The 56,438-nt window shown below is 69.3% G+C and carries 53 protein-coding genes and 1 pseudogene (1 of these 54 running past the window's edge); 32 read left to right on the top strand and 22 right to left on the bottom strand.

The window, feature by feature from the left end:
- From ACH4FH_RS35620 to ACH4FH_RS35610, 3 genes are all read right to left on the bottom strand, one after another.
- On the bottom strand, positions 1–291 hold the beginning of the coding sequence (locus tag ACH4FH_RS35620; RefSeq protein WP_398560109.1) for a DeoR/GlpR family DNA-binding transcription regulator. 507 nt of this gene lie to the left of the window's left edge; the window shows 291 of its 798 coding nt (coding positions 1–291); its start codon is at positions 289–291; its stop codon lies off the left edge, out of view.
- 149 nt (positions 292–440) lie between these two features.
- Entirely contained in the window at positions 441–1,487 is a 1,047-nt protein-coding gene (gene pdxA, locus ACH4FH_RS35615; protein WP_398560108.1) for a 4-hydroxythreonine-4-phosphate dehydrogenase PdxA, read from the bottom strand.
- Positions 1,488–1,531: 44 nt separating this feature from the next.
- A complete protein-coding gene (locus tag ACH4FH_RS35610) occupies positions 1,532–2,857 on the bottom strand; it encodes a four-carbon acid sugar kinase family protein (protein ID WP_398560107.1) in 1,326 nt (441 codons plus the stop codon).
- Between the two features lie 193 nt (positions 2,858–3,050).
- Between ACH4FH_RS35610 and ACH4FH_RS35605 the strand changes: the two genes are divergently transcribed.
- From ACH4FH_RS35605 to ACH4FH_RS35555, 11 genes are all read left to right on the top strand, one after another.
- A complete protein-coding gene (locus ACH4FH_RS35605) occupies positions 3,051–4,712 on the top strand; it encodes an ABC transporter substrate-binding protein (RefSeq protein WP_398560106.1) in 1,662 nt (553 codons plus the stop codon).
- Between the two features lie 3 nt (positions 4,713–4,715).
- Positions 4,716–5,645 (top strand): ABC transporter permease, encoded by a 930-nt coding sequence (locus ACH4FH_RS35600; RefSeq protein WP_398560105.1) that lies wholly within the window; start codon positions 4,716–4,718, stop codon positions 5,643–5,645.
- A 3-nt stretch (positions 5,646–5,648) separates the two neighbouring features.
- Positions 5,649–6,554 carry an ABC transporter permease gene (locus ACH4FH_RS35595; protein ID WP_398560104.1) on the top strand — a complete coding sequence of 302 codons (906 nt, stop codon included), beginning with the start codon at positions 5,649–5,651 and terminating at the stop codon, positions 6,552–6,554.
- Between the two features lie 3 nt (positions 6,555–6,557).
- Positions 6,558–7,517, top strand: coding sequence for an ABC transporter ATP-binding protein (locus ACH4FH_RS35590; protein ID WP_398560103.1), 960 nt, complete (start codon positions 6,558–6,560; stop codon positions 7,515–7,517).
- Positions 7,514–8,353 carry an ATP-binding cassette domain-containing protein gene (locus tag ACH4FH_RS35585; RefSeq protein WP_398560102.1) on the top strand — a complete coding sequence of 280 codons (840 nt, stop codon included), beginning with the start codon at positions 7,514–7,516 and terminating at the stop codon, positions 8,351–8,353. Before ACH4FH_RS35590 ends, ACH4FH_RS35585 begins: the two co-directional genes overlap by 4 nt.
- Before the next feature lie 71 nt (positions 8,354–8,424).
- Positions 8,425–9,342 carry an aldo/keto reductase gene (locus ACH4FH_RS35580; protein WP_398560119.1) on the top strand — a complete coding sequence of 306 codons (918 nt, stop codon included), beginning with the start codon at positions 8,425–8,427 and terminating at the stop codon, positions 9,340–9,342.
- A gap of 55 nt (positions 9,343–9,397) precedes the next feature.
- Entirely contained in the window at positions 9,398–10,204 is an 807-nt protein-coding gene (locus ACH4FH_RS35575) for an HpcH/HpaI aldolase/citrate lyase family protein (RefSeq protein ID WP_398560101.1), read from the top strand.
- On the top strand, positions 10,201–11,481 hold the full coding sequence (locus ACH4FH_RS35570) for an exo-alpha-sialidase (protein WP_398560100.1): 1,281 nt from the start codon (positions 10,201–10,203) through the stop codon (positions 11,479–11,481). Before ACH4FH_RS35575 ends, ACH4FH_RS35570 begins: the two co-directional genes overlap by 4 nt.
- Entirely contained in the window at positions 11,478–12,452 is a 975-nt protein-coding gene (locus ACH4FH_RS35565; protein WP_398560099.1) for a phosphoglycerate dehydrogenase, read from the top strand. The genes ACH4FH_RS35570 and ACH4FH_RS35565 overlap by 4 nt, the downstream gene beginning before the upstream one ends.
- 83 nt (positions 12,453–12,535) lie before the next feature.
- Positions 12,536–13,990 (top strand): Nramp family divalent metal transporter, encoded by a 1,455-nt coding sequence (locus ACH4FH_RS35560; RefSeq protein WP_398560098.1) that lies wholly within the window; start codon positions 12,536–12,538, stop codon positions 13,988–13,990.
- A 146-nt stretch (positions 13,991–14,136) separates the two neighbouring features.
- Positions 14,137–14,583, top strand: a complete 447-nt coding sequence (locus ACH4FH_RS35555) for an RICIN domain-containing protein (RefSeq protein ID WP_398560097.1) — start codon at positions 14,137–14,139, stop codon at positions 14,581–14,583.
- A gap of 187 nt (positions 14,584–14,770) precedes the next feature.
- Here ACH4FH_RS35555 and ACH4FH_RS35550 read toward each other — a convergent pair whose 3' ends face one another.
- Complete coding sequence (locus ACH4FH_RS35550; RefSeq protein WP_398560096.1) at positions 14,771–15,565, bottom strand: alpha/beta fold hydrolase; 795 nt, start codon at positions 15,563–15,565, stop codon at positions 14,771–14,773.
- A 155-nt stretch (positions 15,566–15,720) separates the two neighbouring features.
- On the opposite strand from ACH4FH_RS35550, the pseudogene ACH4FH_RS35545 reads away from it, so the two are divergent.
- Positions 15,721–16,633: pseudogene (locus tag ACH4FH_RS35545) on the top strand (LysR substrate-binding domain-containing protein).
- A 42-nt stretch (positions 16,634–16,675) separates the two neighbouring features.
- Here the strand turns inward: ACH4FH_RS35545 and ACH4FH_RS35540 are convergent.
- The 3 genes from ACH4FH_RS35540 to ACH4FH_RS35530 all read right to left on the bottom strand — a co-directional run bounded on the left by ACH4FH_RS35540 (position 16,676) and on the right by ACH4FH_RS35530 (position 19,324).
- Complete coding sequence (locus ACH4FH_RS35540; protein WP_398560095.1) at positions 16,676–18,040, bottom strand: FAD-dependent oxidoreductase; 1,365 nt, start codon at positions 18,038–18,040, stop codon at positions 16,676–16,678.
- 393 nt (positions 18,041–18,433) lie between these two features.
- A complete protein-coding gene (locus tag ACH4FH_RS35535) occupies positions 18,434–18,634 on the bottom strand; it encodes a hypothetical protein (RefSeq protein ID WP_398560094.1) in 201 nt (66 codons plus the stop codon).
- 27 nt (positions 18,635–18,661) lie between these two features.
- Positions 18,662–19,324 (bottom strand): hypothetical protein, encoded by a 663-nt coding sequence (locus ACH4FH_RS35530; protein ID WP_398560093.1) that lies wholly within the window; start codon positions 19,322–19,324, stop codon positions 18,662–18,664.
- Positions 19,325–20,204: 880 nt separating this feature from the next.
- Here ACH4FH_RS35530 and ACH4FH_RS35525 point away from each other — a divergent pair.
- Positions 20,205–20,444 (top strand): hypothetical protein, encoded by a 240-nt coding sequence (locus tag ACH4FH_RS35525; protein WP_393890920.1) that lies wholly within the window; start codon positions 20,205–20,207, stop codon positions 20,442–20,444.
- Between the two features lie 404 nt (positions 20,445–20,848).
- Here the strand turns inward: ACH4FH_RS35525 and ACH4FH_RS35520 are convergent, their stop codons facing one another.
- The 3 genes from ACH4FH_RS35520 to ACH4FH_RS35510 form a co-directional block, all read right to left on the bottom strand.
- The gene (locus ACH4FH_RS35520) at positions 20,849–21,385 is read right to left on the bottom strand and encodes a GNAT family N-acetyltransferase (protein ID WP_398560092.1); all 537 of its coding nucleotides are present in this window, start codon (positions 21,383–21,385) and stop codon (positions 20,849–20,851) included.
- A 132-nt stretch (positions 21,386–21,517) separates the two neighbouring features.
- Positions 21,518–22,441, bottom strand: a complete 924-nt coding sequence (locus tag ACH4FH_RS35515; RefSeq protein ID WP_398560091.1) for an RNA polymerase sigma-70 factor — start codon at positions 22,439–22,441, stop codon at positions 21,518–21,520.
- A 143-nt stretch (positions 22,442–22,584) separates the two neighbouring features.
- On the bottom strand, positions 22,585–23,058 hold the full coding sequence (locus ACH4FH_RS35510; protein WP_398560090.1) for a carboxymuconolactone decarboxylase family protein: 474 nt from the start codon (positions 23,056–23,058) through the stop codon (positions 22,585–22,587).
- 318 nt (positions 23,059–23,376) lie between these two features.
- Here ACH4FH_RS35510 and ACH4FH_RS35505 point away from each other — a divergent pair, with 318 nt between their 5' ends.
- The gene (locus ACH4FH_RS35505) at positions 23,377–24,015 is read left to right on the top strand and encodes a Type 1 glutamine amidotransferase-like domain-containing protein (RefSeq protein ID WP_398560089.1); all 639 of its coding nucleotides are present in this window, start codon (positions 23,377–23,379) and stop codon (positions 24,013–24,015) included.
- Between the two features lie 121 nt (positions 24,016–24,136).
- On the opposite strand, the gene ACH4FH_RS35500 is transcribed toward ACH4FH_RS35505, so the two are convergent.
- Complete coding sequence (locus tag ACH4FH_RS35500; RefSeq protein WP_398560088.1) at positions 24,137–24,595, bottom strand: hypothetical protein; 459 nt, start codon at positions 24,593–24,595, stop codon at positions 24,137–24,139.
- Between the two features lie 162 nt (positions 24,596–24,757).
- Between ACH4FH_RS35500 and ACH4FH_RS35495 the strand changes: the two genes are divergently transcribed.
- Entirely contained in the window at positions 24,758–24,883 is a 126-nt protein-coding gene (locus tag ACH4FH_RS35495) for a hypothetical protein (RefSeq protein ID WP_398560087.1), read from the top strand.
- 185 nt (positions 24,884–25,068) lie between these two features.
- On the top strand, positions 25,069–25,539 hold the full coding sequence (locus tag ACH4FH_RS35490; RefSeq protein ID WP_398560086.1) for an HIT family protein: 471 nt from the start codon (positions 25,069–25,071) through the stop codon (positions 25,537–25,539).
- Positions 25,540–25,672: 133 nt separating this feature from the next.
- On the opposite strand, the gene ACH4FH_RS35485 is transcribed toward ACH4FH_RS35490, so the two are convergent.
- On the bottom strand, positions 25,673–26,002 hold the full coding sequence (locus ACH4FH_RS35485) for a branched-chain amino acid transporter permease (protein ID WP_398560085.1): 330 nt from the start codon (positions 26,000–26,002) through the stop codon (positions 25,673–25,675).
- Entirely contained in the window at positions 25,995–26,744 is a 750-nt protein-coding gene (locus ACH4FH_RS35480; protein WP_398560084.1) for an AzlC family ABC transporter permease, read from the bottom strand. The genes ACH4FH_RS35485 and ACH4FH_RS35480 overlap by 8 nt, the downstream gene beginning before the upstream one ends.
- Before the next feature lie 62 nt (positions 26,745–26,806).
- Between ACH4FH_RS35480 and ACH4FH_RS35475 the strand changes: the two genes are divergently transcribed.
- Entirely contained in the window at positions 26,807–27,265 is a 459-nt protein-coding gene (locus tag ACH4FH_RS35475) for an Lrp/AsnC family transcriptional regulator (RefSeq protein ID WP_398560083.1), read from the top strand.
- 269 nt (positions 27,266–27,534) lie between these two features.
- Here the strand turns inward: ACH4FH_RS35475 and ACH4FH_RS35470 are convergent, their stop codons facing one another.
- Positions 27,535–28,188 (bottom strand): GntR family transcriptional regulator, encoded by a 654-nt coding sequence (locus tag ACH4FH_RS35470; RefSeq protein ID WP_398560082.1) that lies wholly within the window; start codon positions 28,186–28,188, stop codon positions 27,535–27,537.
- A 100-nt stretch (positions 28,189–28,288) separates the two neighbouring features.
- Between ACH4FH_RS35470 and glyA the strand changes: the two genes are divergently transcribed.
- From glyA to ACH4FH_RS35405, 13 genes are all read left to right on the top strand, one after another.
- Positions 28,289–29,623, top strand: a complete 1,335-nt coding sequence (gene glyA, locus ACH4FH_RS35465) for a serine hydroxymethyltransferase (RefSeq protein WP_398560081.1) — start codon at positions 28,289–28,291, stop codon at positions 29,621–29,623.
- Entirely contained in the window at positions 29,623–30,870 is a 1,248-nt protein-coding gene (locus ACH4FH_RS35460; RefSeq protein ID WP_398560080.1) for a sarcosine oxidase subunit beta family protein, read from the top strand. The genes glyA and ACH4FH_RS35460 overlap by 1 nt, the downstream gene beginning before the upstream one ends.
- Before the next feature lie 26 nt (positions 30,871–30,896).
- Positions 30,897–31,220, top strand: coding sequence for a sarcosine oxidase subunit delta (locus ACH4FH_RS35455; RefSeq protein ID WP_398560079.1), 324 nt, complete (start codon positions 30,897–30,899; stop codon positions 31,218–31,220).
- The gene (locus tag ACH4FH_RS35450) at positions 31,220–34,081 is read left to right on the top strand and encodes a 2Fe-2S iron-sulfur cluster-binding protein (RefSeq protein WP_398560078.1); all 2,862 of its coding nucleotides are present in this window, start codon (positions 31,220–31,222) and stop codon (positions 34,079–34,081) included. The genes ACH4FH_RS35455 and ACH4FH_RS35450 overlap by 1 nt, the downstream gene beginning before the upstream one ends.
- Positions 34,071–34,673: a sarcosine oxidase subunit gamma gene (locus ACH4FH_RS35445; RefSeq protein WP_398560077.1), complete on the top strand. Its 603-nt coding sequence runs from the start codon at positions 34,071–34,073 to the stop codon at positions 34,671–34,673. Before ACH4FH_RS35450 ends, ACH4FH_RS35445 begins: the two co-directional genes overlap by 11 nt.
- Positions 34,670–36,049: an L-serine ammonia-lyase gene (locus ACH4FH_RS35440; protein WP_398560076.1), complete on the top strand. Its 1,380-nt coding sequence runs from the start codon at positions 34,670–34,672 to the stop codon at positions 36,047–36,049. The genes ACH4FH_RS35445 and ACH4FH_RS35440 overlap by 4 nt, the downstream gene beginning before the upstream one ends.
- A 10-nt stretch (positions 36,050–36,059) precedes the next feature.
- Positions 36,060–36,914: a formyltetrahydrofolate deformylase gene (gene purU / locus ACH4FH_RS35435; RefSeq protein WP_398560075.1), complete on the top strand. Its 855-nt coding sequence runs from the start codon at positions 36,060–36,062 to the stop codon at positions 36,912–36,914.
- Between the two features lie 175 nt (positions 36,915–37,089).
- A complete protein-coding gene (locus tag ACH4FH_RS35430; RefSeq protein ID WP_398560074.1) occupies positions 37,090–37,914 on the top strand; it encodes a hypothetical protein in 825 nt (274 codons plus the stop codon).
- 399 nt (positions 37,915–38,313) lie between these two features.
- Positions 38,314–39,807 carry an ATP-binding protein gene (locus ACH4FH_RS35425; protein ID WP_398560118.1) on the top strand — a complete coding sequence of 498 codons (1,494 nt, stop codon included), beginning with the start codon at positions 38,314–38,316 and terminating at the stop codon, positions 39,805–39,807.
- Between the two features lie 17 nt (positions 39,808–39,824).
- On the top strand, positions 39,825–40,211 hold the full coding sequence (locus tag ACH4FH_RS35420; RefSeq protein ID WP_398560117.1) for a roadblock/LC7 domain-containing protein: 387 nt from the start codon (positions 39,825–39,827) through the stop codon (positions 40,209–40,211).
- Complete coding sequence (locus tag ACH4FH_RS35415) at positions 40,208–40,561, top strand: DUF742 domain-containing protein (protein WP_398560073.1); 354 nt, start codon at positions 40,208–40,210, stop codon at positions 40,559–40,561. The genes ACH4FH_RS35420 and ACH4FH_RS35415 overlap by 4 nt, the downstream gene beginning before the upstream one ends.
- A complete protein-coding gene (locus ACH4FH_RS35410) occupies positions 40,542–41,156 on the top strand; it encodes a GTP-binding protein (protein ID WP_398560072.1) in 615 nt (204 codons plus the stop codon). The genes ACH4FH_RS35415 and ACH4FH_RS35410 overlap by 20 nt, the downstream gene beginning before the upstream one ends.
- Entirely contained in the window at positions 41,153–42,559 is a 1,407-nt protein-coding gene (locus ACH4FH_RS35405) for a cytochrome P450 (protein ID WP_398560071.1), read from the top strand. Before ACH4FH_RS35410 ends, ACH4FH_RS35405 begins: the two co-directional genes overlap by 4 nt.
- An 87-nt stretch (positions 42,560–42,646) precedes the next feature.
- Here the strand turns inward: ACH4FH_RS35405 and ACH4FH_RS35400 are convergent, their stop codons facing one another.
- From ACH4FH_RS35400 to ACH4FH_RS35375, 6 genes are all read right to left on the bottom strand, one after another.
- Positions 42,647–43,744, bottom strand: coding sequence for a hypothetical protein (locus ACH4FH_RS35400; protein WP_398560070.1), 1,098 nt, complete (start codon positions 43,742–43,744; stop codon positions 42,647–42,649).
- Between the two features lie 2 nt (positions 43,745–43,746).
- Positions 43,747–44,655 carry an SAM-dependent methyltransferase gene (locus ACH4FH_RS35395; protein ID WP_398560069.1) on the bottom strand — a complete coding sequence of 303 codons (909 nt, stop codon included), beginning with the start codon at positions 44,653–44,655 and terminating at the stop codon, positions 43,747–43,749.
- A gap of 521 nt (positions 44,656–45,176) precedes the next feature.
- Positions 45,177–46,403 carry a Gfo/Idh/MocA family protein gene (locus ACH4FH_RS35390; RefSeq protein ID WP_398560068.1) on the bottom strand — a complete coding sequence of 409 codons (1,227 nt, stop codon included), beginning with the start codon at positions 46,401–46,403 and terminating at the stop codon, positions 45,177–45,179.
- Between the two features lie 6 nt (positions 46,404–46,409).
- On the bottom strand, positions 46,410–47,189 hold the full coding sequence (locus ACH4FH_RS35385) for a carbohydrate ABC transporter permease (RefSeq protein ID WP_398560067.1): 780 nt from the start codon (positions 47,187–47,189) through the stop codon (positions 46,410–46,412).
- 82 nt (positions 47,190–47,271) lie between these two features.
- Entirely contained in the window at positions 47,272–48,261 is a 990-nt protein-coding gene (locus ACH4FH_RS35380) for a carbohydrate ABC transporter permease (protein WP_398560066.1), read from the bottom strand.
- Positions 48,261–49,550, bottom strand: coding sequence for an ABC transporter substrate-binding protein (locus ACH4FH_RS35375; RefSeq protein WP_398560065.1), 1,290 nt, complete (start codon positions 49,548–49,550; stop codon positions 48,261–48,263). Before ACH4FH_RS35375 ends, ACH4FH_RS35380 begins: the two co-directional genes overlap by 1 nt.
- A 607-nt stretch (positions 49,551–50,157) precedes the next feature.
- Between ACH4FH_RS35375 and ACH4FH_RS35370 the strand changes: the two genes are divergently transcribed.
- On the top strand, positions 50,158–52,671 hold the full coding sequence (locus ACH4FH_RS35370) for an SCO7613 C-terminal domain-containing membrane protein (protein ID WP_398560064.1): 2,514 nt from the start codon (positions 50,158–50,160) through the stop codon (positions 52,669–52,671).
- Positions 52,672–52,741: 70 nt separating this feature from the next.
- Here the strand turns inward: ACH4FH_RS35370 and ACH4FH_RS35365 are convergent, their stop codons facing one another.
- Together ACH4FH_RS35365 and ACH4FH_RS35360 are read right to left on the bottom strand one after the other, a co-directional pair.
- Positions 52,742–53,512 (bottom strand): hypothetical protein, encoded by a 771-nt coding sequence (locus ACH4FH_RS35365; RefSeq protein ID WP_398560063.1) that lies wholly within the window; start codon positions 53,510–53,512, stop codon positions 52,742–52,744.
- 329 nt (positions 53,513–53,841) lie between these two features.
- Positions 53,842–54,258 carry a hypothetical protein gene (locus tag ACH4FH_RS35360; RefSeq protein WP_398560062.1) on the bottom strand — a complete coding sequence of 139 codons (417 nt, stop codon included), beginning with the start codon at positions 54,256–54,258 and terminating at the stop codon, positions 53,842–53,844.
- 341 nt (positions 54,259–54,599) lie between these two features.
- On the opposite strand from ACH4FH_RS35360, the gene ACH4FH_RS35355 reads away from it, so the two are divergent.
- Positions 54,600–56,273: a tetratricopeptide repeat protein gene (locus tag ACH4FH_RS35355; RefSeq protein ID WP_398560061.1), complete on the top strand. Its 1,674-nt coding sequence runs from the start codon at positions 54,600–54,602 to the stop codon at positions 56,271–56,273.
- Positions 56,274–56,438 lie beyond the last annotated feature (165 nt).

Genomic DNA, 56,438 nt, shown 5'->3' with positions numbered 1-56,438 from the left:
TGTCTCGCCCGGACGGACCTGGGCGGCCGCCCACCGTGCGATGGCCTGCTTCGCCTCGAATGCCTCGCCGGTGCGCTGCCGCAGCGATGCCTCCGGGTGCGCGGTCAGGGCGATGGCACCGCCGTAGGTCCGGGCAAGCCTGCCGTCGCTGTGGAGTCTGGCCAGGTCGCGGCGGATGGTGGAGGGTGTCACGCCGAACAGCTGGGACAGCTCCTCGACGCTGGCCAGCCCGGTGGTGGTGGCGAGTCGCACGATCCGGTCGCGCCGCTCCGTGGATCCGATCGCAGACATCAGCTTCCTGTCCTCTGCTGCCCCTGGCACCGTGGCCGCACCCGGGCTCGGACCTTCGTCCAGCGGTGCTCGTGATTCACCTGCGGTGCCAATTCCTTGAGTACGGGAGTACGGGAGTACGGGAGTACGGGGATATGTGGCCGGGGCGGTCAGTGCACCGGCGCGGAGGACATCTCGGCGGCCTGCCGCAGGGCCTCGACCATGCTACCGGCCTCCGCCTTTCCCGTACCGGCGATGTCGAAGGCGGTGCCATGGTCGACGGAGGTACGGATCACGGGCAGGCCCACCGTGAGGTTGACGCCGGCCTCGATGCCGAGGACCTTGACCGGGCCGTGTCCCTGGTCGTGGTACATGGCGACGATGAGGTCGTAGTCGCCGCGCGCGGCGAGAAAGAAAGCCGTGTCGGCGGGGAGCGGTCCGCGCGCGTCGATCCCGTCGGCGCGCACGGTCTCCAGAGCGGGGACGATCTTCGAGTCTTCCTCGCCGTAGCCGAAGAGGCCGTTCTCGCCGGCGTGCGGGTTGATTCCGCAGACGCCGATGGCCGGCTTCTCGACGCCCGCGCGCACCATCGCCTCGTGGCCGCGGCGTACGGTGCGCTCGACCAGGCCGGGCTCGATGCGGTTGACGGCGTCGATCAGGCCGATGTGGGTGGTGACGTGGATGACCTTGACCTTGGGCGTGGACAGCATCATCGACACCTCCTCGACGCCGGTGAGATGGGCGAGGAGTTCGGTGTGGCCGGGGTAGAGGTGGCCGGCCAGGTGCAGGGCCTCCTTGTTGAGGGGGGCCGTGCAGATGCCGTGGACGTCGCCGCTCAGGGCCAGGTCGGCGGCGACCCGTACGTACTGGTAGGCAGCGTCGCCCGCCACCGCCGCCAGTTCGCCCCAGGGCAGGTCGGCGGGGAGCAGGGCGAGGTCGATGACGTTGATGCGGCCCGGCGTGAATTCGGCCTGGGCCGGTCCCTCGATGGTCACGATGTCGCAGGGCGTGCCGAGGATGCGGGCCGCCGCACGCAGACGCTCCGCATCGCCGACGACGATCGGGCGGCAGTCCCGCACGGTGTTCGGGTGCAGCAGCGCGGGGACGATGACCTCCGGACCGACGCCGGCACCGTCGCCCATGGTCACCGCGATGATCGGGAGCGGGTGGGCGGTGGCGGGGAAGGAGACGGGGGCGGGGGTACTGGTCGCGTTCACGGTTTCTGTCTCTCCTTGCGTACGTGATCGGGGTGGCGCTGCGCTCAATTAGCCCTGGTTGCAGGGATGTTCGGGTCGTCACGGGTGGCTGCGCCCGGCCTCAGCGCATGTGCGATCCGCAGCAGTGAGTCGGGGCCGCCGAAGCTGCCGGGGCGGGTGACGACCGAGCGGCCGTCGGGCGTCAGGCAGTGCACGGCCCCGTGATGGATCTGCCCGATGGGCGTCAGCCGGGCGACGCCGAGTGCGTCCAGGACCCGGCGCGCGGTCTCGCCCCCGGTGAGGACGAGGTCGGCTCCGTGCCCGAGGGCGGCAGCGGCACGGGCCAGCGCGTCCACGAGGCGGCGGGCGGAACCAGGGTGCACGCCGGCGGAGTTGTCGAGGCTGAGGACGGTGATGTCGGACGCGCCGGCCGTGCCGTACACATCGGTCGCGCCGAACGCATCGGCCGCATCGAACGCATCGGCTTCCGCCGGCAGAGTGATGTGACGCGCACCCTCCTCCACGAGATGCGCGATCTGCGCAGCAGCCGTCGGTTCCGCCGTCCCCACGACGACCAGCAGCGGCCTGGGCGCCCCGGGCGACTGCCACTCACCGGGCTGCCGGGCCTCCGACTCCGTCAGCTGACGGCCGAGCGCGGCGGCCAGGCCGCCGGTGCCCAACAGCCGTACTTCCGAATCGAGTTGGAGGGTCGCCTGCGCTATCGCGTCCAGGTCGTCGTCCGCCTCCGTGTCGCACACCGGGTGGTATCCGAGAGCGAGGCAGGAGTGCAGCTCTGCCACCAGCTCCGGCAGCGGGGCGCGCACGACGGCGAGGGGCACGACCCGGGTCCGCAGACCGTCGAGCGCGGCCGCGACCGAGTGGGGTGCGCTGCGCGGCTCGGCGCGCCAGGCGTCCGTGGTGTGCAGCGGAGCGCCGTTGAGGTGGACGACGCCGCCTTGCACAGTGCGCCCGAGTGCGGGCAGGGCGGGTGCGATGACGACGCCTGCGGCCTGTGCCGCGTAGGCCTCGGCCTCGGTCGCGAGGTTGCCGCGCAACAGGGAGTCGACCTTCTTTAGCAGGACGACTCCCTCGGCGCGCATGCCGTGCGGGCGCATGCCCCAGCGGAGCGCTTCGGCCACCGCCCGCGCCGCCGGTCCGGGCCCCAACTGCCTTGAGTCAAGGTCGAGTACGACGGCCGCGCTCTCGTCGGATGACGCCCACGGGGTGACGTCCGCGGACGCGGCGGAGGAGTTCCGGCCGGCGTCGACCGTCCTCAGCACGATCCTGCTGCGCAGCCCGAGGACGGCTGCGGTCTCCGCGGCTCCTGACAGATCGTCCGCGAGGGCGAGCACGCGGCGCGGCGTCCACCCGCCGTTGGTCTTCAGGGACACGGGCACCTCCTCGGGCTGCCCGGTCGAGCGGCCTCGGCGCCGATGATGACACAGGTTGCGCGAACTGCGCGAGACCTCTTGCGCAGTTCGCGCAATCGTGCCACCTTTTCCGGCGCGACACCTGTGACGCCGCCCGGGGCTCGGGCGGCGTCAGCCGGAGCCGGTCGCCATCCGGAATGCGAGAAGGTCGACGATGACCCCTACACACCAGAGCAGGCAGAGCACGACGGGACCCACCACCGGGCGCACGCCGAGTACGTCGCGCACGCCGAGCGCCCTGTGCGGCGCTCCCCCGCGAGAACCCCTCACCCGCCGCACCCTGCTGCGCGGCGGCGCAGCAGGCGGCACCGCGCTCGCCATCGGCCCGCTGTTCGCCGCCTGCGCGGGTCCCACCGGAACGCCCGGCCCCGGCACGCTGACCCTGGGCCTCAACCGCTCCTTGGTGAGCCTGGACAACAAGCTGAACCAGTTCGAAGCGGCCGTCACCGTGCAGCGCGCGGTGCGCCAGGCGCTCACCCGTATCGGCCCCGGCATGAAGCCGCAGCTCGTCCTCGCCGACCGGTTCGAGATGACCGCGCCGACCGTGTGGTCCGTCCGGCTGCGCGAGGGCATCCGCTACTCCGACGGCAGCCCGGTCACCGTTGCGGACGTCGCCACGGCGCTGCGCATGTACGGCAAGGTCAACGGCTCCTTCCTGCTCAGCCTCTTCCCCGAACTGCCCACCGTCGAGGCGACCGGCGAGCGCACCTTCCGGCTGCGCACCGAACGCCCGCTGCCCGCCATGGACCGGCTGATGGCCAACATCCACATCACCCCGGCCAAGGCCAACCGCCCCGAGGAACTGCGGAGCGGCATCGGCACCGGCCCCTACCGCGTCGCCCGCGCGAACAGCGGGGCCGGGGATTACACGCTGGCCCGCAACACCGCGTACTGGGGCGCACGTCCCTCCGTGGACACGGTGCGGGTCCGCTTCGTTCCGGAGGAGTCCAGCCGCGTGGTCGCCCTGCGCAGCGGCGAACTCGACGTCGTCGACACCCTCACCCCCGACTCGGCCGAGCAGCTCACCGGACTGCCCGGGGTCCGGGTCGACGAGCGGCCCGGGGTGCGCATGTGCCAGCTGTTCTTCAACTTCCGCAAGCCCAAGGGTCATCCGCTGGCCGATGCCCGGGTGCGGCACGCCCTCACGTACGCCATCGACGGTTCGGCGCTGATACGCGATGTACTGACCGGCTCCGCCGAGGAGGCCGGCGGGGTGGTGCCACTCGCCCTCGAAGGGGCGGTGCGCACGGGCTCGTACACCTACGATCCCGGCAAGGCGCGCACGCTGCTCAGGTCGTACGGTGCCGACGACCTGAGCATCAACATCATCTGGGAGTCGGGCGAGTTCGCCGCCGACACCTCCGTCATGGAAGCCGTGCTCGACATGCTGGGCGACGTCGGCGTGCGGGCCCGTCTCCAGCAGTTCGAGCCGGGGGGCGACATCCTCAAGTGGCGCCAGGGCCGGGCCGGCGACTGGGACGTCATCGGAAACGGCTTCAGCAGCCCCACCGGACAGGCTCTCACCATGCTGCAGGGCATGTACGGCGGCACGGCGGCGAAGGAACGTACCCGCGACGCCTTCATGGGCTACGTCGTGCCCCGCGTCCAGCGCCAACTCTCGGCCGCGGCCACCGAGGTGGACGAGGCCGAACGCAACCGACGGCTCACTGCCGTCCAGCACGCCGTCTGGGACACCTGGCCCAGCCTGTGGGCATTCGCGCCCAAGACGCTGCTCGCACGCCGCGGTCGGGTCCGCGGCCTCGCGGTGCAGCCGATCAACTCCTACGACCTGTCCGCCGTGCGACTGGAGGGCTGAGGCATGCCGACCTACCTCGCCCGCCGGGTCGGCCAGGGCCTGCTGACCGTATTCCTCACCCTCACCGTCGTCTTCCTCCTGGTACGCCTCGCCCCCGGTGACCCGGCCACCTCCTACGCGGGGCCGAACGCCACCACGGCCGATCTCGCCCGCATCCGGACACAGTTCGGCCTCGACGATCCGCTCCTCACCCAGTACGGGGTCTTCCTCAAGGACCTCGTCACCGGGAATCTCGGCACCAGCTACTCCTTCCACTCCCCCGCCTTGGACGTGGTCCTCGACCGGATGCCGTACACCATCACCCTTGCCGTCTCCGCGATCGCCGTCACCGTCGTCACAGCCGTACCACTCGGGGTGTGGATGGCACGCCGCGCCGACACCAAACGAGAGCTCGGCGCCAATGTGCTCACCGTCGCCGGGCAGTCCATGCCGGACTTCTGGACCGGCGTGATGCTCCTGACCGTCTTCGCGGTGCTCCTGCCGGTGCTGCCCGCCTCCGGGTTCACCTCCTGGAGCGGACTCGTCCTTCCGACGGTCACCGTCGCCGTCCTCCAACTGGCCTTGATATCCCGCCTCGTACGCCGCGAGATGAGCAGCGCCCTCGGCTCCGCGTACGTCACCGTCGCCCGCTCCCGCGGCGTCTCCGAGCGCGCCCTGACCTGGCGCTACGCCCTGGCCAACTCGGGCGTCCCGCTGATCACCGCCATCGGCACGCGGTTCGCGGCCCTGCTCAACGGTGTCGTGGTCGTCGAGGTCGTCTTCGGCTGGCCCGGCGTCGGCTCCCTCGTCGTACGTGCTCTGGAGACCCGCGACTACCCGCTGATCCAGGCCACCGTCCTGGTCACCGCGACCCTCGCGATCCTCGTCCAGCTCCTCGTCGACCTCGCCTACCCGCTGCTCGACCCGCGGGTACGACTCGGAAAGGCGGCCTGAGCCATGGCCACCGCCCTCACCGGCACGGGTCCCGGGGCCCGGCCCAGTGCCGTCACCGCCCGCGAACTCGCCCGCGCCACCGCGACCCGGCAGCAGCGCGGCGCCCGCCTCAAGGTGTGGGCCGGGTCCGTCTGCACCGCCCTGGTCGTGCTGCCCGTCGTCCTCGCCGGGCTGCTGCCGCTGCCCGACGCCAACGCCCAGAACCTGGCCGGGCGCCGGCTGCCGCCGCTCGCCGACGGGCATCTGTTCGGCACCGACCAGCTGGGCCGCGACCTGCTCTCCCGCATCCTGCACGGCGGGCAGGTGTCGCTGACCGTGGGGGTGCTCGCCGTCGTCGTCTCCGGGCTCATCGGCGTGGTGGCGGGTTCTGCGGCCGGCTACTTCGGGGGCTGGACCGACGCGGTCGTCTCCCGGCTCCTGGAGGCCCAACTCGCTCTGCCCCTGCTGATGATGCTGCTCCTGGTGGTCGCCCTGTTCGGCGCTTCCGTCACCGTCATCACCTGCGTGATCGCCATCGCCCAGTGGCCGGAGGTGGCACGGCTCACCCGCTCACTCGTCCTGGTCGAGCGCGAGAAACCGTACGTGGCGGCCGCACGGGTCCTGGGACTGCGCGGCTGGTCGATTCTGGGTCGGCACGTCATCCCGAACATCGTCCGCCCGGCGAGCCTGGTGATCCTGCTGCTGCTCGCCCAAGCCGTGCTCCTGGAGAGTGCGCTGAGCTTCCTCGGCGCGGGCCCTCAGCGGCCGTTCGCGACCTGGGGCCGGATCATCTCCGACGGCCAGGACTACCTCACCACCTCCTGGTGGCTTGTCACCCTGCCCGGTCTGGTCATCGCTCTCCTGGTGGTGGGCGTCAACCTGCTCGGCGACGGACTGCGGGACCATACGCGGCCCCAGAAGGGAGCGTGAGCCATGACGGTGCCTCGCGATCGGCACGCGTCGCGTCCGGAGACGCCCCTCCTCGACGTCACGGACCTCCAGGTCGAACTCGTCACCGCGCACGGCGTCGTACGTGCCGTGGACGGGGTGAGCTTCACCGTCCGGCGCGGCGAGACGGTCACCCTGATCGGCGAGTCGGGCTGCGGCAAGTCGACGACCGCCATGGGCGTCCTGCGGCTGCTGCCCGAGGGGCTTGCCGTGCTCTCCGGCAGCGCACGGATCGCGGGCCGCGACCTCGTCGCCGAACCGGGCGCCGCACGCGAGGTCCGCGGCCGGACCGTATCCCTGATCCCGCAGGACCCGATGACCGCGCTCAGCCCGGTCCACACCGTCGGCCGGCAGCTGGGCGACGCGGTACGGCTGCGCCATCCCGGCCTCACCCGGGCGAAGGCCCGCGAGAGGGGCATCGAGCTGCTCGCACAGGTACGCATCCCCGATCCGGGGTCCCGCTGGAAGTCCTATCCGCACCAGTTCTCCGGCGGCATGCTCCAGCGCATCCTCATCGCCATCGCCCTGGCCGCCGAGCCGGATCTCCTCGTCGCCGACGAGCCGACGTCCGCCCTGGACGCGACCGTGCAGGCAAGCGTTCTCGACCTGCTGATGGAGCTCCAGGAACGCACCGGCGTCGGGATGCTGATGATCACTCATGATCTGGGGGTGGCCCGTCTGGTGTCCGACCGCATCCACGTCATGAAGGACGGACGGTTCGTGGAGTCGGGCACCGCTCAGGAAATCGTGGAACGGCCCGTCGAGCCGTACACCCGGGACCTGCTCGCGGCCGTTCCGCGCCTCGGAGCCTGGGACGAGGACGGCACACACGAGGACAGCACACACGAGGACGACACGCACGAGGGCGCGGACGGCACAGCCCCCGACGACGGCAGCGCATCCGCCGAGCCGGGCACGACCGCCACGCAAGGAGCAGCCACGTGACCGATCAGCCCCTCCTGACCGTCGAGGACCTCGTCGTCGAATACGCCACCCCGCGCGGCCCGTTCCGTGCGGTCGACAAGGTCAGTTTCCGCGTGCCGCAGGGCGGTTCGGTGGCCATCGTCGGCGAGTCCGGCAGTGGTAAGTCGACGATCGCCCGCGCCCTGGTCCGGCTGCTCAAGCCCGCATCGGGACGCATCATCTTCGACGGTACGGACATCGCGGCGCTGCCGGAGCGGCGCCTGCGACCGCTGCGCCGCCGCATCCAGATGGTCTTCCAGGACCCCTACGGCTCCCTCGACCCCCACCTCACGGCCCAGGAGATCGTCGCCGAGCCGCTGCTTCTGGAGGATGGAAGCAGCCGGGCCCAACGCGCCCGCTGTGCGGCCGAGTTGATCGACCGGGTCGGACTGTCCGCCTCCGCGCTCCAGCGACGGCCGGCCGAGTTCTCCGGCGGCCAGCGTCAGCGCATCGGCATCGCGCGAGCCCTCGCGTCGCGCCCCGACCTGCTGGTGTGCGACGAGGCCACCTCCGCGCTCGATGTGTCCGTACAGGCCCAAGTTCTGGCTTTGCTACGGGAGTTGCAGGCCGAGACCGGCATCGCCTATCTCGTCATCGCCCACAACCTCGGTGTCGTGCGGGAGATCAGCACCGAGGTCGTGGTGATGCGGGGCGGCCGGATCGTGGAGCGCGGTCCCACCGGCGGGGTCCTCGCCTCACCCGCCGAGCCCTACACCCGGGCGCTGCGCCGCGCCGCGCTCGACCCCACCGCCATCCGGGGCGTCAAACCCCGGCACCTGCTCAGCATCGGCACCACCCCGGAAGGAACCCCCTCGTGACCACCTCCGCCCCCATCGGCCTCGACCTGCCCGGCATCCCCGTCCCCCTCTCCCGCCTGGTCCTGGGCACCATGACCTTCGGCGACACCGTCGACGGCGCGGGTGCCGCGCACATGCTGGACGCGGCACTCGACGCGGGCGTCACCGGAGTCGACACGGCCAACGGCTACGCGGGCGGCGAGAGCGAGCGCATCCTCGGTCCGCTGCTCGCCGGGCGCCGGGACCGTATCGTGCTCGCCACCAAGGCCGGCATCGCTCACCCCGACCAGGGCGAAAATGCCCCGCTGTCCCCCGCCGGCCTGCGCGCCGCGCTCGAAGGCAGCCTCAGCCGGCTCGGCACAGATCATGTGGACCTCTTCTACCTCCACCAGCCCGACCGGAGGACGCCAGTGGCGGAAACTCTCGCGACCGTCGCCGAGTTCCTCGCCGAGGGCAAGATCCGCTCCCTTGGCGTCTCCAACCACGCGGCCTGGCAGATCGCCGAACTGGTGCGGGTGGCCGACGAGGTGGGCGCCCCGCGCCCGGTCGTCGCCCAGCAGCTGCACAACCTGCTCGCCCGGCGCATCGAGGAGGAGTACGTCGAGTACGCGGCGGTCAGCGGGCTGCGCACCATGGTCTACAACCCGCTGGGCGGCGGCCTCCTCACCGGCCGCCACCAGTTCGGCCAGGCCCCCGCCGAGGGGCGGTTCGGCGACTCCAAGCTGGCCGCGATGTACAAGGAGCGCTACTGGGACGCCCGCCTCTTCGAGGCCGTCGACGCCCTCACGAAGATCGCCGAGAGGGCAGGCATCCCGCTCACCGAACTCGCCCTGCGCTGGCTCCTCGACCAGGACAGCACCGATGCGCTGCTGCTCGGCAGCTCCCGCACCGAGCACCTGCACGCCAATATCACCGCCGCACAGGCGGGGCCGCTGCCCGCCGATGTGACCGCCGCCTGCGACGAGGTCGGCGCCGCGCTGCGCGGCCCGATGCCGGCGTACAACCGCTGAGCACCCGCTGCCCGGCCTGCTCCCGGGCCCGCCTGACAACGTACGGAGTTCCCGCATGACCGCCGCACAGTCCCCCGCCCCCGGCACCCCCGCCGCGTTCGCCGCCGCCCTGCGCGCCCGCGAGCAGCTCATCGGCTACTGGTCCGTCCTCGACTCCCCCGTGTCCACCGAGCGCATCGCCCGCCTCGGCTACGACTACGTGGCCCTGGACGCGCAGCACGGCCTTCTTGAGTACGCGGGTCTGCTCGCCTCGCTCACCGCGATCGACACCAAGGGCTCCTCCGCCGTCGGTCTGGTCCGCGTCGAGGCCAACGAGCCCACCTGGATCGGCAAGGCCCTCGACGCGGGCGCGGCCGGCGTCATCGTCCCACTCGTCGACAACGCCGAGGACGCCGCCGACGCGGTGGCCGCCGTGCGCTATCCGCCGCTCGGCATCCGCTCCTACGGCCCGATGCGCTCCGGCCTGCGGATCGGGCCCAACCCTGCCGACGCCCATGAGCAGACGGTCGTCCTCGCGATGATCGAGACGGCGGACGGACTGGCCAACGTCGCCGAGATCTGCGCGACCCCCGGCCTCGACGGCGTCTACATCGGCCCGTCCGACCTGCGGATCGCCATCGGCGGCGCCACCTCGACCGACCCCTCGGTCACCGACGAGTTCGAGGCCGCGCTGACCACGGTCCGCGAGGCCGCGGCCGCCGCCGGGATCGCCGCCGGGATTCACAACGCCGACGGCGCGAGCGCCGCCAAGCGTCTCGCCGAGGGCTTCACCTTCGCCACGGTCGCCTGCGACCTGGTGCATCTGGAGCAGATCGCGGGCAGCCACCTGGCCGCCGCGCGCCCGGGCACGGTGTCCCGGTGAGCGCCCCGCAGACGACGCCTGCCGCACCCGGCACCAGCAACGGTCTCCCACCGCAGGACGCCGATGGCGTCCTGCGCCCCCACTCAACTCAACCAGGGCGCGCGGAAGCCCACTTGGCGGCCCCCGCCCCCGCCGTGCAGAACCACGCCGCGAACCTCACGGTGCTGCCCGGCGGCGACCTGGGCTGTGTCTGGTTCGGCGGATCCCAGGAAGGCGTCGCGGACATCTCGGTGTGGTTCTCCCGGCTCGCCGCGGGTGGCGACACCTGGTCCGCTCCTGTGCGCCTCTCCGACGACGCCACCCGCTCCGAGCAGAACCCCCTCCTGTTCCCCGCGCCGGGCGGCGAACTGTGGCTGCTACACACCGCACAGCGGGCCGGGCACCAGGACACCGCAGAGGTCCGGCTGCGCGTCAGCGGCGACAACGGCGTGAGCTGGGGTCCCTCGCGCGTCCTGTTCCCGGCCACCGCCCGGGGCGGCGTATTCGTACGGCAGCCCGTGGTCGCGGCGAAGGCGGGGCGGCTGCTGCTACCGGTCTTCCGGTGCGTCGCCGCGCCCGGCGAAAAGTGGTCGGGCGGGCAGGACACCAGCTCCGTGATGCTCAGCGACGACGAGGGCCGCACCTGGACCGAACACGAGGTGCCCGGCTCCACCGGCCTCGTCCACATGAACGTCCACCCGCTCCCGGACAGCTCGCTGCTCGCCCTGTTCCGCAGCCGCCGGGCCGACGCCGTGTACCGGTCGGTGTCGCACGACGCGGGAGAGACCTGGACCACACCGCGGCCGCTGGCCGTGCCGAACAACAACTCCTCTATTCAGTACCTGCCGTTGGCCGACGGACGGCTCGCCCTGGTCCACAACCACAGCAGCGCCGCCGACGCCACCGCACGCCGCGTCTCCCTGTACGACGAGATCGATGAAATCGATGAGATCGCCGTCGAGTCGGACGACGCGAGCGCGAAGGACGCCGGCCCCGGCACCGGCAGCGGCACTCCCGAGCTATCCGACGCCGCGTTCTGGGGCGCCCCCCGCGCCCCCCTGACCCTCTCGCTGTCCACGGACAGTGGCCTGACCTGGCCGCTGCGCCATGACCTGGAGACCGGCGACGGCTACTGCCTGACCAACAACTCCCGCGACGGCCTCAACCGCGAACTGTCCTACCCCTCCGTCGCACAGACCCCGGACGGCTGCCTCCACATCGCCTACACCCACCACCGCCGCACCATCAAGCACCTGCGCCTGAGCCCGGCCTGGGCAGACCGGGAGATCTCCGCATGAGCACCCGCAGCGCTCCTCCCGGGACCACCACTCTCATCACCACGCCCACCTTCGCGCGTTTCTCCCCCGAGCCCTGGCGCCTGCTCGACGAGGCCGGTGCGGGGCCCTTACGCCCCTGCCCGGACGCCGCGCTGCCCGGCGCGGAACTGCGGGAGCGGATAGCCGGGGTGGACGCCCTGATCGTCGGCATGGACCCGGTCACCGCGGACGTCATCGCGGCGGCCGACCGTCTCAAGGTGATCGCCAAGCACGGGGTCGGCGTCGACACCATCGACCTGGCCGCGGCCCGCGCCCACGGCATCCAGGTCGTCTGCGCGCCGGGCAGCAACTCCCGTGCCGTCGCGGAATTCACCTTCGGTCTGATCCTGGACTGCGCCCGCCGCATCACGGCCTCGCACGAGCAGGTGGTACGGGGCGGCTGGCCCAAACTGTTCGGCCCCGAACTGGCGGGCCGCACCCTGGCGGTGATCGGCTTCGGCCGCATCGGACGGCTCCTGACCGGGTACGCCCTCGCCTTCGGGATGCGGGTCATCGCCCACGATCCGTACGTGGACGCCCAGGACGTGGCCGCGCAAGGCGCGCGGGCCGCGAGCCTCGACGACTGTCTGGCCGAGGCGGACGTCGTCAGCCTGCACCTGCCCGCGGACCCTTCCGCCGGCCCGCTCCTGGACGGTCGGCGCCTCGCCGCCCTGAAGCAGGGCGCGATCCTGGTGAACGCCGCGCGCGGCGGACTCGTCGACGAGACGGCACTCGCCAAGCTCCTTGTGGACGGCCACATCGGCGCGGCCGCCCTGGACGCCTTCGCCGGGGAGCCGCTGGGCGACAGCCCGCTGCGCACCGCCCCGAACGTCCTGCTCACCTCGCACATGGCCGCCTGCAGCCAGGAGGCCAACCGCGACATGGGCGTCATGGTCACCGAGGACGTCATCCGTGTCCTGGCCGGCGAGACCCCGCTCCGCCCGGCCGTCTGACCCCGCACCGAACGACCCCTCGCAGGCACAACCGTCCCCGCACCCGTCCCGGCAACGAAGCCGGACGACCCCAAGGACCCGACATGCCAAGACCGGCGACGAAGACCACGTCCGGCGACAGCCCGGTCGCTCCAGCCGCGACCACGGCCGCAGTCACCGACCCGTACGCTCTGCGGCCCGAGGACGTCCGCGAAGCACCCGGCGCCTTCACCGGCCGACTGCGCCATCTCGGCCCGGGCTTCGTCCTGTCGGCGGCCGTGGTCGGCTCCGGCGAACTGATCGTGACCACCTCGCTCGGCGCCAGGGCCGGGTTCGCGCTGCTCTGGCTGGTGGTCGTCAGCGCGGGCGTCAAGGTGTGGGTCCAGATGGAGCTGGCCCGCTGGACCATCCTCAACGGCCGTACCGCACTCGAGGGCTACCGCGACATCGGCCCCCGTATCGGGCGCGTGAGCTGGATCAACTGGCTCTGGATCGGCATGGACTTCGCCAAGATGTTCCAACGCGGAGGCATCATCGGCGGCACCGCCGCGGCCTGTTCGATCCTGTGGCCGATCACCGGTGAGGCGCTCAGCTTCCGCTCCCTCACGGCCTGGACGATAGTCGTCACGTCGGTCGCCGTCGCCCTGCTGCGCTCGGGCAAGTACGGGATGGTCGAGCGACTCTGTGTGGCCTCCGTGGTGGTCTTCACCCTCGCCACCGTGGGGTTGGCGGCCGGCCTGCCGTTCACCGAATTCGGCTACGGTGCGGGCGAGTTGGTCGGCGGTCTCAGCTTCCGGATACCCGCGGGCACCATAGGCATCGCTCTCGCCATGTTCGGCATCACCGGCGTCGGCGCCGACGAGATGACGACGTACACGTACTGGTGCATCGAGAAGGGCTACGCCCGCTGGACCGGCCCCGACGACGGCACCGAGCAGCGTGCACGGCGCGCCGAGGGCTGGCTGAAGGTGATGCGCCTGGACGTCGCGGCGGGCTGGCTGGTCTGCACCCTGTGCACACTCTCCTTCTACGTCATCGGGGCGGCCGTCCTGCACCCGCAGCACCTGGTGCCCGAGGGCAACTCGATGATCACGACGCTGTCGCGCGTCTACACCGACACCATGGGTCCCTGGGCCGAGTACCTGTTCCTGGCCGGCGCCATCGCCGTGCTCTTCTCGACCCTGATCGGCTCGACCGCCAGCGTGCCGCGGCTGTGGACCAACACCCTGGGCCTGCTGGGCGTCATCGACTGGCATGACGTACGCGTGCGCGAGCGCACCATCAAGATCCTCACCTTCTGCCTGCCCGCCCTCTGGGCCGCGTCCTACCTCTTCGTGCAGTCACCGGTGCTGATGGTGCAGATCGGCGGCATCGGCGGCGGCGCCTTCCTGCTCGCCGTGGTCGTCGCGGTCTGGCGGCTGCGCTCCACCGGCGTCGAGCGCCGCTTCCGCGGCAGCCCGTGGCTGACCTTCGCACTCGCCGTCAGCAGCGCGGCGATCGTGTTCCTGGGCGTGTACGGGGTCCTGGACGTGCTCGGGGTGAGCCTGGCCGGTGAGTGACACCGCCGGCTGGGGAACGGCACCACTTCCGGTTCGGGAGGTGGCCGGGGTATTGGGTGTCATCAGTAGATGTGTGCCCATTTCGGGGTCATTGAGAGCAGATCTCGGTACTATCTCGGCGGAACGCGTCGAGTAGAGGGGGACTCATGCTTCTGAAGAGGCTGGCCGCCGTGGGGGCGGGTGTCGCACTCGCGGTGAGCCTGAGCAGTGCACCGGCGAGCGCGACACCGCGCACCACAGGTTTCAAGAATCAAGCCACGGATAAGCCGTGCTTGGACTTCCGTGCGGACTACGGTCCGTACGTCTTCAACTGCAATTCCACCGACTACCAAAAGTGGCACTGGAACGACGACTACGAGTACACGGCGTTGCGGCAGGTGGCGACCAAGCTGTGCCTCACACTGCGCAATGACCAACTGACCATGAAGCCCTGTGCCGCTGCCGACGCTGCGGCGCTGTGGACCGTCGACGAGACACAACCCGCGCTGATCAGGAACAGCGTCAGCCACAAGTGCCTCGCGCGGATGGCGAACGACCGCGTCTCCACCGCGCCGTGCACCGGGGGGAACTCCCAACGCTGGACGCTCCGGTAGACCTCCTGGAAGAGGGGAAGCGGGAGTCGGCATTGCGTGTCGACTCCCGATCCAGGACGCATCTGATACACGACGTTCACACGGCCGCGTTGCGCGGGCTGAGCCGCTCCGGACCCCACGGGCATGGGCGGCGCCATCGGCACGTCCGGGGCCCGGGATCGGTTCAAGCATGCGATCTCCGGGCGGATTACGTGGTGGCGCAGGTGACCTGAGCCATCCGGGCAAGCGAGGCGCGCAGTGCGGTGTTGAACCGGTCGGGGCGCTCCTGGTGTGGCATCTGGGCGGCGCCGGCGATCACGCTTACCTCGGCTGCGGGTGTGAGGGCGGCGCAGGCCCGGGCCACCTCCAGGGGGATCGCGGTGTCCAGCTCACCGTGGAGGTAGTGGATCGTCACCTGCAGCCCGGGCAGCATCGGGCGCGGGTCGTAGCAGTCGGCGGTGGCCTGGTGCTCGTCGATGTAGACGCCGGAGTCCAGGATCTGGCGGACCGTCCAGTCGATGAGCGCGGGCGCGGTGCCCGGCGCGTACCACCCCGGCACCCATCCGGCGACCGTACCGGCCCGGTCGCGGCGCAGACCGGCCACGAGCTCCGCCTGAGCCTGAGCCCTCGTCGACGGCCAGTACCCCGGCGCGCCCACCGGGACCACGCCTGCGATCAACTCAGGTCGCCGTACGCCCAGTTCGGTGGCGAAGGTCCCGCCGATCGACGAGCCGATGACCACCGGCCGGTCCAGCCGCAACGCGCCGATCAGCGCCACCAGGTCGCTGACCACCCCGGCGGTGGTGTTGCCCCGGGCGGGGTGGGCCGACCGCCCGCAGCCCCGCCAGTCGACAGTGAGGACCCGGTGGTCCCGGGTGAAGTCGGGCAGCTGGGCGCCCCAGGTCCGGCCGCTGGTGCCCCAGCCGTGCAGGAACAGCAGCGCCGGGCCGGTCCCCTCGTCCTCGTAGTGGAGCGTGGTGTCGTTGACGTCCAGGCTGGGCATGGTTCTCCATCGCCTCATGGGCCCTTGCGGGCCTCGCGGTTCGTGGTGTCCCCAGCCAACCGCGATCACCTCCGCCGACCAATGAGCGATGCGCGCCTACACTGATCGCGAACAGTGATCAATGCTGGTCACGGCGGGCAGGAGGAGCGGGGGCCATGGAGCTGCGTCAGCTGCGCTATTTCCTCACCGTGGCGGAGGAACTGCACTTCGGCCGTGCCGCCGAGCGGTTGCACATCGTGCAGTCCGCGGTCAGCCAGCAGCTCCGCCGGCTCGAACGCGAACTGGGTGCCGAGCTGTTCGCCCGCTCCACCCGCGTCGTCCGGCTCACCGAGGCCGGCCACCGGCTCCTCCCGTACGCCAGGGACATGCTCGCCCTCCAGGCGCGCGCCCGGGAGGCCATCGACGAACTGAGCGCCGAGCAGGCCGCGACGGTGCGCCTCGGCACCAGCTCCGGGCTGGGGGCCCGGCTGGACGCCGTACTCACCGCGTTCACCCGACTTGCCGGACACGCCAGGCTGGAACTCGTCACCAGCGGCACCGAGGAACGGCTGGCGCAGGTGCGGGCCCGGTGATCTGGACGCCGCCCTGCTGCGCGGTGAACGGGCCTTCCCTGGGCTGGAGTTCCTGCCACTGTGGCAGGACGCGCTGATGGTGGCGCTGCCCGCGGGCCACGCGCTTGCCGCGCGGGAGACCGTCGAACTGGCCCGGCTCGCGGAACTACCGCTGCGGCTCTCCCCCCGCTCCCGCAACCCCGCACTCCACGACCTGGTGATGCACTCCTGCCAAGCCGCCGGCTACACGCCTGTCCTGGGCCCGGAGTTCACCAACGACCAGGACACCCTCGCCGCCATCGGCCACGGCTCACCGTCCTGGACGGTCTTCTACGCCCCGCACGCCGATCAGCTCCCCGTGCCCGGCGTGGTGTTCCGCCCCCTGAACGGCCCGGCGCCCCTCATGCAGACCTACCTTGCGGTGCGGAACGGCCCGCCCCGGGCGGCGCTGCGTGCCCTGATCGAAGCCTGCTACGAGGCAGTCGAGTCACGCGGCACCGGCAGCCTTCCACGCTGATGCCCACCACGACCGGGCACCCATCTCAAACGGGATGGCCTGTCAGGTACGGCGAAACAGGGCCTGCCTGATGACCTTTGCCACCACCGCGGGGTGGAACAGTACGGTGGGCGGGGCCACCATGTTGGCCACTCGTACGAATCGGGACCACACCCGCGCGTCTCGGACCGACACCTCGAAGAGGTGCTTGTTGTACCAGTGGGCGATCCTCGCCGTGATGGGCTGATGGTGCGGGTTCCACATGAGATCCGAATTGCTTGACAGCGTCCATGGGGTCAGCAGAATGCGTGCCACCGCGCGCTGGTATGCCCGGATCAGACCATCCAGGTCGTCCTTGCGCGCCGCGTATTTGGCCAGGGTGCGGTGGAGGAGATCAGCCTCCAGTGCGGCCACGGTCAGGCCCTGCCCATAGACGGGGTTGGAGACGCAGACCGCGTCGCCCAGGGCGACGAGTCGGTCCGGCCAATCCTTCATCTTGTGGTAGAGGCACCACTGGTTGTTGATATTGGTGTAGCGATGAGTCCGGCCTTGGTTGGTCCGGGCTTCGATCTGCTCAGCCAGATGGCCATTCTTCAGACTCTTCGCAAAACCCAGGTAGGCCGCGTCCTCGGTCGGTGGCATGTGCTCCTCGAACCCGATCAACGAGCACATCCAGCGGCTCCGCTCGACAGCCAGGATGACGCCACCGCGGGGAATGTGGGGCGCGAAGGTCATCTGGTACGCCAAGTCGAAATCCGGACGGCTCTTGTCCGGCTGGTCGAAGGTCATCGACGTGTACGTGATCTTCGCTTTGACGACTCGCTTGTCGGGCACGGACAGGCCCAAATCGGTGAGCCAGTCGTCCAGAGCACTCGACCGCCCCGAGGTGTTGACCACCAGATCAGCTTCGATTTCCGTCGGCTCCTCAGCGCCCTCCATCCGGCACAGCACCCTGTCCACATTGCCGGAGCTGTTCGTTCTCAGGCCCTCGCACCGTGTGGAAGAAAGGAGCGTCACTTCAGGCAGAGCGAGCACCTTGCCGCGCAGGCGCCGCTCCAGTTCGTCCCGGGTGAGCGCCTGAATCTCGATGCCCGTCCGAATACTCGGTGCGAACCCTGTGGGCAGAAGGAACCTGATGCGCTCTCCGTAGTCGAAAACGGGTGCCCCGATTCCCTGCAGTTCCGCACGCAACCCCGGGAAGAGCCTCTCCAGAATCTCGCCACCCTTGGCCAGCAGGGCGTGGACGTGGTAGCCCTGCGGCGCATGCGGATGGGCACCTGTGCGTTCGTCCACCAGGCCCTGTTCCAGGATGACCACTTCGGAGAAATAATCGGCCAGGACGCGTGCCGTCACGAGGCCCGCATACCCTCCCCCGACGACCACTGCCTTCCCCCACGTGCCGGCGCGCCGGTCGACCCTGTTCTTCATCGGCCCATACCTCTTCCGTCGCCCTTGCTGTCCCACCGGCTCACAGGAACCGGCCCTGTGGCCGGACATGCCACAGGCCGACCCCGCACCGCTGGGCGTACGTACACGAGGGAGACGCCCCCGCGTGCCGATCGGGAGTCGACTCGATCTTTTGCTGCGCTCTGGTGAGCTACCCCGTGACCGCTCCGTCCTACGTCAGCGGCGGGGGCGCACAGCGGCACGACCGGCGTGCACGAACAGACGTGGGTGGTTCCGCGCCGGGCGCCCGTATGCGGAGGCGCGCCGGGCGAGACGACGGTCAAGCGCAGGCTGTCGCCTGGCCTCCCGGCGCAGCCCTCGGACCTGACACCCGTGCCGCCGCGGCTCCCGAGGACTGACAGCGGGACCCGGACCTCACCGAAGCTGTTGTTCAGCGGCCTGTTCCAGTAGCGCTCGTTCGGAGTCCGAGTAGCGCATCGCGGTCTTCTTGTGGAGGCCGCACACTTCGGCGAGGTGAAGCGGTCGGGTCCTTGTCTCAGCGGCTCCGAAATCGCCGTGATCGCGGACCCGTACCGCCTCCGCCATGTCGAGTTCGCCGTTCTCGACGACTGACATCACCTCAACGCCGGGGCGCCTGCCTGCCTACCGTGGTTGAGGCTCGGAGGGCCGCACCGGCGTGGCCGCAGCGGGCAGCTGGGCGAGCGCGGCGATGAACGGGGCGGGAAGGTAGGCGGGCCGGCCGGCCTGGCCCGTTCGGTAGGCGACGTACCCGAGCGAGCCGCCCGCGGCTACCTCTTCGGCCGTCTCCGCTTCGTACACCACCCGACAGCCGCCGGCAGCCTTCTTGGCCCGCTCCCACAGAGCGGGCGCGGGCTTCCGTTCCGCCTCGGTGCGGGGGGTGAAGATGCGGTCGCCGAAGTCGGCCCACGCGAACGGCGTCGAACCCTTCCAGTCCTGATCGACCGCCTCCTTCAGCTTCGCCGCCCGCTCGGCATCGGTGGCGCCCCAGGAGGACGGCACGTTCGTGATGAGGCCGACGGGTATGTGAAGGGCACGCAGCGCGCGCAAATGGGCCGCGGCTCGAGGCATGTACCGCACGCTGTCATCCTCGGCGGTGTGTACCAACGTCTCGCCGAGGTCGAAGTACGCCACCACACACCCGCCACGCGGGCCGGCGTTTCCGGCGGCGTGCGGCGCCTTCCCGGCGGCTGCGCCGGCGGTCGCGGCGGGTACGGTCAGCGCCGCCACGCTGCCGAGGACGAGGAGAATGCGGCGGGGGGTTTTCCGGGCGAATGCTGCGTTCATGGGGGGTGACCTTCTCCGTTGGGGGCATCAGATCGTATACGTGACATGCGCACGCCGTACCCCTGTTTTGCGCGGGAAGGTACCTTCTCCTGCTGCGGCCATATCACCCGTGAGGTAAGGAAGTTGATTACGCGTCAGCTTGAAGCGGTCACCGCCCGGCCCGCCCTCCACGGCGAGCGCCGTCACCCCAGCACGGCTCTTGGGCTGCAACCAGCTTCTGCACCCGGCCGACGCAGGAGGCCGGCGTGTCCGCGCCCGCTGGAAGCGCGCGCCGAGGGCAATGTCGTCGTTCGGCGATCACAAGCACACCTGAGCGAGTCTGCGGGCCCGGCCCAAGGGTGCATCGCTTCCTGCGGTCGGCCTTGACATCCCTACGATCCTACGGAGATCGCAGACGTGATGTGGTCGGACAGCTTTGGTTACTGTGGGCAACCCAATTACCTGGAGCCTCACCTCTTAACCAACCCACCCCAGCACCAACTCGTCAGCCTCTAAGGCAGGTTGGAAAAGGCTCAATGACCAGACCACTGTGACTTTGACAGGCGATCAGAGGAAGCCGCAAAGCCCGGTTATGCGAGGTCACCCGGACCATGAATGCCGGGCGGGTCCCCCGAAGATTCGCCAGGTGGACCTGACGAAACGCCTGCGGGCAACCGAAACCGGACCCACCCCCACTACTTTCGCCAAGTTTCTGACAGCACCCATCAGACGGGTTATTTTCTGATGCAAGGTGCCCCATACCAGAGGCATCAAGGCAAAGGGGGAATAAAACATGCGCAAGATCGCTTTAACCGCCGCAGGGATCTCTCTCGCTGTGGGTACGCTCGGACTCGCCGTAGCGCCCAGCGCCAGTGCGGCGACGCCCTGTCCCAGTGGAGCCGTGTGCATCCGTGAGACGAACGGCAACATCCTGAGCAAGAACATTTTCTACAGCTACGGCTCCCACAACCTGTCGAACGTCACCGGCGACCGGGTGCTGGTCAACAATCAGACCGGCGGCGCGGGCTTCCAGGTCTGCTACGGGTACAACGGCGTCAACTGCTCCGTCGTGATGCGCGGTACGGGCGAATCCGCGCCCTACAACATGACGCCGATCAACTCCGTCGTCCTCGTGAGGTAGTCAACACCCAGGACACCAACGGCGAAGCCCCGGAGACAGCTCCAATGTTCCGGGGCTCTGCGCTGCCGTCACGGTCGGAACGGCTGGGTCGGTTCCCGGTTGAACGGACATGAGCACGTACGGACATCAGGCGGATCACAACACAGAGCAGGCGGCGGCACGGTGGGCGGCAAGCAGACCGAAGCGACAGAAAAACTGTCACGGCTTGCGCAGCCACATACGCGCCGGTCCCACGTCAGGGACACCCATTTACCGGGTGCCGCCGAACCCACTGGAATCTTGTCGCCGAGTTCGGGCAGCGTTTGTTGATCGCAGAGCCGGAAAATCTCAATGAGATCTGACACCGGTGCGCAGGGGTGGGTCCCTTGTCGCCACGCAGGGCGGGCCCTTCCGGAAGGGTCCCGTCACATCGGGAGGGAATGCAGACGCACTGGCTCCGAAGGCCAGTACGCGTTGTCGCGCAGGGGCGTCACCATTGTCCGTAGCGGCATGGTCACCAGGCGGCTTTCGGGTTGTTCGACGAGTACGTCCTTGTCGAGCGGGTGCCATCCGAGGCGCTGGTACAGCGGTACGAGGGGAGGTCGGCAGAACAGGAGCGCGTGCTGAGGCCCCATCGTTCGAGCGTGGGCGAGCGCCGCTGTGACCACGAGCCGAGCCAGACCCTGGCCTTGCATGTCGGGTGCGACAGCCACTCCACCGATGCCCACCACCTCTGTCTCGATGTCGCCGACGGCAACTGGCAGCCGTAGCAGGCCGGCGTGTGCGACGAGCCGGTCGCCGTATCTGATGCCGAAGTGTTCTTCCTTGGGCAGCCAGGTCAAACCGGTCGCGGCGACACCGAAGGGATCATCGCCGTCGCCGAGGATCTCGTCCTGCTCCGTCCTTGTGTACCGAGGGAGCCGCACGACGGTCTGTGCTACAGAGGATTGGTTCTCAGACATCCCCACATGATGATCTCTCCTCCGAGGACCGGCCAAGCAATTGCTCAGCCGATCTCCGGGAGAGGGGCCTGGCGTGAGTCAACCGCCGGAGTTCTGTGCGGTCCGAACGAGCCGACACACGCCGGCACCGGGTCACTTCTTCTGTCGGCGGGCCTGTTTCACCTCGCCATCGATGGCCCAGGCGTCGGCGACCGGTCCGAGGTGGCCGAGCTTGTCGGGGTTGATCACCGAGCGGATGGTCTGGATCTGCTCGTCGAGCACGTCGAGGACCAGGGCATGGAGGACCTTGCCGTCCCTGTCGCGGAAGATCGCGCCGGGCTGGCCGTTAACCTCATGCGGCTCGAACGTCACGTCGACCCGGGCCAGCAACGGGAAGACGGAAGCCAGCAGCCGGGACACGTGGTCGGCGCCGACGACAGCCCTGGCCAGCTGCGGGGCCTTTCCGCCGCCGTCTCCGACCATCTGCACGTCGGCGGCCAGCAGATCCCGCAGGCCGGCGACGTCGCCTCCGCGGAGGGCGTCGAAGAACCGCGTCGCCAGCTCCTGCCGCTTGTGACGGTCCGCGTCGAACCGCGGCCGCCCGGCCTGCATGTGCCGCCGTGCCCGTACCAGCAGCTGCCGGCATGCCGCCTCCGAACGTTCCACCGCCGAGGCGATGTCGTCGAACTCGAAGCCGAACACCTCCCGCAAGACAAACACCGACCGCTCCAGCGGGCTGAGCCGCTCCAGCAGCAACAGCGCCGCCATCGACACCGAGTCGGCCAGCTCCGCCGAGCGCGCCGGATCCTGATAGGGATCGCTGAGCAGCGGCTCAGGGAACCACGGGCCCACGTACGCCTCCCGCCGCACCCGCGCAGAGCGCAGGACATCGATCGAGATCCGCGTCACCGTGGCGGACAGAAACGCCTTGACCGAAGTGGGAAGGGTCGTCGAGCCGTCGAAGCGCAGCCATGTCTCCTGGACAGCGTCCTCGGCCTCGCTCACGCTGCCCAGAATTCGGTAAGCGATCGAGAACAGCAGTGGCCCTAGCTCCTCGAACTCCTCGACCTTGCTCACGCCACATCCCCCTTGAGGCTTCCGCCCGACCGTATTTCCGGCGCGGGCAACATTTTGGTGATCTCGCGGTCCGTCGACGAACTGTGCAACGGCCCCTCGCCCGGGGCCTGCGACAGCGCCCCGGGTGGGTCATCGGTGGCCATTCAGTGGAACTGCCCGACCTCGTAGTCGCCGGCCGGCTGCTGGGCGATGATGTTCAGCCGGTTCGCCGTGTTCATGAAGGAGACGAGGAGTACCAGGGCGGTGAGCTGCTCCTCGTCGTAGTGCTTCGCGGCACGTGCCCAGACCTCGTCGCCGACCCCGCCGGCCGCGTCCGCGACCCGGGTCCCCTCCTCCGCCAGCTCCAGCGCGGCACGCTCGGTCTCGGTGAAGACGGTGGCCTCCCGCCACGCCGCGACCAGGTTCAGCCGCACCGAGGTCTCGCCGGCAGCTGCGGCCTCCTTGGTGTGCATGTCGATGCAGACGGCGCAGCCGTTGATCTGGCTCACGCGCAGCGCCACCAGCTCCTGCGTCGCGGCCGGCAGCGGCGACTCCTTGAGCACCTTGCCCAACGACATGAAGTACTTGAACGCCTTGCCGGCGGTCGGGCTGGCGAAGTAGTTCAGACGTGCTTCCATGGTGTGCTCCTCCGTCGTCTTCAGTGGCTACGCACCCTGAGACGAGGTAGCCCGACCCCCTGTGACACGGACGCATGTGACCTGCATCTCCCCCATCGACGACGCACGTCAGCCGACGAAGCCTCTCCGGCCACGAACAGCACGGCAACTGTGCGGTCCGCAAAGGCAGGTCGATGTCCTGGAAGAACCCCCAAGACGTTGGGAACATAGGCGATCACCGCCGTGGCAGCCGCGGAAACGTAGCCAGCTTGTCGAACGCCCCGGCAGCCGGGCAGCATGAGGGGACATCGCTGCCGGCCCGTAAGCCGAGAGGTCCTGATGAGGCTGCTGCTGAGCTCATGGTTTCTGACCCCGGACAGTCGGCCACCCGCGCTTCCCAGCAACCTGCGCAACGGCAGGGCAGGCATCGTGTTGAACGCTCTGGATGGATTCGGCCGCTCACGCACCCGCAACCTCGCGCGCGAGAGCCGCACCCTGGAGACATTCGGCTACTCCTGCGAAGAGCTGGATCTGCGCGACTACTTCTCCGCCGCCGCTGGTCTCACCCATCGTCTGGCCGATCTCGACCTGGTCTGGGCTCTGGGCGGCAACTCCTTCGTTCTGGCCCGCGCCATGACCCAGTCCGGGTTCGGCGACGCCCTCAAAGAGCAGTTGGTGCGGCCTGAGTTCGCCTACGGCGGCTACTCAGCAGGGGCCTGCGTCACCGGACCGGACCTGCAGGGCATCGACCTCATCGACGACCCGACCGTTCTGCCCGAAGGGTATCCGTCGGCCACCACACCGACATGCCTGGGCCTGGTCCCCTACCGAATCGTTCCTCACTGGCGATCCGACCACCCCGAAGCCGAAGGCGCGGAACGGGCCGCCTCTCATCTCGGCGACCGCGGACTGCCACACCGATGTCTACGCGATGGGGAATCAATCAACATCCATGATGTCAGCAATGCGGACATCTGACCCGCGCGTGCCCGTGGACGGCCGCTGAACCGATGCGGGGTTCGCGAAGTCCGCGTAGGGGCGCCCCGGGCAAGGGGTATTCGATTCTGGCACCGCTCCTCCCCGATCCGAATCCGGCTTATCAGTAGCCGACCTCCGAGCGCGGCGGTACCGATCTCCCGGGACAGCACAGCTGAGCGGCCCGACGGCGCGCCCCCATCGCCCGGTCGGCCCAAGGGCCATGACGGATCGTGTGCTCGTGCGTTGTCATCGATATGACGAGCACCAAAATCATTTCGCTCCGCCGCGCGGCCGCAAGCAGGGCTGCCCGGGCCGCCAGTGACCGCGCGACCTCCGAAACGGCGGCGCGCAAGGCGATCCCGCAGCCGCATCCCACGACGCGTTCCTCCGCGCAGCCGCAGTCACCGACGAGGAGCGGCTGACGCCCGGCGGCACGATTCGTCACGCAGGAGGCGCTGCTGTTCCCGTCGACCGCGGACGTGTCGGTGCTGGCGGTGGGTGTGAAGAACGAGTCGGCACGGATCGAGGCCCGCAGCAAGGCGAGCGGCTCGGCCTGTCCGGGTTGCGGGAGCTGGTCCATCGGGGTCCACAGCTCCTACCTGCGGTTTTCGGCAGACCTGCTTAGCGCAGGGCTGCGGGTGATGCTCTTTCTGCGGGTCCGTCCGTTCGTCTGCCGGGTTGCTTCGTGCGTGCGGCGGACGTTCGTTGAGCAGGCGCCGGGCCTGACCCGTCGCTACAGCAGGTGGACCGAGCGCCTGCGATCGACGCCGGCAGCGGTGGCCTCGCGCTCGCCGGCCGGGCGGGTGCACGGATGGCCGGCGTCTTCGGGGTGCCCGTCAGCCGCAGCACCGTGCTGCGGCTGGTCTAGGCACTGCCCGAACCGGACTTACCGAGCGCCAAGGCCAACGGCTCCGTCAACCGAATCAAGGTGTTCAAGCGCCAAATGTTCGGACGAACCGGCTTCCAACTCCTGCGGAAAAGAAGTCTCCTGGCGTGACTGGTGACTGAGGCCGACAGGCGTTTCGCAGCGAGACAGTTCTACGATCTCGGTTCATGACGACGCCGCCCGACTGCTACGCATGCAGCAAGGAAGCAGAGTTCGACGACCTTCCGCCACGCGAGTGCGTGGTATATGACCAGCACTGGCGGGTGGCCCACGACTTCAACACCGCAGTTCCTGGCTGGCTGGTCCTGCTGCCTCGGCGCCACGTTGCCGCAATTCATGACCTCACCAACGCTGAGGCATCTGCCCTAGGGGGGTGGCAGGTGAAGCTCTCCCGGGCTCTCCGGAGCGTGACTGGTTGCGCCAAGACCTACGTCGTCCAATTTGCCGAAGTCGAAGGCTTTGCGCACGTGCACTTCCACATCGTTCCGCGCATGGCAGATCTGCAACCGGAGCATCGTGGGCCGGGCATTTTCGAGCTGCTTCGGCGACCAGAGACGGAGCGAGTGACGGCTGACCAGGCAGATCAAATAGCCCACTCTCTCCGAGCTCAACTTCATCGGCACCCGAACGCTCAGTAACCAGATCACGGAATCTGAGCCAGAACCTGAGATTCGACAGCGCGGTTGTCCACCGCTTCGGGCGGCGCTCCAGTTGAGCCGTGTTCGATGTTCACATGCGGCCACAGCACCGGGCATCTGCGTCAGGCGGGGCTCAGGGGGCGAAGATCGTGCTGGCCAGGATCACGTGGGCGGTCGTGCCGCCGAGGATGCTCAGCAGCGCGTTGCGACGCCACATGTGCAGGCCGACGGTGACGGCGAGGGCGGCGAGCGGGGCCAGGCTGCGCGCGTGGGTGAGGGGGAGGTCGCGCAGGCAGTAGGCGAGGAGGATCACCATGACGCCGGCGGGCATGCGGGTGCTGAGGTACTGGACTGTGCTGCTTGCGCGCAGGGAGGTGAGGGCGGCGAAGGGGAGGGCTCGCAAGGCCCAGGTGACGGCGGCGGCGACGAGGACGGCGGCGATGGCGTAGCGCGTGTCAGGCATGGGTCGGCTTCCTGCCGGTCGTGAGGCGGCGGGCCAGGAGAGCTGCGGTGAACAGGGTGAAGGCAGCCAGGAGCATCTGGGCGGGGAGGAGGAGCCGTGCGGCCAGGGCGCTGAGCAGAGCGAGCGCGGGGGTGGGCAAATCGCCGCGCAGGTCCCGGACGGCGTCGAGGCCGAGGACGGCGAACATGGCGGTAAGGGCGAAGTCCAGGCCGGTGACACCGTCCGGTATGAGGGAGCCGAGCAGGGCTCCGACTGTCGCGCTGCCCGCCCAGCACAGATGCAGGAAGAACTGCAGCCACAGGATGCGCCGGCTGGACCAGGAGCGGGCCTGCTTCCCAGTAGTCAGCGCGTACGCCTCGTCGCACAGGGCGAAGGTGGCGTAGGTCTTGCCGAGGCAGCCGGTCACGCGGTGCAGGGGGAAGGACAGCGCGTAGAAGACGTGCCGGACGTTCACCATGAACGTGGACAGCGCGATGGCCGCCAGCGGGGCCACGGCGGTGACCAAGCCGATGAGCAGGAATTCGAACGATCCGCCGAAGGCGAGCGCCGCGGACAGTGCAGCCCACCACCAGTCCAGGCCCGACTGCGTCGCGAGCGCCCCGAAGGCGAGGCCGAGCGGGACGAATCCCAGGACGGCGCCGGCGGAGTCCTTGAACGCCGCACGCGCCTCGGAAGGGCTCGTGGAGGAAGGGACGGGGGCAGGCCGAGGACGGCCCCCAATAACGGGAGGGCTTGTTTCCATGGAGAAATCTTAGGAAGAATCCTGCCTCATATGGTTGCCGCTTATCGCTCTATGCTGTTGTTGTGAGCAATGAAGATGGCCTTGATGAGGTCGACCGAGAAATTTTGTTTCATCTCCGTCAGGGCGGGCGGCTGACCAACGTCGAGCTGGCGAAACGGGTCGGCCTGACCCCACCGCCCTGCCTGCGCCGGGTCAAGCGGCTGGAAGAGGCCGGCGTCATCGCCGGGTACCGGGCGGTGATCAATCCCGAGGCCATGGGCCGGGGGCTGGAGGTACTGGTCGATGTCGAGATCTATGCCCAGGACCTCAAGAGCTTCGAGGAGTTCGAGGAGACGGTGGCCTCCTATGACGAGGTCGTCGAATTTCGCCGCATGTACGGGCGCCCCGACTACTTCATCCGCGTCGCCGTAGCCGACCACGCCGCCTACGAAGCCTTCCTCACCGGCAAGCTCAGCTGCTTGCCCGCGGTCCTCCGCCTCGAATCCCACCTGACCATGAAGGAGATCAAGACCAACCAGTAGGCGCGGCAGGCGACAACTCACCGAAGTGTCCGCCCTTCGCACCCCGCTCCATCCGGTCACGCGAAGGAGATCAACCGCCGCTGAGCTTCCTGGACTCCGTCAGCTGACAGCCGGGGACCCGGTCGGCGCGTGGGCCAGAAGCGTCGAGATCGTGGAGGCCGACGCGGTCCCGGTGGGTCCAGTTGGGGCCGACCCTCACCCCGGCACGGAGACGAGCTGGGCAGCGCCCCTCCCCCGCCGGCCGCTGTCACCAGCGGCCCCGCCGCCCTTCAGATGGCGCTGCGGATCGCCGCCTCGAACCCTTCCACGTGGCCCGCGGCGAGGGCTGACGCCTTCTCCGCGTCGCCGTCGATGATGGCGCGCAGCAGCGGCCCGTGCTCATGCACATGACCCGCCAGACCCGGCAGCCGGTCGATGAACAGACACCAGATGCGGGTGGCCAAGTTGTCGTACCTGACCAAGGTGTCTTCGAGGTAGGGGTTGTGGGTTGCGGCGTAGATGGCCCGGTGCAGGGTCATGTCGAGCCGAATCAGGTCCGCGCCGCTGTCGGATGTGTCCGCCAACTGCGCCAGCAGCTGGTTGAGTTCCTCGCGGTCGCTCGCACCGGCGCGTTGGGCCGCGAGGGCCGCCGCGAGCGGCTCGAGCTGCTGACGGACCTCTGAGATGAGCCCGAGATCGGCGATCTGCACCTCGGTGGCAAAGGTGCCGCGCCGGGGGAAGGCGACGATGAGTCGTTCGTGCTCCAGCCGCTTGAGGGCTTCTCGGACCGGGGTACGCCCGAAACCGAGCTCGGAGGCGATCCGCTCGTCGTTGATGGGCTCTCCGGGGCGGATCCGGAGGGTCACCAGACGTTCCGAGATGGAGCGATATGCCTGGTCGGCCAGCGTTCCATGGCCCTGACCAGCGACGGTCGAAGTAGTCACTCCACATCCTTCCTTGACGCGGCCCGATCCGCGCTTCTAGTGTATCGCAACAGGAAGTTGATATATCAGTCGTCCTTTAGTTGGTCCCGAGGGAGTTTTCATGACTGCCCACACCCCCGACCGGCGAGCGGCCCAGGCCGCGGTGCTCGGCGCTCAGCTCCACGACTTCGATCCGGAGATCGACACGGCGATCAAGGCGGAGCTGGCTCGGCAGCGCGGCACGCTGGAGATGATCGCGAGCGAGAACTTCGCGCCGCTCGCGGTCATGCAGGCCCAGGGATCGGTGCTGACCAACAAGTACGCCGAGGGCTACCCCGGACGCCGCTACTACGGCGGCTGCGAGCACGTCGACGTGATCGAGCAGCTCGCGATCGACCGCATCAAGGAGCTGTTCGGGGCTGAGGCCGCCAATGTGCAGCCCCACTCCGGCGCGCAGGCCAACGCGGCTGTCATGGCCGCCCTGTTGCAGCCCGGCGACGCGATTCTGGGGCTGGACCTCGCTCACGGCGGCCACCTCACCCACGGCATGCGGCTCAACTTCTCCGGGCGCCTGTACAAGGTGGCGGCCTACCAGGTCGATGAAGTCGACCACCGCATCGACATGGCGCAGGTCCGCAAGCTCGCCCACGAGCACCGGCCGAAGCTGATCGTGGCCGGCTGGTCCGCCTACCCCCGCCGGCTGGACTTCGCAGACTTCCGGCGCATCGCGGACGAGGTCGGCGCCTACCTGATGGTCGACATGGCCCACTTCGCGGGCCTGGTCGCCGCCGGCCTGCACCCCTCGCCCGTACCGCACGCGCATGTGGTGACCACCACCACCCACAAGACGCTCGGCGGGCCCCGCGGCGGTGTGATCCTGTCCACCGCCGAACTCGCCAAGAAGATCAACTCCGCGGTCTTCCCCGGCCAGCAGGGCGGCCCCCTCGAACACGTCATCGCGGCGAAGGCCGTGGCCTTCAAGATGGCCGCCCAGCCGGAGTTCGCCGACCGTCAGCGCCGCACTCTGGAAGGAGCCGCGATCCTGGCCCAGCGGCTGCTGGCCGAGGACACCCGGGCCGCCGGAGTCAGCGTGCTGACCGGAGGCACGGACGTGCACCTGGTCCTGGTGGACCTGCGCCATTCGGAACTCGACGGCCGGCAGGCCGAGGACCGGCTGCACCGGATCGGCATCACCGTCAACCGCAATGCCGTCCCCTTCGACCCGCGCCCACCGATGGTCAGCTCCGGGGTCCGCATCGGCACCCCCGCACTGGCCGCCCGCGGCTTCGGGGCGGCGGAGTTCACAGAGGTCGCCGACATCATCGCGACGGCCTTCCTGCCCGGTTTCGACGACCAGGTGGCCGCCGCGCTGCGCGGACGCGTCCAGCTCCTGACCGACCGCTTCCCGCTGTACCCCGTCGATCCGCAGCCTGCGGCCCAGGAGGCTGGTCAGTAATGCACCCGCACGACAACGCGCCCGCCACGCCCGGGGACGTCCTGCCCGACCACCCCGACTTTCTGTGGCGCAATCCCGACCCCAAGCCGTCCTACGACGTCGTCATCGTGGGTGGCGGCGGGCACGGCCTGGCCACCGCCTACTACCTGGCCAAGAACCACGGCATCACCAACATCGCGGTCCTGGAGAAGGGATGGCTCGCGGGCGGCAACATGGCCCGCAACACCACCATCATTCGCTCCAACTACCTGTGGGACGAAAGCTCCGGCATCTACGAGCACTCGCTGAAGTTGTGGGAGACCCTCGAAGAGGACCTCGACTACCCCATCCTCTTCAGCCAGCGGGGCGTACTCAACCTCGCCCACAGCCTGCAGGACATCCGCGACAGCAAGCGCCGTGTCTATGCCAACCAGCTCAACGGCATCGACGCCGAGTGGCTGGAGCCGGACGAGGTCGCCAAGGTCTGTCCCATCGTCAACGTCTCACCCGACGTGCGGTACCCGGTGATGGGGGCCACCTACCAGCCGCGCGCGGGCATCGCCAAGCACGACTACGTCGCCTGGGGCTTCGCGCGCAGGGCCAACGACTACGGCATCGACCTGATCCAGGACTGCGAAGTCACCGGCATCGACATCCACAAGGGCCGCGTGCGAGGGGTGCAGACCACGCGTGGCCACATCGCCGCCGGGAAGGTCGCACTGGCGGCCGCAGGGCACTCCTCCGTGCTGGCCTCCATGGCCGGCCTGCGGCTGCCATTGCAGAGCCACCCGCTGCAGGCGCTGGTCTCGGAGCTGCTCGAACCGGTGCACCCGACCGTGGTCATGTCGAACGCCGTGCATGTGTACGTCTCCCAGGCCCACAAGGGCGAGCTCGTCATGGGGGCCGGGATCGACAGCTACAACGGCTACGGACAGCGCGGCGCGTTCCACATTCTGGAGAGGCAGATGGCCGCCGCGTTGGAACTCTTCCCCGTCTTCGCCCGCGCCCACATGCTGCGCACCTGGGCCGGCATCGTCGATGTCACGCCGGACGCCTCTCCCATCGTCGGTCCGACCCCCGTCGAGGACCTCTACCTCAACTGTGGCTGGGGCACCGGCGGCTTCAAAGCCACACCGGGCGTCGGCTGGTGCTACGCGCACACCATCGCCACCGGCGAACCGCACCCCTACAACGCGCCCTTCACCCTCTCTCGCTTCACCACCGGCGCCCTGGTCGACGAGCACGGCGCAGCCGGCGTCGCGCACTGACCGTCGCCCCAGCCAAGGAGATTGACATGCAGCTCATAGCCTGCCCCTGGTGCGGTGAGCGCGAGGAAGCCGAATTCCACTACGGCGGCCAGGCGCACGTCGCCTACCCCGACGACCCGTACGCGCTCGATGACGAACAGTGGGCCCAGTTCGTCTTCTTCCGCGACAACCCCAAGGGGCCGTTCGCCGAGCGGTGGGTGCACTCGGCCGGCTGCCGACGCTGGTTCAACGCCCTGCGCGACACCGTCACCCACGAGTTCCTCGCGGTCTACGACGCCAGTGCCGAGCGCCCCCGCAACACCAGCACCGCACCCGTCGCACAGCAGCGGAAGGGCCAGGAGGCCAGCTGATGAACAACCCGTTCCGTGCCCGCGGCCACGGTCACATCGACCGCGACACCACGCTCTCCTTCACCTTCGACGGCACCGCCTACACCGGGCATCCCGGCGACACCCTCGCCTCGGCCCTGCTGGCCAACGGGGCCCACCACGTGGCCGGCAGCATCAAGTACGGAAGGCCGCGCGGTGTCCTGGCTGCCGGGGCCGAAGAGCCCAACGCGCTCGTGCAGATCGAAGCCCCCTTCCCCGAGCCCATGCTCACGGCCACCACCGTCGAGCTGTACGACGGCCTGGTCGCACGGGGGCTGTCCGGCCAGGGCCGGCTGAGCGGCGAACCCGATACCGCCCGCTACGACACCATGCACGCCCACTGCGACGTCCTGGTCGTCGGCGCCGGCCCGAGCGGACTGTCCGCCACGCTGGCGGCAGCACGGGCCGGAGCCCGCGTGATCCTCGTCGACGAGCTCCCCGGCCCCGGCGGTTCGCTGCTCGGCAGCCAGGAACTGCTCGACGGCGCACCGGCGACCACATGGGTCAGCGATGTCGTCGCGGAACTCAACGCCTGCGCCGACGTCCAGGTATTGCAGCGCACCACCGCCTTCGGCTGCTACGACGACGGACTCGTCCTGGCCCTGGAGAAGCGCACGGACCACCTCGGTGCCGCGGCGCCCGCCCACCTCTCGCGGCAGAGGGTCTGGCGCATCCGCGCCAAGCAGGTCGTGTTCGCCACCGGTGCATACGAACGGCCGGTCGCCTTCGACGACAACGACCGCCCCGGGGTCATGCTGGCCGGTTCGGCGCGCACCTACCTCAACCGCTTCGGCGTACTGGCCGGGCAGCGGGCCGTCGTGTTCACCACGAACGACAGCGCCTATCCGGCAGCGGTCGAACTGGCCGACGCGGGCATGCGGATCGCGGCGGTGGTCGACGCCCGCGAGGAGGTGCCGGCGCACTGGCGCGCCGCCTGCGAAGAGCGGGGCATCGATGTACGCGCGGGCCACGTCGTCACCGGAACCAGCGGCATCGAGCGCGTCTCTCGCGCCCACGTCGCCCCCTTCGGCCAGGGACGCCTCGGCGACCGGCAGGGAATCGACTGCGATCTGCTGCTCGTCTCCGGTGGCTGGAACCCGGCCGTGGCTCTCTTCAGCCAGGCCCGCGGTTCCTTGCGCTACGACGCCGGCATCGGAGCCTTCGTGCCCGCTCAGACGCCGGCCACCGTCCGTACGGCGGGAGCGGCAAGCGGTACCTTCACCCTGACCGGATGTCTTGCCGACGGCGCGGATGCCGCCCGGCAGGCCCTGACCGCCCTCGGCAGGACCAGCCGGACGATCGCCCTGCCGGCCGCCGCCCCGCTGCCGGATGCGGCACCCGGCCGCGTGCTGTGGCGGGTCCCGAGCCCGAAGGAAAGCCCGGACGGTTCGCACCAGTTCGTCGACCTGCAGCGCGATGCCCTCGTCGCCGACGTGCTGCGGGCGACCGGGGCGGGCTTGCGTTCGGTGGAACACGTCAAGCGCTACACCACGATCGGCACCGCCCACGACCAGGGCCGCACATCGGGCGTGATGGCCTCTGGCATCGTCGCCGAGGCCCTCGGGGTGGATGTCGCCGACCTCGGCACCACCCGCTTCCGTCCGCCCGCCGTGCCGGTGGCCTTCGCCGCCCTCGCGGGCCGCAACCGCGGGGAGCTGTTCGACCCGGTCCGGGTGACTGCGCTGCACCCCTGGCATGTCGAGCACGGCGCCCTGTTCGAGGACGTCGGCCAGTGGAAGCGTCCCTGGTACTACCCGCAGGCGGGCGAGACCATGGACGAGTCGGTGCTGCGCGAGTGCCGGGCGGCCCGCACCGGCGTCGCGATGATGGACGGCTCCACACTAGGCAAGATCAATGTGCAGGGTCCGGACGCCGGCGTGCTGCTGGACCGGCTCTACACGAACTTGATGAGCAGGCTCAAAGTGGGCCGCGTCCGCTACGGCGTGATGTGCGGCGTCGACGGCATGGCCCTCGACGACGGCACCGTGATCCGCGTGTCCGAGCAGGAGTTCCTGCTGACCACGACCACCGGCAACGCCGCCAGGATCCTCGAATGGATGGAGGAGTGGCTGCAGACGGAGTGGCCGGACCTGCGCGTGCACCTCACCTCCGTCACCGAGCACTGGGCGACCATCCCCCTGGTCGGCCCCCGCTCCCGCGACGTGCTGGCCCTGGTCGCTCCCGACCTGGACGTCGACAACGACGCCTTCCCGTTCATGTCCTGGCAGGACACCACCGTCGCCGGCATCGCCGCGCGGGTGTGCCGCATCAGCTTCTCCGGTGAACTCGCCTACGAGATCAACGTGCCCGCCTGGGACGGCATCACCGTGTGGAAGGCGCTGTACGCGGCCGGCAGCACGTTCGGCATCACCCCGTACGGCACCGAGACGATGCATGTGCTGCGCGCCGAGAAGGCGTACCCGATCATCGGGCAGGACACCGACGGCACCATCACCCCGCAGGACCTGGGCATGTCATGGGTCGTGTCCAAGAAGAAGCCGGACTTCATCGGCAAGCGGTCCTTCAGCCGCGAGGAGAACCAACGCAGCGACCGCAAACAGCTGGTGGGCCTGCTGCCGGCCGACGAGCGGGTCCTCCTGCCCGAAGGCGCCCAGATCATCGCCACCAGCAGCGTTCCGGCGCCACCGGTTCCCATGCTGGGCCACGTCACCTCCAGCTACCGCAGCGACGCCCTGCAGCGGACGTTCGCCCTGGCCCTGGTGCGCTCGGGAACCCAGCGCATCGGCGAAACCCTCTACGTCCCGCTGGACGGCCGGACCGTCCCGGTGACCGTGACCGACCCTGTGCTCTTCGACAAGGAGGGAACTCGCCGTGACGGTTGAGACGCCCACTCGCCACAGCCCGCTCGCCGCGTGGCAGGACACCCTGGCGCAGTTGCCCACCGGACTGCAGGTGAGGGAACTTCCCTGCCTGACCCAGCTCACCCTGCGGGCGCAGCCCGGCAGTCCCGCGGCACAGGCCGTCGAGGCACTCCTTGGTATGCCGCTGCCGGGCCCCTTGCGCGCCGACATGTCCGGCGACGTCAAGGTGCTGTGGATGGGCCCGGACGAATGGCTGCTGGTGGCCCCCGAGGGCCGGCAGGACGACCTCCTGGCGCAGCTGCGGTCGGCCATCGGTGACGAGTTCGCCACTGTCACCGACGTCTCGGCGCAGCGCACCACGCTGGCCCTGTCCGGGCGCCTCGTCCGCACGGTGCTTGCCCAGGGCTGTGCCATCGATCTGGATCCGCGGGTGACACCCGTCGGCTCGTGTCTGACGACGGTGCTGGCGCAGGCCCCGATCACCCTTGTGGTGCGGGGGGAACCGGAGGACACAGCCTCCGGCGTGTGGCTGCTGGTCCGCTCCTCGTTCGCGTCCTACCTGGCCACCTGGCTCGTCGACGCCTGCACGGAATACCGCGGGGCCAACGAATGAGCATCAGCGTCTTCGACATGTTCAAGGTCGGCATCGGGCCCTCCAGCTCCCACACCGTGGGCCCGATGCGCGCGGCCCACTCCTTCGTCTACGCGCTGGAGCAGGACGGCCTGCTGGAGGAGACAGCCCACGTACATGTCGAGCTGTTCGGCTCGCTGGGGGCCACGGGGCACGGCCACGGCAGTGTGAAGGCCGTTGTCCTGGGGCTGGAGGGCGAGGTGCCCGAGCTCGTCGACCCTGCCGTCGCCGAGCCGGCCATGGACCGCGTCCAGGCGACACAGAGCCTGCGGCTGCTGGGCAAGCACACCATTGCCTTCCAGTGCGACGACGACGTGATCCTGCACCGCAGCAAGCGGTTGGACTTCCACTCCAACGCCATGACCTTCGAGGCCACCGCCCACGACGGGCACCGCGTGGCGTGGCGTACGTACTACTCCATCGGCGGCGGCTTCGTGCTGGACGACAGCGAGGCCGGCAGCCCGCAGATCGTCCCGGACAGCACACCGGTGCGCTACCCGTTCACCACCGGTGCCGAGCTGCTGGCGCACACCCGGGCCACCGGACTGCCGATCAGCTCGATCATGATGGAGAACGAACTGGCCTGGCGCAGCGAGGACGAGGTCCGCGCAGCTCTCCTGCACATCTGGTCGGTGATGCAGGAGTGCGTGCGCCAGGGTTGCGCGCACGGTGGTGTGTTGCCCGGCGGGCTGAAGGTGCGCCGCCGGGCGCCTGCCCTACAGCGCAAGCTGCGGGCGGCGGACGCCGAGGCCGAGACCGACTCCCTGCACGCGATGGAGTGGGTCACCCTGTATGCGCTGGCAGTCAATGAGGAGAACGCGGCGGGCGGCAGGGTGGTGACCGCCCCGACCAACGGGGCGGCCGGCATCGTCCCGGCGGTCCTGCACTACTACGAGCGCTTCGTGCGCGGCGCGGGCCCGGAGGGCATCGTCCGCTTCCTGTTGACCGCGGCCGCCATCGGTGTGCTGTTCAAGGAGAACGCCTCGATCTCCGGGGCCGAGGTCGGGTGCCAGGGTGAGGTCGGCTCCGCCTGCTCGATGGCCGCGGCGGGCCTGGCGGAAGTCCTGGGTGGGACCCCGGAGCAGGTGGAGAACGCCGCGGAGATCGGTATCGAGCACAACCTCGGCCTGACGTGCGACCCGGTCGGCGGTCTGGTCCAGATCCCCTGCATCGAACGCAACGCGGTGGCCTCGCTCAAAGCCATCACCGCGGCACGGATGGCCCTGCACGGTGACGGCACCCACCATGTCTCTCTCGACAAAGCGATCAAGACCATGCGCGAAACCGGAGCCGATATGAAGGACAAGTACAAGGAGACCGCCCGTGGCGGTCTTGCCCTCAACGTCGTCGAGTGCTGAGGAGCCTTTCATGAACAGGGAGTTCGTCCTCACCCTCAGCTGCCCCGAGCGCCCCGGCATCCTCCATGCCGTGACGTCGTTCCTCCTCCGGCACGGGTGTGACATCACCGAGCATCAGCAGTTCGACGACCCCGAGCACGGCAGCGTGTTTCTGCGCACCGGCTTCACCGCCCCCGCCGCCGGAGTCACCCTGCCTTCTCTGCGGGACACCTTCACACCCATAGCCGCCGCCTTCGCGATGGAATGGCAGCTCAGGGACGCTGCTCTCAAGCCGCGTGTGCTGGTGATGGTGTCGAAGTTCGACCATTGCCTGGCCGACCTGCTCTACCGTTGGCGCAGCGACGCTCTGGACGCCGAGATCGTCCTGGTGGTTTCCAACCACCAGGATCTGGAGCCGCTGGCCACGGCCGAGGGCGTGGCGTTCGAGCACGTCCCGGTCACGACTGACACCAAGCCGGAGGCAGAGGCCCGGCTGCTGGCTCTGGTGGAGGAACACCGCATCGATCTCGTCGTCCTCGCCCGCTACATGCAGGTGCTCTCCGACGACCTGTGCAAGCGGCTGGAAGGCCGTGCCATCAACATCCACCACTCCTTCCTGCCGAGCTTCGCCGGCGCCAAGCCGTATCACCAAGCCCACCGCCGAGGGGTGAAACTCGTCGGCGCCACCGCCCACTACGTCACCGCGGATCTGGACGAGGGACCGATCATCGAGCAGGAAATCATCCGCGTCGATCACCGCTCCTGCCCGGAGCAACTCGTCACCGTCGGCCGCGACGCCGAGCGCCTCGCGCTGGCCCGCGCCGTCAACTGGCACTGCCAGGGCCGCATCCTGCTCCACGGCAACCGGACCGTGGTCTTCAGCTGACTCTGCCGCCCCGCGAGCTGACGTGCCCGCATGGACGCCGCAGCCCTGCTCCGGGGGCTCTGAAGCGGCCACCGACAGAGGCGACGGCGGGCGGGCGGGTCGACTCATCCCTTACCGGCTCACCCAGCCGCAGCCGCAAAACAACATTCCCACACCGGAAGGCTAAGGTCGCCATGTGAGCCGAACCGAGGAGCATGCGGAGGGTGCGGGGCCGTTCACCACCCGGCTGACCTGGCGTCTACTGGATGGGGGCACCGCGGTCTGGGAGTCACGCCTGGCACGCAAGCGTGGTCTGCTCACCGTGCGGGTCGCGGGCGGGCTGGTGCCTCACTCTCTCAGAGCAGACACCGTGTCGGTTGGCCGTCTGCGCAACCTGAATGCTATTGCCTCGGGTGCGTTCACAGTCGGCGGTGCCCTTTTCGCTCTCGGGGCCGGGGCTGCTCAGTTCGGCCCCGGCGACGCGACGAGCGCGTGGATCTACTTCGTCGGCGGCCTGTTCTTCAACACCGGCGGCTACGCCTCGCTGCTCCAGGCGGTCAACGCTCCTCGCCAGGACAGCGGAGCCGGTGCACTGGCTGCGCGGAGCTGGAGATGGTGGAGCTACGAGCCCGCTCGGAGCACCTTCCTGCTGTTCGTGGGAACGCTCGTGTTCGGTATCAACCTGTTGAATTCCCTGTTGCAGGGGCTCTCGCTCCACCAGGTGAACAGGCTGATCTGGGCCCCCGACATGGTTGGGTGCATCCTCTTCCTGATCTCGGGGCACCTCGCACTGGTCGAAGTCTGCCACGGCCGGCCGGGCGTCCGTCCCCGAGACCTGGGATGGTGGATCGTTGCGATCAATCAACTCGGATCCGCTCTCTTCCTGGTGTCGGCACTCGCCGCCTTCACGCGTCCCGCGACCGGAAACATGGTGAACGTCGGCATCGCCAACTGGGGAACGCTCGCGGGAGCACTGTGCTTCTCCGCCGGAGGCGTGTTCCAGTTCTTCGAGCGCCCCTGACTGTCTGACGTTGGTCGACCGGTACCGCCGGCTGCGAGCCGGGCATCGTCGCCGACAGCGTCCTCAGGGCGATCTCGGCGCGCCGGATGGCGACCATCCTGGGCGGTGTGCCGGGGCCCAGATTCTCCTGTTCAGACGCAGGCTCCAGCCGTGTGGTCTCGTACGCCCTGCACCGAGGCTTGGTGCACATCAGGTGCGGTTGCAGGCGGGAAGATCCTGTCCGTCCCCCCACGTCGCGGCGCGCAGTATCGCGCTTTGGGACGAGGATCGCCACCGATTTGAGAAAGCTACGCCCATCCCGGTGGTCGAACTGACGCTACGCCAATTCCCTTGCGCATATGCCTATACGCTCCCGCAGGTCTTCGGACGATCGTCTATTCCCATAGGTTGAGGGTGCTCATGGTCCAGGAGAAGTCGCTGCCCAGATTGCGGTCCGTGGCGGTGTACGCATGGCTCATACCAGTAGTTGCTGCCGTGACGGTGGCGAGTTTGGTGGAGCCTTCGGTGTTCACCGCGGCTGTCTGGATCGGCGTGACTGCTGTGGGCGCGGTAGCCGGCGCCGCCGGCGTAGCCGTGCGTCGCAATCGGCAGGTCGCGCAACTGCAGGAAGACAGCCGGGCACAGTCGACCGCGTCGGTGCGGCAGCAGGAGGCAACCGCGCGGCTGGCCGACAGCCTGGTGCCGGAGATGCTGGAGCGCTTGCGCCTGGACGAGGCTCCGGAGGAGGTTCTCAACTGGTTGACGGCACGTTGGGCGGGCTCGTACAGGGGCCTGCCTTCCGAGTTCCAGCAGGCCCACTGGGCGGTGCTGCGCACCGTCATCGATGCTGTGGCCGCTGAAGAGGGGCTGAGGGACTCGGCGCAACGGGCCCTGGTCAACTTGGCCAGGCGTATGCAGGCGATCGTCCATCAGCAGGCGCGCGAGTTGCGCGAGATGGAAGACCGGCACGGCAAGGACCCGGCCGTCTTCGGCGATCTCCTGCGGATCGACCACAACACCGCGCTCACCGGCCGGCTCGCCGACTCCATCGCCGTCCTCGGCGGTGCCCGGTCCGGCCGCCAGTGGAACCGGCCGGTGCCGCTGTACAGCGTGCTGCGGGGTGCGATGTCGCGGATCGTGGGCTATGAGCGGGTCGAGCTGAGCACCAGCACCGAGTGCGCCGTCGTGGGACCGGCCGTCGAGCCGCTCATCCACACACTGGCGGAGTTGCTGGACAACGCGACGCGCTATTCGCCGCCCCACACAAAGGTCCACCTCACGGCCGCGGAGGTGCAGTCCGGGATCGCGGTGGAGATCGAGGACGGCGGTGTGGGCATGAGTGAGCAGGCCCGGCACCTGGCCGAGCGGCGCCTGGAACAGGCGCAGCAGGGCATCGACCTGAGTGACCTGGGCGAGACCCCACGGCTCGGCCTGGCGGTGGTGGGGCGCCTTACGCAGGCGTTCGGTCTGCAGGTCTCATTGCGCACATCCGCCTACGGGGGTGTGCGGGTGGTGCTGGTGGTTCCTCAGCAGTTGATCACCAGCGCGGCCGAGGCCTCCGGTGTGGCGCACGGTATCGGGACGTTCTCCGGTCCGCGGGCAGCGAGTCAACCGGGCCAGGCACCGCCTCGCCAGACGGCGAGGCCCCAGGCGGCGAGGCACCAGGCGGCGAGGCCCCAAGCGTCGACTCGAGCCGACGATGCGCCGCAAGTGGTTGAGCGGACAGCGAACGGACTCCCCCAGCGGCGACGCAGAGAACGAGTGGCGGAGGCTCCGGCACCTGCGGGCAACGCCCGGCCGGCGGACGGACCGCAGCGGGCGCCGGGAGAGTGGCTGGCCGCGTTCAAGACCGGACTGTCGGCGGAGGGCAGCAGTGGTGGCGACGACGCCGCCGCGCCGAGAGGAGAACTGTGAGTCAGCAGACGGCCAGCTTGGACTGGATGCTCAAGGACCTCGCGGAGAGCGTGCCGCAGACCCGCACGGTCCTCGTACTGTCCTCAGACGGGCTGCGTATGGGACACCACGGTGGGACCACCGAGTCGGCCGAGCGGCTGGCCGCTTCCTGCTCAGGCTTGCAGAGCCTCGCCAGCGCGGTCGGCAGCGAGCTCCCGCAGCAGGCGGGCAAGATGCAGCTGGTGGTCATCGAGATGGAGGGCGGCTTCTTCTACTTGATGGCTGCCGGCCCGCGGGCCTACCTCGCGGTGCTCGCTGACGACGGTGTGGATGCCGGGCTCATGGGGCAACGCATGCGGGACCTCATCGCGCGACTCGGAGCTCACATCACCAGCCCGCCCCGCAGTGACGGGCAGGCCAGGTGAGCGATTCCCACCAGGACGGCACGGAGGAAGGGCCGGAGCGCCTCTACGTCATCACCAGTGGCCGTTCCTCCGCATCCAACGACCTCGACCTGGTCACGCTGGTCGTGGCCAGGACAGTCGCCACGGCCGGCATACAACCGGAGCATGCCGCGATCCTGAGCCTGTGTCAGGCCCCGCTCTCGGTCGCCGAGATATCCGCCCACACAGGACTTCCGGTGAGTGTCATCACCGTCCTGATCAGCGACCTGCTGGACGAGCAACAGGTGCTCACGCGCCCGCCGGTACCGCCAGCGGATCTGCCCGACCTTGCCCTCATCGAAAAGGTGATCCATGGCCTTCAAAAGCTCTGAGCTCGCAGAGCCCCTCAACGAGGAGCGGCTCCCCCACACGGCGTCCGCGGCGGTCAAGGTCGTGATCGTGGGCGGATTCGGGGTCGGCAAGACGACCATGGTCGGCTCGGTCAGCGAGATCAGGCCGCTGACCACTGAAGAGACCATGACCCAGGCCGGCGCCGGAGTCGACGACCGCGCGGGTGTGGAACACAAGACGGCCACCACCGTCGCGATGGACTTCGGCCGCATCAGTATCAGCGACGAACTCGTGCTCTACCTTTTCGGCACCCCCGGCCAGCAGCGGTTCTGGTTCCTGTGGAACGGGCTGTTCGAAGGCGCCCTCGGCGCCGTGGTGCTGGTGGACACCCGGCGGCTGGAGGACAGCTTCGACGTCATGGGCCGCCTGGAAGAGAGCGGCGTGCCCTTCGTCGTCGCGGTGAACTCCTTTGTGGGCGCTCCGGAGCACTCGCTGCAAGAACTCCGCAGCGCCCTCGACCTCCCTTCACACGTACCCCTGATGACATGCGACGCGCGGCATCGCGACTCCAGCCGTGACGTCCTGATTTCCCTCATGCACTACCTGCACTCCCTCGTCGTAACGGAGTCCTCATGAGCACGCCTCCCCTCCTCCCGCCGCCCGGGTGCCCGGCCCACGGCCTGGGCCAGGACGGACCGCTGCGCCTCTACGGTCCGGCCGCTGAGCACGACCCCATGGCCCTGTACGAGCAACTCCGCGCCAAACACGGCGCGGTGGCGCCCGTGCTGGTGCATGACGATCAGCCGGCCTGGCTCGTCCTGGGCCACCGAGAGAATCTGGAGGTGGCCCGAAACCCCGGCCGGTTCTCTCGTGACCCCCGCGAATGGGGTGCGGCAAAGGACGGGACGGTGGTCCCCGAGAAGTACGCACTCTCGCCGATGGTGACCTGGTGGCCGGTGATCAATTTCAACGACGGCCCGGTCTTCGACCGACTGAGGGGCGCGGTACTCGAGTCCCTGCAGCGCTTCGACCGGCGCGGGATCCGCCGGTACGTCACCCGGTTCGCCCACCAACTCATCGATGACTTCGCCTCCAACGGCCAGGCCGATCTCGTGGCGGAGTTCTCCAGTCAGCTGCCGATGCTGGTGATGACGCAGCTGATCGGTGCTCCGGAGGAACACGGCCCCGGGCTCGTTCGGGCAGTTCCTGACATGCTGGAGGGCACCGAGACCGCCCTCGAAAGCGATGAGTACGTCACGAAGACGCTGTATCAGCTGGTGGCGAGCAAGAAGGCCAGTCGTGGGTACGACCTCACGTCCTGGCTGCTGGACCACCCCGCCGAGCTGACAGATGTCGAGGTTTTGGCGCACGTGCGAGTGGTCCTGGTGGCGGCGTACGCAACCACCGCGAACCTGATCGCGAACACCCTGCGGATGGTCCTCACCGATCCTCGCTTTCGCGCGAACCTCTCGGGCGGCCGCATGACGCTGGCGGAGGCTCTGGAGCAGGTGCTGTGGGATCAGACTCCCATCAACACCGTCTTGGGCCGCTGGGCCACGGCGGACACCAAGCTGGGCGGGCAGGAGATCAAGCGTGGCGACATGCTCCTGCTGTCCCTCGCTGCGGGCAACGTCGATCCTCAGGTCCGGCCGGACCTGAGCGCGCCGGTCCACGGCAACCGTTCTCACTTGGCATTCAGCGCGGGCCCCCACGAATGCCCGGGCCAGGACATCGGTCGGGCCATCGCCGACACCGGCATCGAGGCCCTGTTGGCGCGCTTGCCCGACATCGAGCTGACTGTGCACGACTTCGAGCTGGAGCGCCGGGGCACGCTGATGTCCCAGCACCTCGTACAGCTGCCGGTGCGGTTCGAGCCCCGGGCTGTCGCCGCCACCGCTCCGCGACCCGAGCCCGATCGGCGCCCCGAGCCCACTCCGCTGCCGCCGCTCGCTCCGCCGGCGGAGGCAGTTCCGGCCGCGACAGTCCGGCCGCGGCCTTCGCGGTGGTCGTGGCTGCGCCGCCTGCTCGGTCGGCGCTAGCCCCGCCATGAGGGCCCGCAGCACATCGCTGCGGGCCCTTTGCCCTGCTCGGCCCGGCGCCAGGTGCGCCGGGCCGTCGCCGGCTGATCACTGCTCCAGTTGCTGCCACCACCAGTTCAAGGACGGAACCGCGGGCGGCGCGATGCTCGGATCACTCGGGGAGTCGCTCCGGACCACATCGAAAGTCGCCCCCTCCACCGGCCAGGCGTTGCGGTTGCGCGGGCTCGCGTAGCGGGGAGCGACGTTCTGCCACGCGATGCTGCCGGCGATGTAGCTCTGCAGGGATTCGAGGTATCGCTGAAGCTGCTCGTCCGCTCCACGGGCGAGCTGTGCGCGCAGGCGGAGAAAGAGGGTCATCACCCGATCCCGCAGAGCGACTGCCTCAGGGACGGCCTCTCTCGGTACGCATCCTCGCTCGTGGGCCAACACGTTGATCAGGTTCTGCTCCCATGGCTCTTGATCGTCGTCCTTGTTGTAGGAGAAGAGATCGTTGTCGGCGGCGACGATCCACCCCGCTGCGTCGGTCACGGCCTGGACCGGGGCCGCGTACAGAGTGTCCGGCGGCAGGTCGATCCCGTTCGCGGCGTCGGCCCATGTGAGGCTGAACCGGGTGCCGTTGGCGAGAGCCCCGAGACCGGCGTACTCAGTGAGGCTGGGCATGCGGCCGCGCTCGGCCTGAGCCGTGCGCCAGCCCGCCCCCATCAACCAGTCCCTGGCTCCCTCTGCGAACCTGCGCAGCTGAAATGGCGTGAGCAGGTCCTGTGTCCGCTGCACCAGATCGTCCAGCGCCGAGGTAAGGGGCCCCGGAGGCAGGAGGGCGCAGCCGGGCATCTCCAGGGCCCGGGCGAGGCGGGCGCCGTGGTCGGTGATCGCCGCGGTACTGGTGGCGGCCGGTCCGGAGTCCTGCCAGTCGTCAACGGCGTTCGCCCAGTAGTTCCACATGGTGAACGTCAGCACGTGGTCGACGTCGCCGTCGGGGATGATCCTGCAGGAGAAGTCGGCGCTGTGCGTGGCGAGGCCCCAGGCGCGCTCGGTGGCATCGGGATAGATCCCGAAGGCGTCGATCCATTCCGTGGCGCGCTGCTCGATCTCCGCTGCCTTGGGGTGGCGCTTGGGGGCGAAGGGGCAGAAGAACGGGGGGAGTTGCCAGCCGATTCGTGAAGCGTGGCCGTGTTCGGCGATCACCGTCAGCTGCCTCCGAGCCGGAAGTGCAGCAGGCGGGTCTCCACGGCGTGGTCGCGCCAGATGCGGAACAGTTTGCCGTGAGAGATGGCGCTCTGCTGGAGCCGCTCCCGAGACCAGGATGCCTGTTCGCCGCCCTCTGCCAGACGGGACAGTTCGGCCGTGTTCCAGGCCATGGACTGTAGCCAGAACTCGCTGACGCCGTCCGTGACGTCCTCATCCTGCTCCAGCTCGAAGCCGGCGGCCTCAGCAGCGCGGATGTACTCGGTGAGGGTACCGAGCCGCGTCTTGTAGTAGTCGTCGATCCAGTCGATCCATTCGGGACGGCAGATGAAGTGCTCCTGGATGCCGAACCACCCCCCGGGCCGCAGGGCCCTCGCCACCACCTGGAACAGGCGCCGGCGGTCCATGTAGCCGGAGCTTTCGATGGCGTACGCAGCGTCGTAGCGACGCTCGTCGGTCATGTCGTGGATGTCGCCGACGCGAGGGGCGACGCGGCCGGAAACACCTGCCTGCCGGGCGAGCTCCCTGATGACCGGTATGTGGTCGTTCGCGACGGTGAGACCGGTGACTTTCGCGCCATGTTCCTGCGCCCAGTAGAGGCTGCCGCCACCCAGCCCGCACCCGATGTCGAGCAGGTGCGCGGGAAATGACTGGCCGTCAGCCCAGGTGCGCGCGGCGTGGTCGAGAATCGCCTCCTGGGCGTTGATGATCCGGCTCTTGAGGATCCGCTGGGAGACGGTGGTGTTGAGCTTGGCTGCCGGATCGAACAGGCCCACGTGGAAGTGGACCCGGGGCCCTGGACCGTACTTGTGAAGTATGTCCTGGGTCTTGCGTGCGTAGTAACGCGGCACTTCCGTGTCATCGAACGCCGTGCCATCCGCGCGCGACTGAGTGACAGGGTGAGCGTTCATCGGTTCTCCGGATTGTCATCGGATCCACTCGGGGGCCGGACCACACTGCCCGCGACTGGCTGGAATGATGCCATCACGCCGCGTGTATCCGGCCGTTGATATTCAGTTGTGATCAGCAACGATCCTCTCTACGTTCCGGTCACGCCACAGTGATGACGAATCTGGAGGCACGAGGGGATCCGCGTGAAGGGTGCCCACAGCAGCTGCCCGTCGGCCAGCCCATGGTGCCTGCCAACTGGCCCCGGAGTGCGCGACTTTGAGCCGGGCTCGCGGTGGGCGGTGCTGCGCGTCCTCAGCGGCATCCTCGTCGCAGCGGCTTGTCCTCCAGGGCAGCCCTGGAGGACAAGCCTCTCCGGCACCTGGCCACCGCGCCGGCATGCACGATCACGCCCGCGACCGCGTGTGGAAGTCGGCTGCTTCCTCGAGTGGGTGGCGACTCACGTCGAAAGTCGACGTGGCATCCGAAGCGTTGGTGGGCCATGTCCACCGCGCCACCGCGGCAGCATTCTGCGTCGAGGGGCTCAGCTCTGGCCGTTGGCGTACCAGTCGGCCAGGTCGGGGGCGACACGCGACACGGTGACGGGGCGGCCGTCGGCGCGCAGCGACTCGGTCGCCGCAACGCCGGCCGCTACGGCCTCGCGGGCGGCGACCGGGCTGGTGTCCGTCGAGCCACCGTCGCGGACGAAGCGGAGGAACTCGGCGACCAGCTGCGGGTCGGAGCCGCCGTGCCCGCCCTCGCCGGGCGAGGGCATCGCGACGACGAGGTCGGCATCGGCGCGGTAGCCGCTGCGGTGCTTCCACACGCGGACCTCGGCGCTCTCCCCGTGGTCGCCGAAGTTCTCCAGCCTGCCCTCGGTGCCGATGACCGTGTAGTTGCGCCAGTAGTCGGGGGTGTAGTGGCACTGCTGGTAGCTGGCGTGGACACCACCCTCCAGCCGCATGACCATCATCGACAGGTCCTCGACGTCGACGACGGGGTTGAGACCGGTGAGGGAGAGCGGGGGCCAGTTGCGCTCCGGGTCGTACCAGTCGGGCATGACGGCTCCGGGGGCCTGTCCTGAGCGGTCGGTGATGTCGCCGTAGACGGTGAGACCGCCGAGCGCGGTGACGCGCTCGGTGTAGGCGCCGGCCAGCCAGTGGATGACGTCCAGATCGTGGGCGCCCTTTTGCAGGAGCAGGCTTGTGGTGTTGCGGCGGTCGGCGTGCCAGTCCTTGAAGTAGAAGTCGCCGCCGTGGCCCACGAAGTGCCGGCACCAGACGGCCTTGACCTCGCCGATCTCGCCGCGCTGGATGAGGTCGCGCATGACGCGCACCACCGGCATGTGGCGCATGTTGTGGCCCACGTACAGCCGGGCGCCCCCGGTTCGCGCGGCCTCCAGGACGCGGTCGCAGCCCTCAGTGGTGATGGCCAGCGGCTTCTCCACGAAGACGGCGACGCCGGCCTCCAGCAGTTCGACGGCCAGGGCCTCGTGGGTGTGGTCGGGGGTGATGACGAAGACCGCGTCCAGCTCTTCGGCGGCCAGCATCTGACGGTGGTCGGGGTAGACGTGGACGTCGTCGCCGAACCACTCGCGGGCCCGGCCGAACATGCCGGGCGCGGTGTCGGCCGCGGCCACCACCACGCACCCCTCGCCGGGGTGGTGGGCCTCGCGTGCGAGCGTGGCACGCAGGCCGAGTCCGATGACGCCGAGCCGCAGGTCGCGGGTGTGCGCCCGGGGGCCGGCCGGGGCGGCGGAGGTGTCGGTCATATGTGCTCAGCCCTTCATTCCGGAGAAAGCGATGCCCTGGATGAACTGGCGCTGCATCGCGACGAACACCACGATCACCGGGAGCGTGGCGAGGAGAGAGCCGGCCATCAGCACCGGGTACTCGGTCAGGTGGGCGCCCTGGAGGGAGGCCAGTCCGGCCGACAGCGGCATCTTGGCCGGGTCGGTGTTGACGATCAGCGGCCACATCAGATCGTTCCAGGACCACAGGAACGTGAGGATGCCCAGCGCGAGCAGCCCCGGGCGGGCCAGCGGCAGGGCGATCCGCCAGAAGACGGTGAAGGGGTTGGCGCCGTCCAGCCGCGCCGCCTCCTCCAACTCCTCGGGCAGCCCCATGAAGAACTGCCGCAGCAGGAAGGTGCCGAAGGCGGAGAACATCCCGGGGATCACCAACGCCTGCATGGAGTCCAACCAGCCCAGGTCCTGCATGATCTGGTACTGCGGCAGCAGGAAGAGCTGGCCTGGCACCATCAGCACGGCGAGGAACCCGAGGAAGATCGCCCCGCGCCCCGGGAAGCGGATGCGTGCGAAGGCGTAGGCGGCCATCGCGCACAACAGCAGCTGGGCCGCGGTGCGCAGCAGCGACATCACGAGGGTGTTCACGAACTGCTGCCCGAACGGAATCGCCTCGAAGACCTTCGAGTAGTTCGACAAGTCCCAGTGCGCGGGCAGGATCGTCGGCGGCACCCGTACGGACTCGCCGAAGCTCTTGAAGGAGGTCAGCACCTCCCATGCCAGGGGGAAGACGGTGACCACCGCGCCCAGCATGAGCGCGACGTGGGCCGGCCACAGCCTGCCCGCACGGCTTTGGCGCCGGGAGCTCAGGGGGCCCCGGCTACCCCGCGTCGCCTCAGGCATAGTGGACCCACCTCTTTTGCAACCGGAACTGGACGGCGGTCAACGCCATGATCAGGACGAACAGCACACAGACGATCGCCGCGCCGTAACCGCGCTGGTTGTCGAAGAACGCCTTCTGGAAGAAGAGCATCACCACGGTCTGGCCATCGCCGTATGCCGGGTTCTGGAGCGAGTTCTGCGTGTTGGCGCCGATGATCAGGTACACCAGGTCGAAGACCTGCAGGGACTGGATGATCGACAGCACGGTGGTGAAAAACAGCGTGGGGCTCAGCAGCGGCAGGGTGACCGAGAAGAATTGCCGCACGCGCCCCGCGCCGTCGAGCGACGCGGCCTCGTAGTAGTCGCTGGGGATGCTCTGGAGGCCGGCCAGCAGAAGGATCATGTTGTAGCCGACGGTCATCCACACGCCGACAACGGCGACCGCGAAGCGGATCGTGTCCGGGTCGGACACCCAGTAGGTTCCGTCGATGCCGATCGCGGACAGTGCGTGGTTGAGAACGCCCACGTCGCCGTTGTAGAGCCAGCGCCAGACCACCGCGACGGCGGCGGGCATCGTGACCACCGGCAGGAAGTAGAACGTGCGGTAGACCCCTGTGCCGCGCAGGCCCTTGAGGTTGAGCAGCACCGCCAACACCATCGACAGCGGGATCCCCAGCAGCACCAGTCCGGTGTAGATGCCGGTGTTGCCCAGCGACTGCCAGAACTCGGGGTCGTCCACCAGAGTGCGGTAGTTGGACAGGCCGATCCAGGTCGTCCCGCCGAAGGCGCCCCACTGGGTGAAGCTGTAGTACACCGTCTGCACCACGGGCCACAGGTAGAAGACCGCCAGGCCCAGCCCGGCCGGGGCGATCAGCGCGTAACCCCACCACTTGTCCCGGTGCTGGAAGCGACGCTGACGACGGCGCAGTTCCCGCTGGTCGAAGGGAGCCGGGCGGGTACGTTGTGCCGGGACGGCGGTCTGCGAACGCACTTTGAGGCTCATCAGGACCGGCCCTTTCTCTCCTGCGCGAGAAGCTGATTCATCGCTTCGGTCAGGGAGCCGGCGGCGCCCTTGAGGCTTTCCTCGCCGCTCCACGCCTTGGCGAGCCACATCTGCTCCTTGTGCGACCAGGCCGCGGAGTTGGCGGAACTGGGGAAGGGCACCGCATGGTCGAGCGCGTCCAGGTGCACCTGGAGGTCGAAGCGCGGCATGCCGGCGGCCCACGGTTCGGCGGTGCCTTTGCGCGCCGGGATGGCGGTGCCGTACTTGCCCTGGAGCAACGAGGCGCGCTTCCCGCCGAGGAACCGGACGAAATCCCGGGCCAGCTCGGGCCGCGGCGTGCGGGCGTAGATGACATTGGCCAGGCCGTGCAGGACCGTGGCGCGCCGCCGGCCCTTGGGCATCGGCGCCACATCCACCTTGGCCCGCAGCTCGCGGTCGGCGTGGAACATCGCCGCGTTGTAGGACGCCTCGTAGGTCATGGCCAGCGTCCCGGACTGGAACATCTGGGTGGGATCCGTGTCGGTCATCTGCTGCAGGGACGGCGAGGCACGGTAGCGGTGGATCAGGTCGATCCACAGCTGCAACCCCTCCTGAGTGCGCTCGTCGGAGTATCCGGAGTGGCTCTTGTCCTGGGAGATGACCCAGCCGCCGGCCTGCGGTATCGAGTTGTAGTAGTTCTCCTGCGCGCGAACCGGAGCCCCCACACCGTAGATCCCTCGCTTGCGGTCGGTGAGCCGCTGCGCGGTGGATATCAGGTCCTGCCAGGTCCACGTGGAGTCCGGGTAGTCGACCTTGGCCCGGTCGAAGATCTCCTTGTTGAACCACAGTGCGACCGTGTCGAAGTCCTTCGGAAGGCCGTACTGGGTGCCCTTCCAGCGGTAGAGGGACATCAGATCGGGCGGGAAGTCGGCGGGCCGCAGCACGGCGTCCGGCCCGTCGGTCTCCAGCGGCAGAAGCTGCCCGGCATCCGCGTAGAGACCGAAGTTGGGCCCGTTCATCCAGAAGACGTCCGGAGCGGCGCCGCCGGTGCACGCCGTGCGCAGCTTGGTCCAGTACGTGCCGTTGGGAGTGAGCTGAACATCGACGGTCACACCCGGCCGAGAGCGCTCGAACTCCCGCGCCACCCGCCTCATGGCGGGCACCTGGTAGACGTCCCAGACGCCGTAGGTGAGATGGCCGCGCCGGGAGCCGCCACCGGCGGCCGACGAGGAGGGGCCGCAGCCGGACGCGAGCGGGACGGCCGCAAGCGTCGTGGCGGCAGCCGCCGTGAGCAGGGAACGTCTACGCACGCGGAGCCTTCCTGGGGATGGGGCCACCGACCCCGCCGCACGGGAGAGGCCGCGTTCTCGGCGGAGGACGCCCGTGGGGGACGTTCGTTGGGGACGCAGCCCCACAGCCGAGACACCCGGACGCTAATTGCTCAAAGTTGCAAAGGTCAATGCCCTTTCAATCATCTTTATGCATTGGCTCGCGGCGGCGCTCCTCCTGTGTGACGACTCCGCACCGCGAGCGTCTGGAAGAGATGGCTCTTGAGCAGCAGTTTCCCGACGCCGGGAGGGGGCTCGACCTGGCGCACCAAGCAGCCGCAGAGCTGGACGCGGCATGCCCGCCGGGGCGCCCGCTGGTGTGGCAGTAGGGGCCAGGGACGCTGTTGACTCGGACAGGTGAACGCGAATCACCGTCTGCCCCTCGCCTCGGACACCAGGGCGAATCTGAGTACGGGTACTCAAGCCCATGGCCGACACGACTCCGCATACTCGCGCCATGCACATGGAATCGCCGGGTTGCCCAGACTGCGGAATGCCTCTGGGGTCGCCTCCGCCCGCTTGGTGCACCCGTTGCCGACTGCCCCTGACCGGGCCGGATGCCCAGGCGTTGTGGCAGGTCACAGGAGAGTTGCGCGCGCTGGACGCACGCAGGCACTGGCTTGCGCAACGGCACAACGAGTTGCTGGCCGCGCTGCGGATGCACCGGGACGCCCCCACGGGGATGCCGGTGACCGCTCCCGTGGGCGGGGACGGCGGTTCGGCGGGCGTCCCGGGGCGGGAGGTCTCCGCGCCGTCCGCCCGGACCGCGCTGCTGATCGTCGGCGGGGTGCTGGTGGTCGTGGCCGCGTTGGTGTTCACCGTGGTGAGCTGGGGACGGCTGGGCATCGGCGGGCGGGCCGCCATCCTGCTCGCGGTGACCGCGTGCGCGCTCGCACTGCCCCGTCCGCTGCGGCGGCGGCAGCTCACGGCCACCGCCGAGGCTTCGGCCGCGGTGGGACTCGCCCTGGTGCTCCTGGACGCCTACGCCGCCCGGCAGGCCGGACTCGGCGGGCTGGACCGCGTCGGGACGGCGGGCTACTGGGCGGTGCTCACCATGCTGACCGCGGTGGGAGCGGCCGCCTACGGCTGGTGGCAACGGCTCCGGCTCCCGCTGCCCGTGGGGTTCCTGATGGCACGACTGCCCGGCATCCTGGGCGCCGCCGCCTTGGGCGGAACGGCCGAGGACTACGCGACCGCGATGATCGCCACGGCCGCGGTGGACTTCGCGGTCCTGTACGCACTCACCGCACGCGCCGCCACCGGGCCTGCCGGGTTCCGCGACCGGGTGGGCGGCGAACGGGCTGCCACCGCCCTGGTCACGGGGGCCGGGGTGGTGGGCGGCGGATGGGCGCTGCTGGGCGGGGCGCTCGCGGTGGGGCACGCGGTGGTCGCCTCGTCGCTGACCGAGGTGGCGCGAGCCTGGGTACCGCTGGGTCTGCTGGTGCTGCTCGGCATGGCGCTGTGCCGCGGCTTGCGCACGCTGCCCTTCGCGCTGCGCTCCGGCGGCGAGGGCGTGGCCGTCGTGGCGTTGATCGTGGCCGTCGGCGCCGGTTTGCGGTACGTCACCCCCTCGGGGTGGGTCGCGGCCGGATACGCGGCACCAGCGGCACTCATCGCCGTGTGGGCGGCGGTGTCCTGTGCGCGGAGCGGCCGGTGGGCAAAGCCTGAGAAGGGTGGCCCGCTCGCACCCCCGCCCGACGCTGCGGCCGCGGTGGGAGAGCTGGCCGCCGCCTCAACCATGCTGCTGCTGACCGGTGTCGTGGTGCTGCCGGAACTCGCGCACGCCCTCACCCGTCCCATCGTCCCCGGCATGGCGCTCTGGCTCGACGGTCACCCGCCGCGGTGGAGCTGGCAGCTCGCGAGCGCGCCGCTGGTCGTGCTCTGGTTGCTCACGTCCGTCCTGGGCATCATGGCCGTACTTCGTGCCCGTGCCGTTGGCGACCGGCACAAGGACCGACTGGCGAAGGCGCAGTGCAACGCCACAGCACTGGCTGCCGTCCCCGCGCTGCTCCTGCTGCCGGTGGCGCTTGGGCTGCCGTACGGGTGGGTGCTGGCGGCCGCCGCTGTGGCGTCCATCGGCGTGGCGGTGGACGTCGTGCGCCGGCCGGGGGCCGCACTCGTACCGCGGCTCCTGGCACTGGCCGCCACCGGCGCTCTCACCCTGCTGTGGTCGACGGCCGACCGGGCCGCCCTGCTCGCGGTGTGCGGGACCTTCGCCGCGTCGGCAGCCGTACTCGCCCACGTTCTTGCGGCGCCGACCGCCCGGCCCGCCGAGCGTGCGACGGCGCGTGTCGCGGGTGCCTTCGCCGTCCTCGCCCTGGGCGTCGAGGCGGTCGCGTCCGCGATCACCACCGGCCTGCCCTGGCACGTCACGGGGTTCGTGGTTCTCGCGGTCGCTGCTGCCGCCGCCGGTGCCGCAGCGGCCTGGCACCGGATCCCGGGGCGTGATCAGGTCTCCACCGCCGTCGAAGGCACGGGGTACACCCTTGCGGCAGCCGCCCTCGCTCTGACGGCCCCTCACCCCGCTGCGCTGAGCCTCGCCCTAGCCGTGACCGGGGTCGCGGGGCTGGCCGTCGCGCTGCGCCCGGACCGCCGCCGCGCCGCACTCGTCGGAACCGCCCTGCTCATCGCCTCCTCCTGGGTGCGCCTCGCCCTGGCAGGCGTCTCCTCCCCCGAGGCGTACACGCTGCCGATCACAGCAGCCGCGCTGATCATCGGCCACCGCCGACGTAGGAGCACCCCGGGGACAGGCTCCTGGGCCGCCTACGGGGCGGGGCTGAGCGCAACCATGCTCCCCAGCCTCGCCGCCACGTGGAGCGACGAGAACTGGGTACGCCCGCTGCTCCTGGGCACGGCGGCGCTGCTCGCCACCGTCGTCGGGGTACGCACGCGCCTGCAAGCACCGCTGGTCGTCGGCAGCGGCGTACTCCTGCTGGTCGGGCTGCACGAACTCGCCCCGACCGTGGTCCAGGTGCTCGGCGCCCTCCCCCGCTGGGTGCCGCTGGCCACTGCCGGCCTGCTCCTCCTGCTGCTCGGGGCCACCTACGAGAAGCGGATCGGCGAAGCCCGACGCCTGCGTGACACGGTGCGCAGCATGGGGTGAGCCTCCGAAACGGTCCCTGCTGACGTCGGTCTCGGCGGAGCTGGACGACCTCACGGGGTGTCCAGCGAGGTCAGTCGACCTCGCCACTTTCCCGGAGAAGCTCAGAATCGGGATGTGGCGCCCGTGAGGAGCCGGTCCTGCGCTCGACAGGAACGCAAGCCTCCCCATCGTCCTTCAGAAGGGCTTCAAGGTCCTCGACCCGTAGGTAACAGTCACCATCAACGCCCCAGTCCCGTCCCCAGGAGTTGCGCAATCGCACGACCGGCGTGGTGCCGCCATTCCCGTTGAGCCGCGCCTTGAGCGAGACACCACGCACGAGGATCGCATGGCCCCCAAAATCACCCGGGGACACCTCCAGCAGCCCGTTGGGGGCCGGCTGGAACATGGAGTCGTACCACTTGATACCGATCACGACGGGGCCGAAATAGCCCAGCGTGCGCAGCACGTCGTCCACTCCGAAAGCCCAGCGATACTCCTCCATATAGCCGCGTGCGGATACCGCCTTGGCTCCGGCAAGCACCGAGGTGCCGTCGTAGTTCTCGCCGGGCCACTCATCGACTTTCTGAGCTTCGCGATAGACACCGCGAGCGAAAGAAGCGTCCACTCCCTGCACCTCGACCGGGGTCGCGATCAGCTCGTGGGACCAGGCGAATCCGACGCAGGCGCCTTCGTTTCCTTGGTCCAACCAGGAAGGACAGGACCAGCCTGCAGAGCGCAGGGGAGCTCGCTCGGTGACCATCTCTCGGATGGGGTAATTCCTGCTGCGCTCGTCGAACTGTGGAACGCGGTCGAGTCGCCGGTCGATGGTCGTGTAGCCATTCTTCAAACGATTGCTGGCCATCGTTGCTCCTAGGTTCGGTCCCCGTCACCAGCTGATGCTGTTGCGCGGCCGGGCGCACCTCGGAAGGCAGGATTTCCGCGCAATCGGAGTACCCATGAGATGAAGCCTCGGATGAGGGCGCCGGGAGCGTAGGCGCCGGCCCTGAGGATTTCCGACCTGCCTCCCGCCGGGGCTCGATACGCGCCGGCCTGATCCGTTGGTCGGAAAGACCCTGGAAGCCTGATGAAGATCTTGCTCAGTGCACCCAACCTGCGCCGGTTCACTCAGAAAATGTCTACCTGGGAAAATCGCCGTGATCCAGGCGCGTTTCCAAGATTGTCAGTGCACTTCTAGCCGGCTGCCGTCTGCGCATGCCGGCGGAACTGCTCCGGCGTCACGATCCCCGGCGATGGGTGCCCGGACGGGTAGAACACGCCCTGGCAGGTGTAGCAGTAGCGCGCCTCGGCGGTGAGTGCGGCCGCACGGGCCGCTCCCTCCTGAGCCCGCCGCGCATCCCTGTTCTCGCCACGGACGATGGCGATCGTGGCCACGACGATGAGCACCGCGACGACGACGCCAACGGCCGTGAGCCACGGCAGGTCCCGTTCGTCGGCAAAATACTTCCCTGCGAGGCCGGCCGCCAAGGCGAGCACGATGCCCTCGACGACGTGCATGCAGCCATTACCCGTGGTGTCCTTCGGCGCCGACGCAAGCTTGGTCGTCAGGTCCTCGCGCCGTTCCCCTCCGTCTGTACGTGCCTCGACCACTGGCACGTTCTCCCGCGTCCGGCATCCGGGACATGCCACCGGGCCGTTCGCCTCTTCGTTCCTCATGCCCCCATGATCGCGCTTCACGATGTGTCCACATCAAGTGGGGGGGGCGGCCGTCGGACGGCGGCCTGGAAGCCCGAGAAGGGGCCCTGTGGTGCTAGGCCGCCAAGGAGCACAGAAATAGGCTGAAGGTAGCTGTCTGTGCCCGCTGTAAGGAGGAAGAGGCCGCTGCGGGCTTGCTCTTCTTGTCAGGCTCGGAGGGCGATCGCAACCCTGGATCGGCACCTGCGCGCCGAGCGCCGGCTGCCTTCGAGTCGCATCCCTTGCAGGAGATCCTCTTGGACTACTTCGACCTCGGGACCTTCACCCGGCCCGTATCGACATCTTCGCCGGAAGCGCAGCTTTGGTTCGACCGTGGCCTGGTGTGGAGCTTCGCGTTCAACCACGAAGAGGCGGTCACCTGCTTCGAAGCGGCGGCGGTAGCGGACCCTGGCTGTGCCATGGCGTACTGGGGCGTCGCGTACGCCATGGGCCCCAACTACAACAAGCCCTGGGAGTTCTTCGACGACGCCGACCTGCAGCGCACGGTGGAACGGACGCACGCCGCCGTCGAACGGGCCCACGCGCTGTGCGAGGGGGCCACGCCGATCGAGCGTGCACTCATCGAGGCACTGCGCGAGCGCTATCCCGCCTCGCACGCCGCGCAGGACTGTTCCATCTGGAACGAGCCCTACGCCGAGGCCATGCGCTCCGTATACGAACTCGCCCCCGACGACCTGGATGTCGCCACCCTCTGTGCGGACGCGTTGATGAACCTCACCCCATGGCAGCTGTGGGATGTGCGCACGGGCGAGCCCGCGGCCGGCGCGCGCACGCTGGAGGCGAAGGCCGTCCTCGACCGTGCGTTGCTGACCGCGACCGGCATCGATCACCCGGGCGTACTGCACATGTACATCCACCTGATGGAGATGTCGCCGACGCCGGAGAAGGCCCTGGCGATCGCGGACCGGCTGCGCGGTCTGGTCCCGGACGCGGGCCACCTGCACCACATGCCCTCACATCTCGACGTGCTGTGCGGGGACTACCGGCGGGTCGTGTCGGGCAACAGCGACGCGATCAGAGCCGACGAGAAGTACCTGCAGCGAGCCGGCGCGATGAACTTCTACACGCTCTACCGGTCGCACAACTACCACTTCAAGATCTACGGAGCGATGTTCCTGGGTCAGTCCAGGGCGGCACTGGAGACGGCCGCGCAGTTGGAGGCGTCCATCCCCGAGGAACTGCTGCGCGTGGAGAGCCCGCCCATGGCCGACTGGCTGGAGGGCTTCCTCGCCATGCGGGTGCACGTGCTGATCCGCTTCGGCCGGTGGACAGACATCCTCGCGCTGGCGATGCCTCCCGACCCGGAGCTGTACTGCGTCACCACGGCGATGCTGCACTACGCGCGCGGCGTGGCGTACTCCGCGCGCGGGGCGACCGCCGAGGCCGAGATCGAACGCGAGACGTTCCGCCACGCGGCCGGAAGGGTTCCCCAGACGCGGATGCTGTTCAACAACACCTGCCGGGACATCCTGGCGATCGCCTCCGCCATGCTCGACGGCGAGCTCGAATACCGCAAGGGCGAGTACGACGTGGCGTTCGCCTTCCTGGAGCGCTCCATCGAGCTCGACGACAACCTCCCCTACGACGAACCGTGGGGCTGGATGCAGCCGACCCGCCACGCCTACGGGGCGCTCCTGCTGGAACAGGGCCGGGTGGAAGAGGCCGAGGCCGTCTACCGGGCCGACCTCGGACTCGACAACAGCTTGCCCAGGTCCTCGCAGCATCCAGGAAACGTCTGGGCCCTCCACGGCTTCCACGAATGCCTCGTGCGGCTCGGCAGGACGGCAGAAGCCCGCATCGTCGTCCAGCAACTCACCGTGGCCACGGCACTCGCGGACGTCCCCGTCGAGGCGTCCTGCTTCTGCCGCCTGGAGACCGCGGGCGCGAACAGCGGCTGCTGCTCCGACTGAGTCCTTCGGTGCGCACTGACGCTGTCAAATTCTCGGCCCGGAAGGACCGAGCTTGTCGCCCGGTCCTGTGAGGCGTTGATTGCAAGTGGAGCGTGACTGGCTGCCGCGTTGGTCCCCTGCGTCTGAGTACAGTTCAGGCTGTACTGGGGCGTTTGACTGCGCCCC

The organism is Streptomyces sp. NPDC017993, assembly GCF_044328065.1.
Lineage (GTDB): Bacteria > Actinomycetota > Actinomycetes > Streptomycetales > Streptomycetaceae > Streptomyces.
Note: the sequence above shows the minus strand (reverse complement) of the source record. Positions and strands in the feature narration are given on the sequence as shown.

What these genes read in the sequence shown, in the direction of transcription:
- ACH4FH_RS35605 (WP_398560106.1), top strand. Translation starts at nt 3,051, where the DNA reads ATGACCCCTACACACCAGAGCAGGCAGAGCACGACGGGACCCACCACC.
- ACH4FH_RS35600 (WP_398560105.1), top strand. Translation starts at nt 4,716, where the DNA reads ATGCCGACCTACCTCGCCCGCCGGGTCGGCCAGGGCCTGCTGACCGTA.
- ACH4FH_RS35595 (WP_398560104.1), top strand. Translation starts at nt 5,649, where the DNA reads ATGGCCACCGCCCTCACCGGCACGGGTCCCGGGGCCCGGCCCAGTGCC.
- ACH4FH_RS35590 (WP_398560103.1), top strand. Translation starts at nt 6,558, where the DNA reads ATGACGGTGCCTCGCGATCGGCACGCGTCGCGTCCGGAGACGCCCCTC.
- ACH4FH_RS35580 (WP_398560119.1), top strand. Translation starts at nt 8,425, where the DNA reads ATGACCTTCGGCGACACCGTCGACGGCGCGGGTGCCGCGCACATGCTG.
- ACH4FH_RS35575 (WP_398560101.1), top strand. Translation starts at nt 9,398, where the DNA reads ATGACCGCCGCACAGTCCCCCGCCCCCGGCACCCCCGCCGCGTTCGCC.
- ACH4FH_RS35565 (WP_398560099.1), top strand. Translation starts at nt 11,478, where the DNA reads ATGAGCACCCGCAGCGCTCCTCCCGGGACCACCACTCTCATCACCACG.
- ACH4FH_RS35560 (WP_398560098.1), top strand. Translation starts at nt 12,536, where the DNA reads ATGCCAAGACCGGCGACGAAGACCACGTCCGGCGACAGCCCGGTCGCT.
- ACH4FH_RS35555 (WP_398560097.1), top strand. Translation starts at nt 14,137, where the DNA reads ATGCTTCTGAAGAGGCTGGCCGCCGTGGGGGCGGGTGTCGCACTCGCG.
- ACH4FH_RS35550 (WP_398560096.1), bottom strand. Translation starts at nt 15,565, where the DNA reads ATGCCCAGCCTGGACGTCAACGACACCACGCTCCACTACGAGGACGAG.
- ACH4FH_RS35540 (WP_398560095.1), bottom strand. Translation starts at nt 18,040, where the DNA reads ATGAAGAACAGGGTCGACCGGCGCGCCGGCACGTGGGGGAAGGCAGTG.
- ACH4FH_RS35535 (WP_398560094.1), bottom strand. Translation starts at nt 18,634, where the DNA reads ATGTCAGTCGTCGAGAACGGCGAACTCGACATGGCGGAGGCGGTACGG.
- ACH4FH_RS35530 (WP_398560093.1), bottom strand. Translation starts at nt 19,324, where the DNA reads ATGAACGCAGCATTCGCCCGGAAAACCCCCCGCCGCATTCTCCTCGTC.
- ACH4FH_RS35520 (WP_398560092.1), bottom strand. Translation starts at nt 21,385, where the DNA reads ATGTCTGAGAACCAATCCTCTGTAGCACAGACCGTCGTGCGGCTCCCT.
- ACH4FH_RS35510 (WP_398560090.1), bottom strand. Translation starts at nt 23,058, where the DNA reads ATGGAAGCACGTCTGAACTACTTCGCCAGCCCGACCGCCGGCAAGGCG.
- ACH4FH_RS35505 (WP_398560089.1), top strand. Translation starts at nt 23,377, where the DNA reads ATGAGGCTGCTGCTGAGCTCATGGTTTCTGACCCCGGACAGTCGGCCA.
- ACH4FH_RS35500 (WP_398560088.1), bottom strand. Translation starts at nt 24,595, where the DNA reads ATGGACCAGCTCCCGCAACCCGGACAGGCCGAGCCGCTCGCCTTGCTG.
- ACH4FH_RS35490 (WP_398560086.1), top strand. Translation starts at nt 25,069, where the DNA reads ATGACGACGCCGCCCGACTGCTACGCATGCAGCAAGGAAGCAGAGTTC.
- ACH4FH_RS35485 (WP_398560085.1), bottom strand. Translation starts at nt 26,002, where the DNA reads ATGCCTGACACGCGCTACGCCATCGCCGCCGTCCTCGTCGCCGCCGCC.
- ACH4FH_RS35480 (WP_398560084.1), bottom strand. Translation starts at nt 26,744, where the DNA reads ATGGAAACAAGCCCTCCCGTTATTGGGGGCCGTCCTCGGCCTGCCCCC.
- glyA (WP_398560081.1), top strand. Translation starts at nt 28,289, where the DNA reads ATGACTGCCCACACCCCCGACCGGCGAGCGGCCCAGGCCGCGGTGCTC.
- ACH4FH_RS35460 (WP_398560080.1), top strand. Translation starts at nt 29,623, where the DNA reads ATGCACCCGCACGACAACGCGCCCGCCACGCCCGGGGACGTCCTGCCC.
- ACH4FH_RS35455 (WP_398560079.1), top strand. Translation starts at nt 30,897, where the DNA reads ATGCAGCTCATAGCCTGCCCCTGGTGCGGTGAGCGCGAGGAAGCCGAA.
- ACH4FH_RS35450 (WP_398560078.1), top strand. Translation starts at nt 31,220, where the DNA reads ATGAACAACCCGTTCCGTGCCCGCGGCCACGGTCACATCGACCGCGAC.
- ACH4FH_RS35440 (WP_398560076.1), top strand. Translation starts at nt 34,670, where the DNA reads ATGAGCATCAGCGTCTTCGACATGTTCAAGGTCGGCATCGGGCCCTCC.
- purU (WP_398560075.1), top strand. Translation starts at nt 36,060, where the DNA reads ATGAACAGGGAGTTCGTCCTCACCCTCAGCTGCCCCGAGCGCCCCGGC.
- ACH4FH_RS35425 (WP_398560118.1), top strand. Translation starts at nt 38,314, where the DNA reads ATGGTCCAGGAGAAGTCGCTGCCCAGATTGCGGTCCGTGGCGGTGTAC.
- ACH4FH_RS35410 (WP_398560072.1), top strand. Translation starts at nt 40,542, where the DNA reads ATGGCCTTCAAAAGCTCTGAGCTCGCAGAGCCCCTCAACGAGGAGCGG.
- ACH4FH_RS35405 (WP_398560071.1), top strand. Translation starts at nt 41,153, where the DNA reads ATGAGCACGCCTCCCCTCCTCCCGCCGCCCGGGTGCCCGGCCCACGGC.
- ACH4FH_RS35395 (WP_398560069.1), bottom strand. Translation starts at nt 44,655, where the DNA reads ATGAACGCTCACCCTGTCACTCAGTCGCGCGCGGATGGCACGGCGTTC.
- ACH4FH_RS35390 (WP_398560068.1), bottom strand. Translation starts at nt 46,403, where the DNA reads ATGACCGACACCTCCGCCGCCCCGGCCGGCCCCCGGGCGCACACCCGC.
- ACH4FH_RS35385 (WP_398560067.1), bottom strand. Translation starts at nt 47,189, where the DNA reads ATGCTGGGCGCGGTGGTCACCGTCTTCCCCCTGGCATGGGAGGTGCTG.
- ACH4FH_RS35380 (WP_398560066.1), bottom strand. Translation starts at nt 48,261, where the DNA reads ATGAGCCTCAAAGTGCGTTCGCAGACCGCCGTCCCGGCACAACGTACC.
- ACH4FH_RS35365 (WP_398560063.1), bottom strand. Translation starts at nt 53,512, where the DNA reads ATGGCCAGCAATCGTTTGAAGAATGGCTACACGACCATCGACCGGCGA.